This is a genomic window from Rothia sp. HMSC061E04 (genome assembly GCF_001813685.1).
GTDB classification, from domain to species: Bacteria; Actinomycetota; Actinomycetes; order Actinomycetales; family Micrococcaceae; genus Rothia; species Rothia mucilaginosa.
Genome location: NZ_KV813698.1, coordinates 276323 through 321793 on the forward strand (window position 1 = coordinate 276323; position 45471 = coordinate 321793).

Annotated in this window: 37 protein-coding genes (1 of these 37 running past the window's edge); 20 read left to right on the forward strand and 17 right to left on the reverse strand. The window is 58.7% G+C overall.

The genetic code is table 11. The features are described 5' to 3' along the window. Positions 1-1210, forward strand: partial view of a catalase gene (locus HMPREF2927_RS04060; protein ID WP_070685760.1) — the 3' portion only. 281 nt of this gene lie to the left of the window's left edge; 1210 of the gene's 1491 nt are visible here — the last part of the coding sequence; the start codon falls outside the window, past its left edge; it ends in the stop codon at positions 1208-1210. A gap of 216 nt (positions 1211-1426) precedes the next feature. Here the strand turns inward: HMPREF2927_RS04060 and HMPREF2927_RS04065 are convergent, their stop codons facing one another. Next, on the reverse strand, positions 1427-2791 hold the full coding sequence (locus HMPREF2927_RS04065) for an SseB family protein (RefSeq protein ID WP_070685761.1): 1365 nt from the start codon (positions 2789-2791) through the stop codon (positions 1427-1429). 280 nt (positions 2792-3071) lie between these two features. Between HMPREF2927_RS04065 and HMPREF2927_RS04070 the strand changes: the two genes are divergently transcribed. Both HMPREF2927_RS04070 and rarD read left to right on the forward strand, forming a co-directional pair. Continuing rightward, a complete protein-coding gene (locus HMPREF2927_RS04070; protein WP_070685763.1) occupies positions 3072-4415 on the forward strand; it encodes a DUF6882 domain-containing protein in 1344 nt (447 codons plus the stop codon). Between the two features lie 164 nt (positions 4416-4579). Continuing rightward, complete coding sequence (rarD, locus tag HMPREF2927_RS04075; RefSeq protein ID WP_070685765.1) at positions 4580-5551, forward strand: EamA family transporter RarD; 972 nt, start codon at positions 4580-4582, stop codon at positions 5549-5551. Positions 5552-5648: 97 nt separating this feature from the next. On the opposite strand, the gene HMPREF2927_RS08905 is transcribed toward rarD, so the two are convergent. The 4 genes from HMPREF2927_RS08905 to HMPREF2927_RS04090 all read right to left on the reverse strand — a co-directional run bounded on the left by HMPREF2927_RS08905 (position 5649) and on the right by HMPREF2927_RS04090 (position 9612). Then, positions 5649-5792: a methionine/alanine import family NSS transporter small subunit gene (locus HMPREF2927_RS08905; protein ID WP_083311170.1), complete on the reverse strand. Its 144-nt coding sequence runs from the start codon at positions 5790-5792 to the stop codon at positions 5649-5651. Positions 5793-5800: 8 nt separating this feature from the next. Further along, the gene (locus HMPREF2927_RS04080) at positions 5801-7384 is read right to left on the reverse strand and encodes a sodium-dependent transporter (protein WP_070685767.1); all 1584 of its coding nucleotides are present in this window, start codon (positions 7382-7384) and stop codon (positions 5801-5803) included. 380 nt (positions 7385-7764) lie between these two features. Next, positions 7765-8826, reverse strand: a complete 1062-nt coding sequence (locus HMPREF2927_RS04085; protein ID WP_070685769.1) for a polyprenyl synthetase family protein — start codon at positions 8824-8826, stop codon at positions 7765-7767. Between the two features lie 54 nt (positions 8827-8880). Continuing rightward, positions 8881-9612, reverse strand: coding sequence for a demethylmenaquinone methyltransferase (locus tag HMPREF2927_RS04090; RefSeq protein ID WP_070685771.1), 732 nt, complete (start codon positions 9610-9612; stop codon positions 8881-8883). Between the two features lie 255 nt (positions 9613-9867). Between HMPREF2927_RS04090 and HMPREF2927_RS04095 the strand changes: the two genes are divergently transcribed. From HMPREF2927_RS04095 to HMPREF2927_RS04105, 3 genes are all read left to right on the forward strand, one after another. After that, positions 9868-10707, forward strand: a complete 840-nt coding sequence (locus HMPREF2927_RS04095; protein WP_070685773.1) for an ABC transporter substrate-binding protein — start codon at positions 9868-9870, stop codon at positions 10705-10707. 132 nt (positions 10708-10839) lie between these two features. After that, on the forward strand, positions 10840-11643 hold the full coding sequence (locus tag HMPREF2927_RS04100; protein WP_070685775.1) for an amino acid ABC transporter permease: 804 nt from the start codon (positions 10840-10842) through the stop codon (positions 11641-11643). 33 nt (positions 11644-11676) lie between these two features. Then, positions 11677-12456: an amino acid ABC transporter ATP-binding protein gene (locus tag HMPREF2927_RS04105; protein WP_070685777.1), complete on the forward strand. Its 780-nt coding sequence runs from the start codon at positions 11677-11679 to the stop codon at positions 12454-12456. 101 nt (positions 12457-12557) lie between these two features. Here the strand turns inward: HMPREF2927_RS04105 and HMPREF2927_RS04110 are convergent, their stop codons facing one another. The 3 genes from HMPREF2927_RS04110 to HMPREF2927_RS04120 all read right to left on the reverse strand — a co-directional run bounded on the left by HMPREF2927_RS04110 (position 12558) and on the right by HMPREF2927_RS04120 (position 15827). After that, positions 12558-13391, reverse strand: coding sequence for an oxidoreductase (locus tag HMPREF2927_RS04110; RefSeq protein WP_070685780.1), 834 nt, complete (start codon positions 13389-13391; stop codon positions 12558-12560). 237 nt (positions 13392-13628) lie between these two features. After that, positions 13629-14006 (reverse strand): cupin domain-containing protein, encoded by a 378-nt coding sequence (locus tag HMPREF2927_RS04115; RefSeq protein ID WP_005504776.1) that lies wholly within the window; start codon positions 14004-14006, stop codon positions 13629-13631. A gap of 168 nt (positions 14007-14174) precedes the next feature. After that, positions 14175-15827 carry a phosphatase PAP2 family protein gene (locus tag HMPREF2927_RS04120; RefSeq protein WP_070685782.1) on the reverse strand — a complete coding sequence of 551 codons (1653 nt, stop codon included), beginning with the start codon at positions 15825-15827 and terminating at the stop codon, positions 14175-14177. Between the two features lie 315 nt (positions 15828-16142). Here HMPREF2927_RS04120 and HMPREF2927_RS04125 point away from each other — a divergent pair, with 315 nt between their 5' ends. The 3 genes from HMPREF2927_RS04125 (at position 16143) to HMPREF2927_RS04135 (ending at position 20392) form a co-directional block, all read left to right on the forward strand. Continuing rightward, entirely contained in the window at positions 16143-17186 is a 1044-nt protein-coding gene (locus tag HMPREF2927_RS04125; RefSeq protein ID WP_070685784.1) for an o-succinylbenzoate synthase, read from the forward strand. Between the two features lie 78 nt (positions 17187-17264). Beyond that, on the forward strand, positions 17265-19094 hold the full coding sequence (gene menD, locus HMPREF2927_RS04130) for a 2-succinyl-5-enolpyruvyl-6-hydroxy-3-cyclohexene-1-carboxylic-acid synthase (protein WP_070685786.1): 1830 nt from the start codon (positions 17265-17267) through the stop codon (positions 19092-19094). A gap of 278 nt (positions 19095-19372) precedes the next feature. Then, a complete protein-coding gene (locus tag HMPREF2927_RS04135; protein ID WP_070685788.1) occupies positions 19373-20392 on the forward strand; it encodes a glycosyltransferase in 1020 nt (339 codons plus the stop codon). A gap of 108 nt (positions 20393-20500) precedes the next feature. Here the strand turns inward: HMPREF2927_RS04135 and HMPREF2927_RS04140 are convergent, their stop codons facing one another. Further along, positions 20501-21409: an MBL fold metallo-hydrolase gene (locus HMPREF2927_RS04140; protein ID WP_070685790.1), complete on the reverse strand. Its 909-nt coding sequence runs from the start codon at positions 21407-21409 to the stop codon at positions 20501-20503. 307 nt (positions 21410-21716) lie between these two features. On the opposite strand from HMPREF2927_RS04140, the gene gluQRS reads away from it, so the two are divergent. The 6 genes from gluQRS (at position 21717) to HMPREF2927_RS04170 (ending at position 28772) form a co-directional block, all read left to right on the forward strand. Then, entirely contained in the window at positions 21717-22757 is a 1041-nt protein-coding gene (gluQRS, locus tag HMPREF2927_RS04145) for a tRNA glutamyl-Q(34) synthetase GluQRS (protein ID WP_070685792.1), read from the forward strand. Positions 22758-23138: 381 nt separating this feature from the next. After that, positions 23139-24626, forward strand: coding sequence for a sodium/proline symporter PutP (gene putP / locus HMPREF2927_RS04150; protein ID WP_070685793.1), 1488 nt, complete (start codon positions 23139-23141; stop codon positions 24624-24626). Positions 24627-24736: 110 nt separating this feature from the next. Continuing rightward, positions 24737-25690, forward strand: a complete 954-nt coding sequence (locus tag HMPREF2927_RS04155; RefSeq protein WP_070685795.1) for a 1,4-dihydroxy-2-naphthoyl-CoA synthase — start codon at positions 24737-24739, stop codon at positions 25688-25690. Positions 25691-25873: 183 nt separating this feature from the next. After that, entirely contained in the window at positions 25874-27205 is a 1332-nt protein-coding gene (locus HMPREF2927_RS04160) for an AMP-binding protein (protein ID WP_070685797.1), read from the forward strand. A gap of 109 nt (positions 27206-27314) precedes the next feature. After that, positions 27315-28229, forward strand: a complete 915-nt coding sequence (locus HMPREF2927_RS04165) for a 1,4-dihydroxy-2-naphthoate polyprenyltransferase (protein ID WP_005508295.1) — start codon at positions 27315-27317, stop codon at positions 28227-28229. A gap of 117 nt (positions 28230-28346) precedes the next feature. Continuing rightward, positions 28347-28772: a PLD nuclease N-terminal domain-containing protein gene (locus HMPREF2927_RS04170; RefSeq protein WP_070685799.1), complete on the forward strand. Its 426-nt coding sequence runs from the start codon at positions 28347-28349 to the stop codon at positions 28770-28772. A gap of 134 nt (positions 28773-28906) precedes the next feature. On the opposite strand, the gene HMPREF2927_RS04175 is transcribed toward HMPREF2927_RS04170, so the two are convergent. From HMPREF2927_RS04175 to HMPREF2927_RS04185, 4 genes are all read right to left on the reverse strand, one after another. After that, the gene (locus tag HMPREF2927_RS04175; protein WP_070685801.1) at positions 28907-29596 is read right to left on the reverse strand and encodes a histidine phosphatase family protein; all 690 of its coding nucleotides are present in this window, start codon (positions 29594-29596) and stop codon (positions 28907-28909) included. A 144-nt stretch (positions 29597-29740) separates the two neighbouring features. Further along, positions 29741-29839 carry a 30S ribosomal protein bS22 gene (locus HMPREF2927_RS08910; RefSeq protein ID WP_005504750.1) on the reverse strand — a complete coding sequence of 33 codons (99 nt, stop codon included), beginning with the start codon at positions 29837-29839 and terminating at the stop codon, positions 29741-29743. Positions 29840-30102: 263 nt separating this feature from the next. Then, positions 30103-32214: a FadR/GntR family transcriptional regulator gene (locus HMPREF2927_RS04180; RefSeq protein ID WP_070685803.1), complete on the reverse strand. Its 2112-nt coding sequence runs from the start codon at positions 32212-32214 to the stop codon at positions 30103-30105. Between the two features lie 93 nt (positions 32215-32307). Further along, positions 32308-33576 (reverse strand): metalloregulator ArsR/SmtB family transcription factor, encoded by a 1269-nt coding sequence (locus HMPREF2927_RS04185; protein WP_070685805.1) that lies wholly within the window; start codon positions 33574-33576, stop codon positions 32308-32310. A 411-nt stretch (positions 33577-33987) separates the two neighbouring features. Here HMPREF2927_RS04185 and HMPREF2927_RS04190 point away from each other — a divergent pair, with 411 nt between their 5' ends. Then, positions 33988-35613 carry a TrkH family potassium uptake protein gene (locus tag HMPREF2927_RS04190; RefSeq protein WP_070685807.1) on the forward strand — a complete coding sequence of 542 codons (1626 nt, stop codon included), beginning with the start codon at positions 33988-33990 and terminating at the stop codon, positions 35611-35613. After that, positions 35606-36268, forward strand: coding sequence for a potassium channel family protein (locus HMPREF2927_RS04195; RefSeq protein ID WP_070685809.1), 663 nt, complete (start codon positions 35606-35608; stop codon positions 36266-36268). Before HMPREF2927_RS04190 ends, HMPREF2927_RS04195 begins: the two co-directional genes overlap by 8 nt. Positions 36269-36453: 185 nt before the next feature. On the opposite strand, the gene proC is transcribed toward HMPREF2927_RS04195, so the two are convergent. Then, on the reverse strand, positions 36454-37299 hold the full coding sequence (gene proC / locus HMPREF2927_RS04200; RefSeq protein ID WP_070685811.1) for a pyrroline-5-carboxylate reductase: 846 nt from the start codon (positions 37297-37299) through the stop codon (positions 36454-36456). A 333-nt stretch (positions 37300-37632) separates the two neighbouring features. Here proC and HMPREF2927_RS04205 point away from each other — a divergent pair, with 333 nt between their 5' ends. From HMPREF2927_RS04205 to HMPREF2927_RS04215, 3 genes are all read left to right on the forward strand, one after another. Continuing rightward, entirely contained in the window at positions 37633-39030 is a 1398-nt protein-coding gene (locus HMPREF2927_RS04205) for a chloride channel protein (protein WP_070685813.1), read from the forward strand. A 416-nt stretch (positions 39031-39446) separates the two neighbouring features. Next, a complete protein-coding gene (locus HMPREF2927_RS04210) occupies positions 39447-40157 on the forward strand; it encodes a DUF6318 family protein (protein WP_070685815.1) in 711 nt (236 codons plus the stop codon). A 544-nt stretch (positions 40158-40701) separates the two neighbouring features. Next, positions 40702-41364, forward strand: coding sequence for a hypothetical protein (locus HMPREF2927_RS04215; protein ID WP_070685817.1), 663 nt, complete (start codon positions 40702-40704; stop codon positions 41362-41364). A 95-nt stretch (positions 41365-41459) separates the two neighbouring features. Here the strand turns inward: HMPREF2927_RS04215 and HMPREF2927_RS04220 are convergent, their stop codons facing one another. The 3 genes from HMPREF2927_RS04220 to HMPREF2927_RS04230 all read right to left on the reverse strand — a co-directional run bounded on the left by HMPREF2927_RS04220 (position 41460) and on the right by HMPREF2927_RS04230 (position 45202). Then, positions 41460-42008, reverse strand: coding sequence for a DUF6609 family protein (locus HMPREF2927_RS04220; protein WP_070685819.1), 549 nt, complete (start codon positions 42006-42008; stop codon positions 41460-41462). Positions 42009-42457: 449 nt separating this feature from the next. Beyond that, entirely contained in the window at positions 42458-44023 is a 1566-nt protein-coding gene (locus tag HMPREF2927_RS09135) for a hypothetical protein (protein ID WP_070685821.1), read from the reverse strand. 207 nt (positions 44024-44230) lie between these two features. After that, positions 44231-45202, reverse strand: coding sequence for a Ppx/GppA phosphatase family protein (locus HMPREF2927_RS04230; RefSeq protein WP_070685823.1), 972 nt, complete (start codon positions 45200-45202; stop codon positions 44231-44233). Positions 45203-45471: the final 269 nt, after the last annotated feature.

Below are 45471 nucleotides of genomic sequence, written 5' to 3' on the forward strand. Positions count from 1 at the left end.
CGAGCTGCTGATTCGTTTCTCAACCGTGGCGGGCGAATCCGGCTCCCCCGATACCTGGCGTGACCCACGCGGTTTCGCGGTGAAATTCTACACCACCGAAGGCAACTACGACCTGGTAGGCAACAACACTCCTATCTTCTTCATTCGCGATGCCATTAAGTTCCCCGACTTCATCCACTCGCAGAAGCGTATGCCCGGTTCGGGTCTGCGCGATCACGATATGCAGTGGGATTTCTGGAGCCTCAATCCGGCATCGGCGCACCAGGTAACCTGGCTGATGGGCGACCGCGGCCTGCCCCGCACCCTGCGCCACATGGACGGCTTCGGCTCTCACACCTACCAGTGGATTAACGCCGAGGGCGAGCGCTTCTGGGTTAAGTACCACTTCAAGACCGAGCAGGGCAACGAGTTCTTCACCCAGGCTCAGGCCGATGAAATGGCGGGTAAGGATGCTGACTTCCACCGCCGCGACCTGCGCGAGGCTATCGAGCGTGGCAACTACCCCGCCTGGACGCTCTATGTGCAGATCATGCCCTATGAGAGCGCGAAGACCTACCGTCTTAACCCCTTCGATCTGACGAAGGTGTGGCCGCACTCGGATTACCCGCTGATCAAGGTGGGTCGCATGGTGCTGGATCGCAACCCGCAGAATTTCTTCGCTGAAATCGAGCAGGCAGCCTTCTCCCCCTCGAATTTTGTGCCCGGTATCGCGGCTTCGCCCGATAAGATGCTGCTCGGTCGTATCTTCTCCTACCCGGATGCGCATCGCTACCGCATCGGCACCAACTTCGCACAGCTGCCCGTGAACGCACCACACGCAGCGCCGGTGAACAACTATTCGCATGACGGTTCGATGCGTTATAACTTCAACGACCCCTCCGTTCCGACCTACGCGCCGAATAGTCTGGGTGGACCGCATGCGGATGCGGAACGCGCTGGCGAAGGTAGCTGGGAGTCTGATGGCGAGCTGGTACGCACCGCCTACACCCTGCGCCCGGATGATGATGATTTCTCGCAGGCTCGCACCCTCTACGAGGTAACCATGAACGACGAAGAACGCGAACGCCTGATCAGCAACATCTCCGGTCACGTAGGCGCTGTTCGTTCCGACGAGATTCGTGAACGCGCGTTCCAATACTGGGATAGCGTTCACCCTGAGCTCGGTTCTCGCGTTCGCGAGGCCGTGGCAGCCGCCGCATCTGGTTCATAAGATACGGCAGCGTCTGTTCTCCTGTAGACTCGAGAACATGACGCACAGCTGGCTACTACTATGGGGTCGGTGACTTTCAGTGAGGTTGAGTCACCGGCCCCATATTTTAAACCCGTTTGCAGGATTACAACCCTCTCCAAACACAAAAATCGCCCGGAAGAGACAACACCGTGTGGGTGTTTCTTCCGGGCGATTTTACGTGACGGGTTTTACGAACTATGCGGATGCACTAGCACCAGCGGGAGAAGCGCCGAAGACCGCTTCCTGTCCACGCACAATATCGAGGAGCTCGCGAATCTGCGCCGCGCTCAACACAGTGGAAGGGTTAATTGCGTTCACCTTCACGCTCGGTGCGCCAATATCCAGGGCGTAACGCAGAATATCCAAGGCATTTGCCGAACGCGCCTCAACATGCGGGTCCAGTGCCGCAATCTCAATGGGCGAGGTGAACACCAGTAGGCTCTGCGGGTTGCCATTCTCATCCGGGTCAAACACGAAGGAGGTACCAGACGGGTCGGCCGGGTCAACACCCACCAGCAGCACGGACGCCGGGGACGCCAGCGAGCCGAGCAGCATCTGCATGTTGTCCTGCACAAGCGCCATTTTTGCACCGTCATTGCGGGGAGAAGTGACAATCCAGTGCACCTGAGCGCGCTCAATGTAGCACTCATGGTCAGTACCGGGGTCAACCACGATCAAGTCCAGCGCCTCATTGCTGAGGAAGTCAATGAAGACCTTCATCGCCGGTTCACGCAGAATCAGCTCATCCCCCTCGGATTCCTGACGCACGTAGCTCTTGCCAATGTGCTCGGAGGAGGAGAACACGCACAGCGCCTGCATGCTGGTCTCTGGCATCCGAATGACCTGGTGGGCCAGCACCGATTCGGGGCCCATTGCGTCCGTCTCGGAAGGAATCAGCAGGGAACCGGTCGCGTCGAGCAGAACGTCACCACCGAGCATTGTACGAACCACGTTAATGAGGGTTCGCTCCTGCACGTCGTTACGGAAGGTTTCCAGAGCGGAGACCAAGTACGGGTTCGGAATCTCATGCTCGTTCGAAGACAGCGCAGCTACGGCAGAGTGGCGGGCACGGCCCTCCATACGCTCACGAGCCCACGCGGGGACAAGCGAAGCATCACGTGGGAACTCAGCCAAGTGCTCACGCACGTCGGTTGCGGTCAGGGTGCCTTCATTCTTCCAGCTAGCAGGCTCGTCGTCACGGTTGTAGGAGGCACCCACGCTGAACTGCGGGTTGGGCCAGTCAGTAGCCGCAACCACGATGGAGGCGGTAAACCAGGTGCCGCGGTTACCGTCGTAGGCAGCGCGCTGCAGCTTGCGGACCTCAGCAATAATGGGTGATCCATCCTTGAGCGGGCCGATGGTACCGATGAACTCTTCACCGTTGCGGAATTCACGCACGCGCACGAAAATCTGACCTACCAGAGGTTTGACGTCCAGCACCATTTCGCTCCAGCCGGGGTCAACACTAACGACATCCAGCAGCCAGCTTCCAATGTTGTTCAGCGCGTCCTGGATGCGCGCGGCACGGCTACTCGTCTCGGCGAGGCGGGGTTCAGTCATAGTTCATATATCCTTGAGTGTGATTACGGCGCGGCTGGAAGCATCCGTGTCCGGTCGTAGTGTCGGCTTACAGGGTGCCGGAAGAAGCCGTCCCTTCGATTCTAACGAACACGGGCACTCCACGCAGATAGTTTACGCCGGAAGATATATGCTCTACCTCTCCTTCAGAGCTCTTGGATACGGCTCAATCAGGCACCTTATAGCCCAATACGCCTAAAGCGCACATTAAAACCGGGGATACACGGCATGGTGAACGCTAAAAGGTTGATAATCTTGAAGCATGACGAATTCTCTGCAGGACCTTATCGACGCATCGATTTTTATCTCCACCGAGTACCAGGCTCGACTCGCCGAGCTCGTGGGTACCTCCGAGTGGAATGTGGATTTCACTTCCCAGTCTCTGGATTTTGACTCCACTCCCCCGCTCTCGCTCAAGCCGCATCTACTGGGCACTGAATCTGAGAACCGCGGTACTTGGATTTGGTCTTGGCAGCAGCTGGGCTACTTCCCCGACTCCGTTGTTTCTGCCGCTATTCAGGCTCGTGAAACAGGTGAGCGTGACGGCTTGGTTGAGCTGACCACCGACGAGCTGCCCCTCTCCGAGTCTCTGGCACGCCGTCTGACCCTGGCGACCAAGACCATTAGCGGCCTGTACACACACTACCCGCTGCCCGCAGGTGCTGGTGTGCGCGCATGGACCTTGCTAGAGGGCGCTGAGCTGACCCTCGAGGCACCGACCTACAAGGGTATTGGCCGCGTCATTGCTAAGACCCTGCAGAGCGAAGAGGTACACAACCAGGTTCTGGCGGTGGACTCCTACGCTCAGCAGCGTGGCTTCCACATTGCCTGGGATACCGAAGCAACCGCAGTGCTGACTGCAACCGACGGCGCCCTGCGCCTGTGGTTCGACGAGGGCCGAATCAGTGGCATCGAGCAGGCTGAACCTCAGGTTGGCCCCGAAGTTCTGGAGCAGTGCGCAGCTGCTGCCGCACAGCGTCGCGAATCCCTTGCAGCACTTCGGGCCGAGATTGAGCGCGTGGCAGCTGCTGAGGCAGCGGCTCAAAACGCACAGCGCGAGCAGGAGGCGGCAGAACGCGCCGCTGCACGTGCCGAAGCTGAGGCTGAGCGTGCCGCAGAAATTGCCGAGCACGCACCGGTCGCAGAGACCGAGGTTGCCGGCGTTGAGAGCACCGAGAACCTCTACCCCACCGACGAGGCTCCCTTCGATCAGGACCCGGCAGAGCACGTAGAGCCCGGCCTGGTTACCGTGGAGACCCTGCCTGGCGAGTACGAAGCAGAAGAGACCGAGCAGGCTCGCGTCTACACCGACGAATCCATCGGTACCGAGCAGCCCGAGCACAAGACCGTTGAGGCTTCTGGCGAGTACGTTAAGGTTAAGGAGCCGGTCGCAGCTGAACCTGTTGCTGAGCAGCCCGTCGAGGTTGAGCAGAAGGAAGCAGAGTACGAGGAGCAGCACGTGGAGCCCATCCGCAGCTCTGGTGCAACTCCCGACCTGCAGGCAGAGCACAAAGAGGCAGCCCGCCGCGAGCAGGAAGAATCTGCACGCCACAAGGCAGCGCAGCCCAAGAAGAAGGGCTTCTTCTCCCGCTTCTTCGGCCTCTAAACCGAATACGCAACATTCCTCAGGCGCGGTATCCTCGTGGTACCGCGCCTGAGGCGTGCCCGGCAGGTAGAGTACCCCCAGTGCGATTCAAAGCCCCCGCTGGCGCATCCCGAGGACTAGCATTAGAAGAACGTAACCGAGAACTTAGTTCAGAAGAAGAAACCATGTCAGAAACACAGAAGCACACCACCCGCAACGGGTTCATCGCCATCATCGGCACCTACATTATTTGGGGTCTGCTCCCCCTGTATTTTGTGATGATGGCGCCGGCAGGCCCTATTGAGATTGTCGTGGCGCGTGTGGTCTTCTCCCTCATCTTCTGCGCCCTGCTGCTACCGATTTTGAGGGTAACTGCAGACTTCCGCCGTGCGCTACGGGACCGCCGCATCATGCTGGTGCTGACGGCGGCATCATTCCTCATCTGTGCGAACTGGCTTATCTACGTGATGGCGACAACCAGCGGCCACACCATTGACGTGTCCCTGGGATATTTCATTAACCCACTGGTCTCCGTGGTGCTGGGCGTCATCTTCCTGCATGAGCGCCTACGCCCGGCACAGTGGGTATCTGTGGCGATTTCCTGTATTGCGGTGCTGATCATGAGCCTCATCTACGGCCAGGTGCCCTGGACGGGTCTGGGCGTGGCGTTCACCTTCGGCATCTACGGTCTGCTGAAGGCACGCATCGCCCACGATGTCAGCCCCATTATTTCGCTGTCTCTAGAGACTTTCATCCTGGCGCCCTTCGGTGTTGCCGCCCTCTTGGTGCTCAACGCGCAGGGACAGATGACTCTCCTCAGTGAGGGTCCCGGACACTTCTGGCTTCTCGCCTCCACGGGTGTGGTCACCGTTGTGCCGCTCATGCTCTTTGCTGCGGCCACCAAAGCTCTTCCGCTTTCCGTCATCGGCATGGTGCAGTACCTGGGCCCGACCATCCAGTTCGTTCTGGCACTGACCGTTCTGCACGAGCAGATGAGCGCCGATAAGGTGCTGGGTCTGAGCCTCATCTGGGTCGCTCTCGTCATTTTCACTGTGGATGCGTTGCGTGCCTCCCGTGCCTACCGCGTCTCCGCGCTGTCCGACCCGGAAACCGGCATGATCCCGCTCGTGCAGGCTGAAGACGTACAGAGTAAGTAGCTCTCCCTACCCCGCGCAAAACGCAGTCCCGCATAAAACACAGTGATGCCCCGCAGGCGTTAGCCTGCGGGGCATCACTGTGTATCGCGTTCACACTCTAAAGCTCAGAACCCTGAGCTTCAGCAGCATCATCGAGAGCATCCAGATCCGGCTGACGGTGCAGGTTCAGCAGAGCCAAACCCAGGCCACCCCAGATAATCAGGATTGCCACAATGAGCATCACAATTGCGGAGATAGACATGAGGGCTCCTAACGGGTAATGGTCGAATCAACGTGGCCGTGCTCCACCTGACCGGCAATCACCGGAGGCGCCGGAGGCTCTTCAGCAGCACGAGACTTCTTCGACCAGGGCAAGAGAGAAACAACAATCGCGCCAACCAGCAGGAGTGCACTCATACCCCAACCGAAAATAGCCAGCATATCTGCCGGGTAACCCTCATAGGGGGTTGCCACAAGCTTAATGACGCTCTGAATCAGGGAGTAGCCCAGAATCAGCGGGGTCACGACAGCCAGCAGAATCATCCAAATCTTGCCAGCCTTGATGGAGGAGTAGCGGTTCAGGTGCTCAGCCAGAGCCGGCAGTGCACGCACCACGTATGCAACCACGATAATGGCGCACAAGCCAGCTGCCAGAATACCGAAGAGGTTCACGAAGTTATCGAGAATATCAAGCACGTACAGACCGGTGGTGGTCGGCATCAGCAGTAGCGAAATCAGAGCCATCGGAACAACCACCAGAATGGTAGATGCCAGGCGGGACGTCGCGAACTTGTCCTGAATACCGGCAATAATCACCTCAAGAATCGAGATGAGGGAGGTGAAACCAGCAAAGAGCAGGGAGCCGAAGAAAAGGATACCGATTAGCACGCCGCCGGGCGCCTGAGAAATAATGGTCGGGAACGCGATGAACGCCAGACCAATACCGCTGGTTGCAACCTCGCTCACCTGGGTGCCAGCAGCCTGAGCCATAAAGCCCAGAGCCGAGAACACACCAATACCCGCCAGAAGCTCAAAACCGGAGTTCGCGAAACCAACCACAGCACCGGAACCGGTCAGGTCAGTCTTAGGCTTCAGGTAGGAAGAGTAGGTGACCATAATGCCGAAGCCAATGGACAGCGAGAAGAAAATCTGACCGTAGGCAGCAACCCACACATCGGGGTTAGCCAGGGAGTCCCAGCTGGGGGTGAACAGAGAGTTCAGACCATCAATAGCACCGGGCAGGGTCAGGGAGTAAATCACCAGACCAACGAACATGATGAGCAGAATCGGCATGAAGACAATGTTGGCGGCGCCAACACCCTTCTGAACGCCCAGAGCCATCACAGCCAGCAGCACACCCCAAATCAGCACCATGGGAACCAGAACATCCATGTTGAAGTCCAGGGAGACACCGGGGGTGTCTGCAACCTTCAGGAACTCACCCTGGAAAAATGCCTTCGGGTTATCGCCCCACGCATTAGTGAAGGAGAAAACCATGTAACGTAGCGACCACGCCACAATAGCGGCGTAGTAGATAGCAATCACGAAGTTAATACCCATGTGCCACCAGCCGATGAACTCGGTCTTACGGTTCAGACGGCGGAAAGCCAACGGGGACGACGCACGCGCACGGTGACCGATAGCGTAGTCAAAGAAAAGGAAGGTCAGACCGGCGGTCAGCAGGGCGACAATATAGGGAATCATGAAGGCGCCGCCGCCGTTATCAAATGCGATGTAGGGGAAACGCCAAATATTGCCCAGACCAACAGCAGAACCGATGGCGGCAAAGATGAAGACGCGACGGCTGGAGAAGCCTTCGCGCTTCGTGGGCGCCTTAGGGGTAGATGCTCCCATAGTTGTAAACCTCGAATGTGTGGGGACGCGGATGGTTGGGGCGAGAATAACCCGTCGGAGTGATTGGGCTCTGCTCGCGTCCAGAAATAGTAAACGGCTCTCCAACACGGGTTGGGTGTGGGAGCCGTCAGGCGTCTGAGGGGTGGATGTGCACCTCGGACATGCCTATAAGGTTTACCTTAAAGGTAGGGGTCGGTCAAGGAGACCCCAGCATGCGGAAGCTTTCGGAGGGTGAGAGGAGCCCCAAGCCACCCCGAAAATCTGCGCTGACTAGCCATAACATAGAAAACTCCCGCCGAATCCGGACAGATTCAGCGGGGGTTTTGAAGTATGAGACACCCGGAAGTCGTTAGACCCGAGTACACACTACACGGCAGGTTTTAGCCTTCGCGGTGAACCACAGCATGAGCGAAGGACTCCAGCGCAGCCTTCGCAGTGGACTCAGGCAGCGGAGCAATCGCGGCAATCGCGCGGTCCGCCCAGTCGTAGGCAATCTGCCATGATTCCTGGGTGACCGGGTGGGCGGCGAGCGCCTCCACCGCGGTCTCCAGAGCCTTGTCGGAGCTGAGGTCTACATCTAGCAGTGCACGAACCTTGATAGCAGATTCGTCGCCGGCGGCTACCGCGCGGTCCAGCAGGATGGTCGGCAGGGTCGGCACGCCCTCGCGCAGGTCGGTGCCGCGGGTCTTGCCGCTGGTCTTACCGTCGCTCACAATGTCGATGACGTCGTCAGCCAGCTGGAACGCCACGCCGACCAGCTCACCGTACGCCTTGACCATGGAGATAACATCTTCGGAAGCGCCCGAAAGCAGGGAGCCGTACTCGCCGGCAGCGGCAATCAGGGAACCGGTCTTACCCTCAATGACCGCGATGTAGTGGTCGAGCAGGTCCTGACCCTCACGGGGGCCGGTGGTCTCAAAGAGCTGGCCGAGCACCAGACGTTCGAAGGTCTGGGACTGAATCTTCATGGGGCGGGTACCCAGCTCGGACACCAGCAAGGATGCGCGGGAGAAGATCAGGTCGCCGGTGAGAATCGCGACGGAGTTGCCCCAAATCATCTGGGCGCTGTCCACGCCGCGGCGCTTGGGGGCATCGTCCATCACGTCGTCGTGGTAGAGGGTTGCCAGATGGGTCAGTTCAACGACCACGGCGGCTTCGATGACGTCATCGTTGATTTCGCCGTCTACGGCTGCGCAGAGCAACGCCAGCAGGGGGCGCACGCGCTTGCCACCCGCGGAGAGCAGGTGACGGGATGCGACATCCGCCAGGTGGTCGGTCTGCGCGATGGCTTCTGCCAGGCGCTCCTCAATACGTGCGAGAGAGGAGAGAATCTGCGGACCCAGCTTGGGGTCAGCGGCGATGAGTTCAAAGCCTGCGGGCAGTTTCAGGTCGAGGTCTCCCAGCAGGTCGGTTGCGGCAATGGGCTGCTCTGCGTTGCTCACGGTGTCTTCTATCTTCTTGGTGTTGGTGTCTTCGGTGGTGTGTGAACGCGGTGTCTATGCGTTGTGTGCTTCAGGCTTGAAACCGCGGTGAATGGCGACGATGCCGCCAGTCAGGTTGCGGTACTGCACGGAGGTGAAGCCCGCTTCCTTGAACTTCTGCGCCAGTTCCTGCTGGTTGGGCCAGGTGATGATGGACTCGGCGAGGTATTCGTAGGATTCGGGGTTGGAGGAGATTGCGCGGGCAATGGGCGGGATTGCCTTCATGATGTAGTTCTTGTAGACCGCGCCGAAGGGGGCGAAAATCGGGGTGGAGAACTCGAGGATGACGATGCGTCCGCCGGGCTTGAGCACGCGGTAGATTTCGCTCAGTGCCTTGGGGTAGTTGGCGACGTTGCGCAGGCCGTAGGACATGGTGACCGCGTCGAAGGTTTCGTCGTCGAAGGGTAGGGCGGTGACGTCTGCCTGCACGAAGGTCATGTCGGGGCGGCGGCGGCGGCCCACATCCAGCATGCCTTCGGAGAGGTCTGCTGCGATGACGTCCACGCCGGCGTCGGCGAAGGGTTCGGAGGAGACTCCGGTGCCTGCGGCTACGTCCAGCACTTTCTGGCCGGGGTGCGCGTCGACGGCTGCGACCGCCTGCTTGCGCCAGTAGATGTGCTGGCCGAGGGAGAGGATGCCGTTCATGAGGTCGTAGCGTTCGGCTACGGTATCGAACATGGCGGCGATGTCGCTGGTTTTCTTGTCTAGGGTTGCGCGGGTTGCGCGAGTGTTCTTCTCTGCGTTCACGTTCTCAATTGTGGCATGGAGGTTACTAGATTCGATAGTTGGGTAAACCGTAGTAGTGTCGCACGGTGCGTTAAGGTGCGTTCTGGAGTGGTTTTCGAGTTGCTAATTCTGGGTTTTATTCAGTTTTTGGGGGTGCGAATTATGCATATTCAGCAAAAATTTATGAATATTTATGTGTATGCTTGCATTTTTTAACATAGGCGCGCACAATAGACCATAGATTTCATAGAGCACACCCCACACAGGAGCATCCCAATGAACACCGCATCCCTCAAGAAGGCATCCCTCAAGCCCCTCGCACTGCTGGCAGTACTGTCCCTGGCACTGACCGGCTGTGTCTCCACCGCCAACGAGAACACCGACCCTAACGGCGAGGTCAGCCTCGTCAAGTCCGGCATCCTCAGCGTCTGCACCAACACCCCTTACAAGCCCTTCGAATATGAAGAAAACGGCACCATCGTCGGCCTGGATGCAGACATCGCCAACGCTATCGCCTCCGACCTGGGCGTGAAGGCTCAGCTGATCTCCATCAGCTTCGAGGGTCTGGACTCCGGTACCGGTCTTGCCACCGGTCAGTGCGATATCGCCCTGGCGGGTATCGGCGTGACCGATGAACGTAAGAGCAAGATGGAATTCACCACCGTCTACTTCGACGACAACCTGGCAATCCTGGTCCCCAAGGGTTCCTCCATCACCTCCGCCGCAGCCCTGAAGGGCGTGAGCGTTGGTGCGCAGCAGGCAACCAGCGGTGAAACCTACGCCAAGGAAAACGGTGCAGAGGTCATCCAGTACGAAGACACCTCCCTCATGTTCTCCGCTCTGAAGACCGGTCAGCTCAAGGCAGTCGCAGCGAACCTCTCCGTGGTGTCCGAGGCACTGACCAATGACCCGGACTCCTTCAAGATCGCCTACCAGGATTCCGAGAACACCGAGCAGATTGCCGCAGCAGTTTCCTCCGACAACAAGGCACTGCTGGCCAAGGCAAACGCTACCATCGCCAAGCTCAAGGAAAACGGCGAACTCGACAAGATGAAGGCCAAGTGGGTTGGTACCACTTCCTCCACCTCCGCGAGCGCCTCTTCCTCCGCTTCCTAAGAATCTAGCTGGTTAGTCTCTCCCCCAATTCAGGAGTACCCTTATTACTTTTGGGTTGGGGGATTCTCCGGCCTCTACCCTTGTGAGCGTATAAAACGCTCTTGACCGAACAGCACACGGATAAGAAAGCGCATGTCCTCTAAACTCTCACCCCGTCAGAAGCAGAAGCTCTTCCGCTACGCGCAGTACGCCCTTCTGGCAGTTATCGCCCTGGCAGCCATTCTTCTGGCTGATTGGAAGACCCTCAGCCAGCAGGTATTCAACCTGGATGTTGCGGCTAAGCAGTTCCCCGACGTCATCACCGTGGCGCTGAAGAACACCCTGCTGTACACCACCTTGGGCTTCATTGTGGGCCTCTCCGGCGGTCTACTGCTGGCGCTCATGCGTATTTCTTCCATCGCCCCCTACCGCTGGATTGCGACCCTGTACGTGGAGCTTTTCCGCGGTATCCCGGCACTGCTGGTCTTCTTCGCGTTCGGTTACGGCATTCCCCTGGCGTTCAAGATCCGCTTCGTGGATAACCTGATTCCGGTGACCCTGTCCCTGGGTATGGTTTCGGCAGCTTACATTAGTGAGGTTCTGCGTGCGGGTCTGCAGGCGATCCCGAAGGGTCAGATGGAGGCGGCACGCTCCCTGGGTATGTCCCACACTCGCGCGATGATTTCGATCATTATTCCTCAGGCGTTCCGAGTGGTTCTACCTCCGCTGACCAACGAGGTTATCCTGCTGACCAAGGACTCCTCCCTCGTGTACCTGCTGGGCGTGACGGTTTCTCAGTACGAGCTGGCGAAGTTCGGCCGTGAGGGCCTGACCGCCGCTAACGCGGGCCTGACTCCTCTGGTGGTTGCGGGTCTGTGCTACCTGATTATCACTGTTCCGCTGGGCCAGCTCTCCGCATACTTTGAGCGCCGCACCCAGCTTGCGGGCCGCAAGTAAGCGCAACGACAGATACGGATTACGGAAGATACTATGACTGTTTCAACTTCATCCATGGCCGCCTCCTCGGTGCGCATTTCTAACCTGCACAAGTCCTACGGCAAGGTTCAGGTTCTCAAGGGCGTTGACATGCAGGTCAAGCCGGGCGAGGTCGTGTGCCTTATCGGCCCTTCGGGTTCCGGTAAGTCCACCCTGTTGCGTTGCGTGAACCTGCTGGAGGAACCGAACGACGGCACCATCATGGTGGGCGATACCGAGGTCACCGACCCGGACGTAGACATTAACCGCGTGCGTACCCACATGGGTATGGTGTTCCAGCAGTTCAACCTGTTCGGCCACCTGAACATTCTGGATAACTGCACAATCGCTCAGATTAAGGTTCTGGGCCGTTCCAAGGCTGAGGCGGAGGCGGTTGCCCGCGAGCAGCTCGCCAAGGTTGGTCTGGAGGGCAAGGAAGACCGCTTCCCGGCTCAGCTGTCCGGTGGTCAGCAGCAGCGTGTGGCTATTGCACGTGCGCTGTCCATGAACCCGGACCTGATGCTCTTCGATGAGCCGACCAGTGCGCTCGACCCGGAGATGGTCGGCGAGGTTCTGAGCATTATGCGCAACCTTGCTGACGAGGGTATGACCATGATCGTGGTGACCCACGAGATGACGTTCGCCCGCGAGGTCGCCGATAAGGTCGTCTTCATGGCCGATGGCGTGGTCGTGGAGGAGGGCCCCGCCGATCAGGTGATTGGCAACCCCCAGCACGAACGTACTCGGGCTTTCTTGGCGCGCGTGCTCGATCCGACCCATGCCGTAGTAGACTAGTACTAGCTCTTGAAAAACATAGCGGGCGGTGCTGTACGAAACATTCTGTTTCGCGCAGCACCGCCCGCTTTTTAATGCTCTAGTTCGCCGCTATTTCGGTTCTAGAAGATACGGCGCGCCACCTTGTCAAAGAGACGGTCCGGTAGCACGGTATGCAGGAACACGGAGGGCTTAGCACCGAATCCCACCAGGTAGCGGGTCTTGGGGCGGCGTGCCTCCAACGCCCGCAGAATAGCGTTAGAGATAACCTTAGGCTCTGAGAGGTTGGAGGAGGGCGAGTAGAGCTTACGCATATTTGCCGCAACCCGCTGCGCCTGAGCCGCGTAGACACCGTTTCGGGAGGATTCCTCTAGGTGGTCTGCCGCGATGAGTCCCCAGGGGGTTTTGATGCCGCCGGGCTCGATAATGACCACGTCGATACCGGACTCTTCAACCTCCATGCGCAGTGCATCGCTGAACGCTTCGAGGGCGTACTTGGTGGCGTGGTACCAGGCACCCAGGGGCGAGGTAATACGCCCCGCCATCGAGGAGATGTTCAGGATGTGCCCGCTGCCCCGTGCGCGCATATGCGGCAGCACCAGCTGGGTGAGGCGCGCGAGGCCGAAGAGGTTCACCTCGAACTGGCGGCGTGCCTCGTCGATGGGGACGTCTTCAATGGCGCCGTAGGATCCGTAGCCTGCATTGTTGATGAGCACGTCAATGCGGCCTTCTGCGTCAATGATCTGCTGTACGGCGGCTTCCATGGATGCTTCATCGGTAACGTCCAGACTGAGCGCTTTCACACCCTCGGAGGCGAGCTCTTCAATCTTCTCAACGCGGCGGGCGGCACCGTAGACAGTGTAGCCGTAGCGCACCAGTAGCGGCGCCACGTCGTAGCCGATACCGGAGCTGGCGCCGGTGAGAAGAACGACGGGACGTTGCAGCGACTTGGGCATTGCGCATCCTTTCGGGTTGTTCCCTGTGATGATAGCGGAGGTGTACTTCTCAGGGTACGCCCGCGCGGGGTGTACGAGCGTGCAGAAAGCTCAGGGCGTAGCGTAAGGGTATTCTCGCGGGCATATGTGAGGGCAGGAAGGCATACAAAAGCTTGCCGCGGCATCCTGTGCAGATACGGCGGCGAGCTAATGTTTTTGGGTTAGGGGTTTTGGGGGCAGGGGTTTAGAGGTCGGGGATTAGACCTCTTCGACGTCAATATTGACCTTGGGTTCGGGGTGCGATTCGCCGGTCAGCATGGTCACTAGCAGGGTGGAGTCCTTCACGGCGCGCAGGGAGTGCAGCAGCTTGGCGGTCACGTGAATCGGCTTGCCGGGCACCAGGGTAATATCGCGGTCCTTCACGTGGAAAATCACCTCGCCCTTGAGCACCTGCACAAAGACGGGGTGTACGCTGTGGTGCTCGTGCCAGGACTGGCCTGCAGCCAGTTCCATGAGGGTCAGGTTGCCGCCGTCGGCATCAACAATCTTGCGAGCCTGGGGCTTATCTTCAAAGGGGGTCAGCGCTTCGGTGAGCTGGGGGAATACGAGGACGCGGCCTTCATGGGTACCTGCCATGGTACGCACCTTTCTCTTGAGGGGTGAGTGAAAGGGGGCGCGCAACCCCCTCCCTAATATTGGTATTAAAAATACTAAATTTCTTATATTGTATTCCCCTCCCCGCGCCGGGACAATGCCTCAGCTCACATCAAGCTGAAACACCCCGAGCAGGGAGGGGAACAACATCTACTGATAACTCCACACCTTCGAATAGGCGGAGCGATTACTATTACGCGGACGCAACAGGTTCACCATCAACGCCGTCGTACCAAAGCTCACCGCAATAATCATGCAGGTCGCTGCGGTAAAAGCACCGCCGGGAATCGGGGCAAAAATCGCAATCAAGTACAGAATCACCGCGCAGAACGACAGGAACAGCGTCGCAATCGTCATCAACGGCACCAGCACCAAACCGCCACGCGCCGGCACCGCAAAATCTGCCGGACGCACATAACGCAACACACCCATACCCACAACCGTCCAGATGGCGGTGACCAGAATAGCGGTCACCACATCCGCCGGGCGGTGCCAACCGTTAATAATCGTGGAGGCACCCGTCAGGCAGGTCGCCAATGCCGCGCAGAGAGCCACCGTGGGCCGCAAGAAACGAGGCGCCGCCAGGAAGAGCGCCGTGCCAGCCGCCGCCGCGAAGGTTGTGTGGCCACTGGGCGCCGAGTTGCTCAGCGCTTCCTGAACACCCAGGTCGGGCTTCACAATCAGGTAGTGCTTGAGCAGATACGTACTCGTCACCGCCGCAGCCGCGGCCAGCACACCAATCAGCGAAGGCAGGAACCGGTGCTTCCAAATCAGCACCGCAACCAGACCCAGCACGGCAATCACGCCGACAACCGCAGGAAGAGAATCCAGCGCCGTCAGGGTCGGGCCGCGGTAACTCTTGAACTGGTTCGCGTACTCGGTGTACGCCTGCTCATCAACCTGCTGGCCGGTCGCCGTGTAAATGAAGAACACGAACGCGCCGTAGAGAGACAGACCCAAGAACAGCAACGCCATCACGTGACGCATCAAAATACCGGTACTCGGAAGATGATGCACTTGCTCTTCGCCGGGACGATTCACCGGGCGGCCCGAAGCATCCACGGGAACCTGACCGGTCTGAACATACGCACCGTTCGGGTAGGCGGCGGCAGGATACGCCTCGGGAGGATAAGCCACCGGCTGCGGAGGCATCGCACGCATGGGAAGAGGCTGATGAGCACCCATCTGAGGCGCACCCATTGGGGAGGCACCCATCTGATTGTTCAGCGGGAAACCGCTCACCGGAGGCTTCGGCGGATCCAGGCGGCGCGTAGCCTGCATCGGTTCATCCGCACTATAGTTCCCCTGAGAAGCACGCTCCTGCGGCGAGGGAATCGTCTCAGGAATCTTAATGGGGGCGCGGTAAGCGCGCGGCAAAGGACGAGTCGCGCCAATAACCTCTGAAAGTTCGGGATACGAAGAAATAACTTCGGTATTCGCAGATTCAGCGTTCGCGGAACCGGTATTCATGGAACCTGCAGGCGCAGTTTTGTTAGCCGGCGAGGAATCGTAATCCGTCAAAACTTTCGTGCGGTCATCACTGTGCGTAGCGGCAGGGGTAGCCGTTTCGTGGGAGGTGAGCACCTGGGTAGCATCCTGATAATCAGAGAGCACCGCAGTCGGGTCCTGATAATCAGAGAGCACCGCAGTCTCATCAGAGGAAAACACCGTAGTGGGCGCATTGTCAGCAGCGGCCGCATGCACATCAGCGGGGTGAAGCACACTGGTAGCATCGAGGTTTTCGGAGCTCTCCCAACCGGAGTTTTCCGAACCCGATGTATTTGCCGGTGTTTTCTTCTTCATAACCCTTTGTACCTTCTCGCCCTCATGTCTGTTAGTGATACCCGAGCCCGCAGATGCCAGCCCCTCAAAACGGTAGCCCTCAAGCTGCCGTTTTATGCGAAGCACCGTCCGAGTTCTCGGGCGAATAACTACCTACTATCCCAGGTTTAACTACCTACTATTCCAGGTTAAGCTATGAAAAACTAAAGTTTTTTCGACCACAACCTGAGAGTTTCCAGAGAATGCGTGACAGGGTGCGAGCGCACCCGCCCGCCCCTAGAATGCTATGGTGAGCTCATAGCGCATCACAGAAGGGCAGATACCTTGAACACCAGTATGAGCGTGCCGCCTCTCGGCTACGGTTTTCACCTCACGAACACTCCCCTGCCGCCGCTGCAGGAGGTTCTGGAGAACCTGTTCACGGTCGAAATTCCGATGACGGTCACCTTCCGCGGGGTCAATAGCCGCCAGAGCGCGCTGATTTGCGGCCCGCACGGCTGGGGCGAGTTCGCGCCCTTCCTCGAGTATGGTGCGCAGGAATCTGCCGCGTGGCTTGCCTGCGCGCTAGAGGCGGCATGGTTGCCCACCCCGAAGCCGGTGCGTACGCGCATCCCGCTGAACGCGACCCTGCCTGCGGTGCCCGCCGAGCGTGTGCCGGAGGTGCTCGCCAAGTACGAGGGTGAGATTCAGGAACTGAAAATCAAGGTGGAGGAGAAGGGTCAGAGCCTCGCCGACGATATTGCGCGGGTAGCAGCCGCTCGCGAGGCGCTCCCGAATGCGCGCCTGAAGGTGGACGCGAACATGGGCTACACCCTCGCCGGTGCCCTTGATGCGCTGCGCAAGCTCTGCGAGTACGGCATTATCTACGCAGAGCAGCCCGTGGCATCCATTGAGGATATGGCTGCGCTCCGCTTTGCCATTGCTAAGGAGGGGCTGCCCGCCCGCATTGCCGCCGACGAATCGATTCGCAAGGCGGAAGACCCGCTGAAGGTGGCGCGCGCGAACGCCGCGGACCTGATGGTTATTAAGGCAGCGCCGCTGGGCGGTGTACGCCGTGCGCTCGCGCTGGTGGAGCAGGCGCAGCTTCCGGCGGTAGTGTCTTCTGCGCTGGAGTCTTCGGTGGGCATTGCCACCGGTGCCTCTCTGGCGGCCTCCCTACCGACCTTGAGGTACGGGTGCGGTCTGGGCACGGTCTCCCTCATGGCTGAGGACGTTACCGACGAGCCGCTCATCGCCCGCGACGGGTTCATGGATCTGCGCGCCATCACCCCCAGCCCGCAGCGCCTGGAGCGTCTTGCCACCGATGAGCAGACCCGCCAGTGGTGGGTGGAGCGCGTCACCGCCTGCTACCGGGTACTGGAACGCGCCTGCGGGCTATGAAGACTGTAATTTTCAAGGTCGCGCCTGTGAAGGGTAACCATAACTGAATGAAAAACCTTACGGCATTAGAATGGTACGGTGACTGAAAACCGCTCAACCCCCGCCATGCTCACCGCAGTATCCGTGCTCGATTCGCTGATTCGTGCCGGTATGCGGCATGTTGTCGTGTCTCCGGGATCCCGTAGCGCACCTCTTGCGTACGCTATTGCCGCCGCCGCTGAAGCCGGCGCGCTCATTGCGCACGTGCGCGTGGACGAGCGAAGTGCAGCCTTTACCGCCCTGGGTATTGCCAAGGCATCCGGTCAGCCCGTAGGCCTGGTGTGCACCTCCGGTACGGCACTGGGCGAGTACGTGCCCGCCGTCATGGAGGCCTACCACGCCGGCGTGCCCCTAGCGGTGCTGAGCGCGGACCGTCCGGTGCGTCTGCGCGGTAGCGGTGTGAATCAGACGACCCGTCAGGCGAGTTTTTTCCATCCTTTTGTGCGTGCTGAAGCCGATCTGACCTCCTATCCCGAGCAGGTGGAGGGCGAGCAGACTCAGGCTTTTGCCGCTTGCCTGAATGCGCTGACCGGTCGTAGCGCCGAGCACTGGCGCAAGCAGTCTGCCGAGCCGATTGGCCCGGTGCACCTGAACATTTGTTTCGATACGCCGCTGACCCCCTCGGGTCGTTTTGCGCAGATGCTGCCGCAGTGGGCACAGAGCCTGCTGGAGGATTACGACCCGCAGGCTGAGGGCCGCGCCCGCGCCGCCCACGCTGAGGGTTCCGGGCTCTCCAGCGCCGAGCAGCGTTGGCTTCTGGATTCTTTGGAGGCGCAGGCGGACCTTGCGGAGTTCACTCCGGCGCACCGCACCGTGGTGGTTGCCGCTGACGGTGCCGGCGAGTTTGCGGCGGAGTTCGCGCGCGTGCTGAACCTGCCGCTGTTCGCGGAGCCTTCCTCCGAGGCGCGCCACGGCGTAACCTCCATTCCTCACTACCCGCAGCTGCTCGCTGATGATTCGTTCGCCCCCGCCGCGCAGATTGAGCGTGTGGTGCTCTTCGGCCACCCGACGCTTTCGCGCCCGATTACGGCGCTGCTGGAACGCGAAGATATTCAGTGCGCGTTCTACACCCCGCGCCGCGCCAGCTGGTACGAGCCGGGCGCCCGCTCCTTCGTGGAACTGTCGACCCCGCACGAGCTCGCCGAGTTTGCGTGCGCATCCTCTGCTACCGCTGATGAGCTGGTGGACGAGCTGAGCTGGCTAGAGCAGTGGGTTGAGCCCGCCCGCAAGCTACAGGATGAGTGCCTGCACGCCATTGCCGCCTACGAACACCCCGATGCCGAGAGCTCGGTTGACTACACCGATTACCGCAACCGCACCGCTGGCCGCTCCTACGCCCGCCGCGTCTGGCAGGATGCGGTGGCTCAGTGCCGCCTGCTCGTACTGGGATCCTCAAACCTGGTGCGTGATTTGGATGCGGCAGCCCCCGCCCTGGGCGAGCCCGCCCCCGCGCGCGTGTTTGCTAATCGCGGTCTTGCCGGTATTGACGGCACGATTGCGACCGCTATTGGTGTGTCCCTGTCGGGCTACTACCCTGCCGGCGTGGATGAGAACTCCCGCCCGGTCATTGGCGGCGCCGCGTTGCCGGTGACCCTGCTGTGCGGTGACCTGACTTTCCAGCACGATGTGTCCTCACTAAACCTGCCGAATACTGAGCTTCTGCCCGAACTGCGGGTTGAGGTCTTTGACGATGCCGGCGGCGGTATTTTCACGACCCTTGAACACGGCGATATGGCTCGTCAGAAGCAGTTCACCGCCGCTGTGAATCGTTTCTTCACGGTGGTTGCCGCCCCGAATACTGATCTGGCGCGCATGGCTGCCGGTTTTGGTACCGAATCGGGCATTGAGGTGCGCATTCACACGCCCTAAAGCCGTTTCTAAAGGCTGCAGGCTAAGCCCCGTGCGCAGGGTTGACCGATATACTGAAAACTACCTGTGCCGTAGCCTTCCGTGGCTGAAAGCTAGCCGGTTGTAGCGGTTTCACTCGCCGCTGCATTCGCGTTTTTCTGCGCGCCTGCTGACGCAAGGCACCCTATCTATCATTTATTGACATTCACGCTCTCGCCGCTGATGCACACCGCCCGCGACCCGAGGTTTTACCCCGGTGAGCCCGGTGCCTGCGGCGGGCGTTGCTCCCAAGGATTCTCATGAGCTCACTCGATATTATTGTTGCTGTCCCCTCCGGAGCCGGTTGGGTTCCCGTACACGCCATGGCGGAGCTTCTCGCCCGCTACACCGGCGGTACCGTCCACACCGTGGATGTGGGCGCATCCCTCAGCAAGGAAACGAAGCTTCTGGCGCGTCTGCCCCGCCTCAAGGGCGGCTCCAAGCGTTGCCTGGTGATTGCTTCTGATCCCGGTCAGCTGTACGCCATTTCGCAGCGTTCCTTCGCGTTCCGCCGCTACGGCGCAATCTACGGCTGGGTGATTGATAGCTTCTGGGATGACCGTATTCCCGCGGTGGCTAAGTCCTCCACCTACGACCGTATTTTCGTTGCGGACGTTGACGACGTTCAGCCCTGGACTGCCGCGGGCGTGAAGACTCCCGGCGTTCTGCCCTGGGGTGCGGATGTTTGGAGTGCTTTCTCTGACCGTCTGGCTGCGCTGGGCTCGAAGAGCACCGACCTGCTGCGCGTGGGCCGTCAGCCCGCCGCCTACGAAGATGACGAGGCGACCGCCGCCCTCGCCGGCGAGCTGGGTCTGAGTTTTAAGGGCCGCCCGCCCTTCGGTGCAAATGACCGCGAGTCGGCTCAGCACCTGCAGGATTCGCTGAACCGCGCGAAGTTCCTGCTGGCGTTCTCCACTTCGGTCAGCCCGGCGCCATACACTCACCCGACCAAGGAGTACATCACCGGTCGTTGGACCGACGCCCTGGCTTCGGGCGTGACCGTGGTCGGCAAGGTTCCGAACACCACCACCGTGCGTGAAATTCTTTGGGATGGCGCAACCATCGACATTGATCACGCGGATGCACGCACAGGCCTCGCGCAGGTTGCCGATGCGGTCTCCCGCTGGACTCCGGCGCAGGGTGAGCTGCAGATTCGTCAGGCGCTGCAACACCTGGATTGGCGTCATCGTTTCGTGCAGCTGTGCGAGGCAATGGGTGAAGTCCCGGCTTCTTTGGCAGCTGATTGCGAGGCAATGCACGCCCAGTACGTTCAGCGCTAAATACGTGCCCTAAGGTTATGGGTATATAAAAGGTGAGGGCTGGTTTCTATCATAGAAACCAGCCCTCACCTGTATTTGTGCCCCATGAGGCATATTGCATACGGGGTTTTAGTACGAAGCCTGACCCAGAGTAATCGGACCCGTGAAACCACTGGTATCCGGGTGATCCGCCTCCAGGTACGCCGCTACTGGTGCGCCTTCAAGCTGAGCCAAACGATCCAGCAGGAAGCGCGTAGCACCCGGTGCATACGGCAGCTTATACATTGCCGCGGTCGTCGCCTCGTCATCACGATTTAAAGTGGAGGAACGAATCGACTCAATAGCGGTCACCATGGTGTTACGCTCACGCTCCACGAAGGTGCGGTCTACCGGCTCACCGTTACCGGGCACAAACACGCGGTAGCGATCAAATTCGAGCACGGCACCGAGAGTATCAATCCAACGGTCGGGGAAAGAATCCTCAAAGTAGGGGTCGGTACCCTCTTCAATCAGACCGCCCATGAACAGCACGTCCTCAACACCGACCATAATGTCACCGTCGGTGTGGCCGGGACCCATGTACATGAGGGTTACGCTACGCTCACCCAGGTCGATGGGGGTGAAAGTGATGCCGTCGCCCCTATTGGCGACCAGGCGGTTGGGAACAACAATATTGGTGGCGGCACCCTGATTGTGTGCCATTTCCGGTTCCAGCGTCTCGACGTAGGGACGCTGCGCCTCACCGTATTTACGGATTGCACGCGCGGCGCGAGGATGCGCCCAGAATTCTTCGGTACCCATTGCCGCGAAAACATCGTTGCCGAAGAAACGCTCATAGTGTCCGTGAGTGTTTACAACGGTAATAGGAAGGCGCGTGAGACGGCGAACCTCATCATAAATTTCGGTTGCCTGACGGGGACCTGCGCCGGTATCTACGACTAGTGCACGGTCCAGTCCGAGGACCAGGCCGGTGTTCAGTCGGTAGTTGTCGGTCGCAATGCGGTACACGCCGTCTGCGAGTTCAATAGTACGAGCCATAGATACAACCCTACTGGAATTTTTAGCGGCTGAGGAGTTATTCGGGCTTCAGAGAACAGAAATTTACGGTTCGGTAACAATTCAAGGCAATGAAAGTGCATTATTTTGCGCAAACTTATCTCTAGCAACAAGAAAGTGGTGAGCCTTATCAACCTCTCCGGCTTGTTTGAACAGCACATCATCGCCAAAGGAGCCCCTCGAAAAGTCCGGCGCGCATCCGTAGAAGCAATATTTATGCCACGATGCCACTCAACCTAGAGTCGTGCGCACGGTTAACCCGCATCTAACACCCCTATAGGATAGGAGTATGACTTCTTCCCCGACCTCGTCTTCCACCCCTTCGAACCTGCCTTTCCCCAGCGGTACCGGACGCTACGCCCCCTCCCCCTCGGGGGATTTGCATCTGGGCAATTTGCGTACCGCTATTTTGGCGTGGGCGATGGCTCGCCGCGGTGGCAAACCCTTCTATCTGCGCGTGGAGGATCTAGATCGCGTGCGCCCGGGTGCCGCAGAGCGTCAGATTGCTGATTTAGCGGTGCTGGGTCTGGATTGGGATGCAAGCCCTGGTACCCCGGCAGCCGGTGCCCCGACAGAGCGCGTTGAGGGCAGCGAAAGCGCCGAGGGCAAGGAAGTAGGTGTGCTGTACCAGAGCACGCGCCTTGCTGCCTATGAGCAGGCGCTTGCGCAGCTGCGCGAGGCAAACCTCGTCTATGAGTGCTTCTGTACCCGCCGCGAAATTCAGGAGGCGTCGAGCGCCCCGCACGGTGCGCCGGGCGCATACCCGGGCACCTGCCGTGAGCTGAGCAAAGCGCAGCGGGAGGAGCGCCGTGCTCAGCGTTCGCCGGCTCTGCGTCTGCGTGCCGAGTGCACGAGCTACACGGTGCAGGATGATTTTTACGGTGCTTACACGGGGCTGGTGGATGATTTTGTGCTGGTGCGCAATGACGGCACCTACGCCTATAACTTGACCTCGGTGGTGGACGATGCATTTGTGGGGGTTGAGCAGATTGTGCGCGGTGATGATCTGCTCCCTTCGGCGCCTCGCCAGTCGTATTTGGCGCAGCTTTTGGGTTTGACGCAGCCACGTTACGCTCACGTGCCGCTGGCGCTTAACGAGGGGGGTAAGCGCCTGGCGAAGCGTGACGGTGCGGTGACCCTGCCGCAGCTGCGCGAGGCGGGTGTCGAGATTCCGACGATTTTGGGTTGGATTGCCGCGTCTATTCCGGTGTATAACGCTGATGGCTCCGCCCATTCCGCGGATGTTCCGGTGCCTAATGCGGCGGCGATTTTGGAGCGTTTTGACCCGGCTCGTATGGCTTCTGAGCCATGGGTCGTGAGGGATCTCTAAGCCTCTGTGACATTGTTGTGTAACAGTTCAACACTCCGAACGGCTTTTAAATTTTTCGTTTAATTCGTTTTAGATGCATATGCCATTGAGCGTTTGCGTTGCTTTTCAACTACATATCTTTCACTCAAGTGCCCGAAACCCTGAAATCCAGGGATTTTTCGGGCACTTTTTCGCACACGCTCCCACAGCACCCCACCTGTACGACCACAAAATTTACACAGCAAACACATATTTATTCCACAGCTTCTCATTCCTAGACGTCAAATAGACTTTATTTTCAGCCCTTCAAAGCCTAGACTGTATCCTATGCCACTCATAAAGTTATGGGGTAGCGCATAAATACACACAGGCGCACACTATCACCAGGAGAGAAGGAACATTATGGCCGCGAGTACATACCAGGTCATCGCGCTGGCGATTTATTTTGTTGCCATGATCGCAATCGGCCTATGGGCAAATAGCAAAAACAACAGTCTTGACGACTATGTGCTGGGCGGGCGACAGCTCTCCCCCACCGTCGCCGCTCTCTCAGCGGGCGCCTCCGATATGTCCGGTTGGCTCCTCATGGGTCTTCCCGGCGCCGTCTACCTCAGCGGTCTCTCCCAGGCGTGGCTCGCCGTCGGTCTGACCATCGGCGCATGGTGCAACTGGAAGTTCGTGGCACCGCGACTGCGTAGCTACACCGAAGTAGCAGGCGACGCCGTGACCGTCCCTGTCTTCCTGAGCAACCGCCTCCATGACACCAAGCGCGTGCTGCGCATCGTCTCCGGCGTCGTGATTCTGGTGTTCTTCACCTTCTACGTCTCCTCCGGCATGGTGTCCGGCGGCCTGTTCTTCAAGTCCTCCTTCGGACAGGAATACCACACCGGTATGCTCCTGCTGGCAGGCATCACCGTGTTCTACACCTTCTTCGGCGGCTTCATGGGCGCATCCTACACCGACATGGTTCAGGGCCTGCTCATGCTCGCAGCACTCATTGCCGTTCCGGTCGTCACCATTATTGACCTCGGCGGCGTGGGCCCCGTGGTTGAGTCCATCAGCCAGGTAAGCCCCGATGCGCTGAGCCTCTTCGCAGGCACCACCTTCGCCGGTATCGTTTCGTCCCTCGCATGGGGTCTGGGCTACTTCGGCCAGCCGCACATTATCGTGCGTTTCATGGCGCTGCGCACCCCCGCAGACGCTAAGTCCGGCCGCCGCATCGGCATCAGCTGGATGGTCCTGACCGTGTTCGGCGCACTGAGCGGCGCATTCATGGGTATCGCATACTTTGCACGCCACCCCGAAGCATCCCTCACCAACCCGGAAACCGCTGAGTCGGTCTTCCTGGACCTCTCCCAGATTCTGTTCCACCCCCTCATTGCGGGCCTGATTCTGGCTGCGGTTCTGGCGGCAATTATGTCCACCCTCTCCTCGCAGCTGATCGTGTGCTCCTCCGCTCTGGTGGAGGACCTCTACGGCATCTTCTCCTCGAAGAAGCTCAGCGCATCCAAGTCCCTGTGGCTCGGCCGTGCAGGCGTGGCAATCGTGGCACTGGTCGCCGGTGCCCTGGCATGGAACCCCAACAGCTCCATTCTGCAGCTGGTCGCATTCGCTTGGGCTGGATTCGGTTCGGCATTCGGCCCGACCGTTTTGCTCTCCCTCTACTGGCGTAAGCTGACCACCCAGGGTGCACTCGCCTCCATGATCACCGGTGCCGTTGTGGCATTCGCATGGGGCCAGAGCCCGATGAAGTCCGTGCTCTACGAAATGGTTCCCGGCTTCGCGTCGGCAATGCTGGTCGCAATCATCGTCTCCCTGGTCACCTACAAGAAGAACCAGGTCATTGACGAAGAGTTCGACCGCGCGGTAGAGCTCGCAAAGGTCAAGTAACCCCTAGGTAACCAAGACCGGGTAAGGTTCCTTACCCAATCTCTAAGGCCCGGGCCGCACACACGCGGTCCGGGCCTTCATATATGCCCGGGCAACGTAGAATAGGGTCTATGACTGCACAACTTCCCGAAAAGGTCTCGGACATCTTCAACCCCGCCGACTGGCGCGTCGTCGAAGGCTTCGAAGACTTCACCGACATCACCTACCACCGCCAGGTTGAGCGCGACGAAAACGGCGAAATCCTACGTGATCTGCCCACCGTGCGCATCGCATTCGATCGCCCCGAGGTCCGCAACGCATTCCGCCCGCACACCGTGGACGAACTCTACCGCGCCCTCGACCACGCCCGCATGACCTCCAACGTAGGCACCGTGCTGCTCACCGGCAACGGCCCCTCCGCCAAGGACGGCGGCTGGGCATTCTGCTCCGGCGGCGACCAGCGCATCCGCGGCCGCGACGGCTACCACTACGCCAGCGGCGACACCGCAGAAAGCATTGACCCGGCACGCGCAGGCCGACTGCACATTCTGGAAGTGCAGCGCCTCATCCGCACCATGTCTAAGGTCGTTATCGCCCTCGTCTCCGGCTGGGCTGCAGGCGGCGGCCACTCCCTGCACGTGGTTGCTGACCTGACCATCGCTTCCGAAGAGTACGGTAAGTTCAAGCAGACCGACGCAACCGTCGGTTCCTTCGACGCAGGCTACGGTTCGGCGCTGCTCGCACGCCAGGTGGGTCAGAAGTTCGCCCGCGAAATCTTCTTCCTCGCCAAGGAATACGACGCACAGCGCATGTACGAAATGGGCGCAGTCAACGACGTCGTCCCCCACGCAGAGCTCGAGAACAAGGGCCTGGAATACGCAGCGCACATTGCCCGCCAGTCCCCGCAGGCAATCCGCATGCTCAAGTACGCCTTCAACCTGCCCGACGACGGCATGCTCGGCCAGCAGGTCTTCGCCGGCGAGGCAACCCGCATGGCATACATGACCGACGAGGCCGTGGAGGGTCGCGACGCGTTCTTGCAGAAGCGTGACCCGGACTGGTCCAACTACCCCTACTACTTCTAAGAGACAGCCCCTTCTACAGAAGTAGTTTCAGATGCATAGGCTCGGAGCCGGATTCAACCCTGAGAACCTCAGCTAAGAATCCGGCTCCGGCGCATTTGATGCCGCCCCGGCATATGACACCGGCATATGACGCCGGCGCATAACAGCACGCAGCCGCTACAAACAGCCGCTAAGGATTTAGCCATGATGAACACCCCCGCACCCGGGCTCATGCCCTCACCCGCCCCGCAGGAGGCTGCCCTGCACCCGCAGGCGGTACAGGTGCGCGCCAATCAACCCGCCGACCCTCACGCCATGCTGAGTGCCTTTGAGCAGCTACTGGGCGGGTACGCGGCGGATGCGGCTGCGGGGCCTATCGCCCTGGTGGTGGGAACCTCCGGATCCACCGGAACCCCCAAACGCACCGCGCTGACCGCGCGAGCTCTTGCCGCCAGTGCGGCAGCCACCGAACGCTTCTTCGACTCAAACTCCGATGCGGCATCGCAGTGGCTCCTGGCTCTTCCGGCGCACTATATTGCTGGCGCGCAGGTGCTCGCCCGCTCCGTGCTCGCAGGCACCGCCCCGGTCATTGCCCGCTCCGTCATTGAGCCCGTGCACTTTAGCCCCGAGGTGTTCCTGCAGGCGGTTGAGCGCATGAGCTCGGCACGCCGGTTTATCTCCCTGGTGCCCACCCAGCTCCATAAGCTGCTCGAAAGCGCGGACACCGATCCGCACCTGGGCGCTGAAATTCATGAGACGCTCAGCTCCTTCACCGGCATCCTGCTCGGAGGCGCCCCCGCCAGCGCCGACCTGCTCGCCGCCGCCACCGCCCTGGGGCTGAACACGGTGACCACCTACGGCAGTGCCGAAACCGCCGGCGGATGCGTCTACTCCGGCTCCGTACTGCCCGGCGTGAGGGTGGAGCTCGTACCCGAAGAAGGTATGCCCGCCGTGCCGGATACCGGTGGGAAGCCCGCACAGGTGGGTCGTATTTGGATCAGCGGCGCGCACCTCGCCAGCGGCTACATTGGCGACGCCGCCCGCACCGCCGAGCATTTCTTCACCGCCGCCGACGGCACCCGCTGGTACCGCACCGACGACTACGGTCTATTAGCTCCCGACAGCAACAAGAACTGTAGTGAGCAACGCCTGCAGGTGCTCGGCCGCAGCGACGACGTACTCATCAGCGGAGGCGTAAAAATCTCCGCCCGCGCCGTGGCGACTGTCCTCGAAGAGCACCCCGCCGTACGCGAAGCCTGCGTAGTCGGCCTGCCCGATGCCCGCTGGGGCACAGCCATTGCCGCCGCGGTCACGCTCGTACCTTCTGCCGGTGCAGCGGCTGCACCTACCGAGAATCGCCCCGCCCTGAACGAAGAACTCTGCGCCCTGCTGCGTGCCCGCTGCGCCGAAAAGCTCGGCGCCCCCGCCGCCCCCAAGCAGCTGAGCATCCTGCCGGATTTCCCGCTCACCAGCACCGGCAAGCCGGACCGCGCAGAAATATACAGTATCCTGGACAGAGACTACCGTCAGGGCTAAAGCAGGCTCATCCGCGGGTTTTCACCCCGCACACGCAGCCGCCCGCACGCCCTGACCGTCACGCACAAAACCCACGCATCATACGCATTTAGACCCGGAAGGAACCCCCGTGGCAACTGCCGCCCAATGGATTGAAGGCGCTCGCCTGCGCACCCTGCCGCTCGCCGTCGCCCCCATTATTGCCGGCTCAGCTGCCGCCTACGAGGTCAACGAATTCAAGCCGCTCTACGCGTTCTTGGCGTTCCTTGTCGCGTTCTTCCTGCAGGTCGGCGTGAACTATGCCAACGACTACTCCGACGGCATCAAGGGCACCGACGAAGACCGCGTGGGTCCGCTACGCCTCGTCGGTTCCGGCGTGGCAAGCCCCCGCTCCGTCAAGTACGCCGCCTTCGCCTGCTTCGGCCTGGCGATGCTTGCCGGTCTTGCCCTGGTGGCTCTGGCGAACCAGTGGTGGTTCCTGGCGATTGGCGCCTCCAGCGTCTTCGCGGCGTGGGGCTACACCGGCGGCAAGCACCCCTACGGCTACATGGGCCTGGGCGACGTGTTCGTCTTCGTCTACTTTGGTCTGGTTGCGACCCTGGGCACCCTCTACACGCAGGCACACACCCTGACCCTGCTCGGCTGGGTTGGTGCTATCGGCATTGGTCTGATTTCCTGTGCGCTGCTCATGGCGAATAACGTACGTGACATTCCCACCGACATTGAGGCGGGCAAGCTGACCATGGCGGTCCGCCTGGGCGAACGCTGGTCTCGCATCACCTACATCGTGGAGATGGCGTTGGCACTGGGTCTGGGCGTACTCCTGCTCGATGAGAACCCCTGGTTCCTGCTGATCTTCCTGTTGGTCGGCCCGACCATCCACTCCTGCGTGACCGTATGGACGCGCGGCGGCCGCGACCTGATTCCCGTGCTCAAGCAGGCGGGTATTGTGGCGCTCGTGTACTCGGTTATTCTTGCCCTCGCCGTGTGGCTGGGCTCGCTGGATATTATTAGCCACGAGGTTCAGGTGTTCACCGGCTACTAAGCCGGCTTCCGGTTCTGCACTACCTCGCATCGGGCTCTTTTACCGTGCCATTACGCCGTTGGCGGGCACCCGGTTCATAGTTCCGCAATAACGCGGCGGTATGTCATAGTAGTGCTTATGATTCGAGCCATGCTGATTATTGGCGGCGCCGCCCTCATCGTGGGGCTGACCCTTTACACCCTCTTGGACGCCGTCCGCACCCCCGCACACGAGGCGCGAACCCTGCCCAAGTGGCTGTGGGTTCTCGTCACCCTGCTCTTCCCCGTGGTGGGCCCGCTCATGTGGCTTATCCTGGGCCGCCCCAAGGCACAGCCAGCAGCACAGCCCGCAGCAGGCACTCCTCGCCCCGGCTTCGGTCAGCGACGCAGCTCCCCGGCGCCCTCGGTGTCTTCCCCCGACGACGATGAAGAGTACCTGCGCTGGCTCAAAGCAAAAGCAGAACGCGAACGCCGCAGCCGCGAAGCAGAATCGAACAACAAGCAGGACCCCGAGCATAAGAATCCTGAGGACGGCACGCCGAATCAGGGTAACGGGCAGAACTAGTCAGGACAGTTAGGTTTGCAGCTCGTGCGCCCTCAAGGTTTACAGCAAGAGGCTGTGAGCGCATCCGCAACGGATGGGCTCACAGCCTCTTCTCTATGCTCAAAAACAGCTTCAGGAACTAGCTACCGGATGTTTTAGCTACCGGGTAGCTGAATCACGCCACCGTACAGCGGCGCCGCTGGCTCCGAATACCCCACAAAATGCGGCATCTCATGCTCAAAATCAGTGGTGCTAAACGCCAGAGTCGTAATCGACGCCAGGTTGCACTCACGGGCACGCGGGTCATGCTGCAGCATGCGGCCCTCAACGCCCAGGCGAGTAATCCAAATCGGCAGCTGGTGCGACACAATAATCGCCTCCGCACCCTCGCCGCCGCGCTCGTAGGCGGTACGCGCCGCATCCTGAACAGCCGCAGCCATACGGCGAATCTGATCCAGGTACGACTCACCCCAGGAGGGGCGCGCCGGGTTGTATAGCTTCGTCCAGTGACGCGGGTTCCTCAGCAGCTCCTGCGCGTTCACATGCAGACCCTCAAAGTAGTTATCCGCCTCAATGACGCGCTCATCCGGCTGCGCGGTCAGGCACAGCAGCTCCTCAACCGGGGCGGCAGACTCACGGGTACGCTGCAACGGCGAGCAGACCAGATGCACGAAACGGGCACCGCGCTCAGCACGAGCCGCGAACTCCTCAGCGCTCAGACGCACCATCTGCTGGCCTTTATCGGACAGGCGGTAGCCGGGCAGACGGCCGTACACGATACGCTCGGGGTTGTGCACCTCGCCGTGACGCATGAGGTGAACTTTAATGGTGGAAGTTTCAGTCATAATCCCAGTCTCTCAGATAGCGCGCCGCGCCCCAAACAGGTGACCCGCACATACCCTCTACAAATACAAAACCCGGCCCGCAAAAACTGTAGGAACGCAAAAACCCCGCCTCTCCATACGGAGGGCGGGGCGAAAGAAGTCTATTTACTTCTTGTTGCGGCGCTGGTGGCGGGTCTTACGAAGCAGCTTGCGGTGCTTCTTCTTGGACATACGCTTGCGGCGCTTCTTGATAACGGAACCCATAGGATTTCCTCACTTTACTCGTACCCGGCCGAGCCATTCGACTCGGTAGCTACCCGGGGATATTTATACCGGTATAACCGATCCAAAACGCATTTTAGGCACAGAAATACCCTTGCGTTTTAGAGCGCTACCTACCTAGAGTACTAGGTTTACCCCCATTTTCACCATTCGAGAGCGGCTTTTCAGGAGTTTTTCCCTGAATTTCCGCTTTTCCCGCGGGTATATTGAGGATATCTCGGGGCGAAAACGGGGATTCGGTAGCCCTAACGGCGCTTCTTCTTCGACTTCTTCGAGCCCTTAGCACCGCCATGAGACAGCACCGAACCGGAAGAAGCTACAGCAGCATCAGGAGTACTCTCCTCAGCCGGGGAGGCGGCCTCTACCGATTCCTGCGCGGGATCAGAAGCCTCAGCGGGTTCTTCAACCGGCTCTTCCACCGAAACCTCTTCAATGGCGCTTTCCTCAGCAGCCTCTTCTTCAACCGCCGCGTGCAACGCCTTCAAACGCTCAGCACGCTCAGCCTCGGCACGAGCTAGCGCCTCCTCATCAATGACGGGCTGAGGCTCAGGCTGGGACTCGGGCTTCGTTTCAGCCTTCAGAACCTGCTTCTTCTCGGCGCTCTCCTGCGCTTCGTCATGCTCAGGCTCGTACACATCCACACCGAAGAAACGCTTCATCTTCGAGAAGATACCGCCGCGCTCCTGCACCGGCTCATCATGCGGAAGCTTCTCGTAGGTATCGTGAATGGTCGCAGCCGCCTCAAGACGGGTAGGCTCAGCAGGCTCAGCAGCGGGCGCCTCCTGGCGCGCAGGTGCACGCAGAACCTTCTCAGCCGACTCAGACTCCGCAGGCGCCGCGGCAGTCACAACAGCCGCAGGACGGGCGGTACGGGCAGGCGCAGTCAGCACCTTACTGCGATCCACGGGCTTAATGATGGTCGCACGCACCGGAGAAATAATCTGACCGCTACGACGACGCGGAGCCGCCGTAGAAGCACGCAGAACCTTCGCGGGGCTCTCAGCCTCTTCCTGCGCGTAAGCATCAGGGACGCTCGGCAACTGACCGCTGGGGGTCTGGGAGCTGAGAGTCTGCGAGCTGAGGGGCTGGGAAGCGAGAGTCTGGGAGGCCGGCGCCTGGACACCAGATACCGGAGCCGCAGAAGCAGCGGGGGCAGTCTGCGCTACCGGAGTGCTGCGGCGCGGGGTACCGAAGCTCAGCGGCACATCGGGGCTCACCGAATGAGCGGCAGGCTGCGCGGGAGCAGCATGAGCTGCAGCAGATGCGGGCTGAGCAACAGCGGGAATGGAACGTTCTACCCTGTCAGAAGCAGAAACATCCGCACCAGTTGTAGTCTCAGCAGAGGTATCAGTCGGCGCGGAGGGAATCTCAGACGCCGTCTCCTCAATGTAGACAATCTCAACGTGGGCAGCCTCGGATTCAGACTGCTCATACTCCACGTCAGCAGACTGCGCAGACGCCGCAGCAGAAACCGGAGCAGGAACCTGAGTCGGCTCAGCAGACGCCGCAACAGGAGCCTCAGCGGCAGGAAGTGCCCCCACATCGGCGAAGGACGCATCGTCCTGCATCAAATCGTCAAAGTCATCAGCGGCAAACTCATCCACATCAACCGGCGCAAATTCAGAAGCAATCGGCTCACCCGGCAGACCATTCGCAGAGGTTGCCTCCTGCTCCAGGTCAATACCGGCGTCGGAATACATGCCGCGCAGCTGACCAATCACCATGGCACGCGCAGTCGCAGCGTCGCCAGCCTTCAGAGCCTCCGCAATGGCGCGACTCTCAGCACGCAGACGCTCCACAGCGCTACTCCACAGCGGCATACGACCCACCAGCGACAGCATCGACTCAAAGCTAGGCTGACGCACCGATGCGAGCAGACCCACCAGCAGCTCATTACCGGCACAACGCATCACCTGGTGGTGGAACGTCAACAGAAGCTCCAGGAAGTCACGAATCGACAGATCGAAATCTTCCATCTGCTCCAGGACCTCGTCCATCTCCGCGAAGGAGGCGGTCTTCGGGTCAATACGCGCAATCGCCCAGCTTTCCAGCAGAATACGGGTCTGCACCAGATCACGAGTCGGGTAACGCGAGCTGGACATGTGCAGGCGCAGAGCGGCACTCGCGGCAGCGGCAGGCTCATCACTCAGGTGCACCAGCATTTCCTTGCCGCGGCCGTTGTACAGCTGCACCAGATCCATATCTTCCAGGGTGCGTAGAGCCTCGCGGGTGCGGGAACGACTCACACCAATAGCGCGTGCAATCTCGCTATCGCTGGGCAGGTCCTGGCCCAGCTGAATGTTACCCTCGAACAGTTCGTTCTCGAGCCAGCGCAGAATTTTACGATGAATAGCCACGTGAATGCGTCTTTCGGTTAGATAAAGGTGAGTGAGAGTGTGTGTGCTTTATCGATGAGTTATGCCGGAGGTTGAACGGCGTCAGGGCGCGTCTTAGCGGCGGCGGCCACGTAGGAAGCCGAAGAGGCCACCGCGGTGGTTGTCCTTTGCCTCGGTACTGGTCGTCTCAGTGCTGGGGCGGTACACCGAATCGTAGGCGGGCATGGTCTGATACTCGGTCTCCTCAGAGGAAGCCTCAGACGTGTCTTCAGCCTTGTCAGACTCTTCTACGGCGGTCTTCTCGGGGGCAGATTCTTCAACTGCTGGCTTCTCAGTAGCTACGGTTTCTTCAACCGGGGGCTTCTCCTCAGCCTTTTCTGCGGGCTGTTCGTTGACAGTCTTCTCAGCCACCGCGGGCTCCTCGGCAGCAGGAGCTTCGGGGGTCACAGCAATAGGCTGAATCGAACCACCCACAACTGCAGCGGGGTCGGTGCCATAAGACACCGCAGCCGCAGGCTGAGGGAATACCACCGGCTTCTGCGCTACGACAGGCTTAGCCTCAGTGGTCTTGGTGGTCTCAGTGGGCTTCACCTCAGCAGGTGCCGCAGGGGTAGCGGGCTGGGCGGGGGTTGCAGATGCTGCGGGGGTCACCCCAGCGTCGTAGCCGTACGATGCGGGAGTGAAGGGGCGCATCGGGGTGCTATCCGCTGCCTCTTCCTGCGAGGTGGGCTCAGCAGTGGTCTTCTCAGCAGATGCTTCGGAGGTGGCGCTTTCGGATGCCTGGTCCGCCGGGCGCGAGTAGATGCGTGCGCTCGGGGTCAGGTACTGGGCGCGGGCGCGCTGAATGCGTGCCTGCTCGATTTCCTCAGCGGAGGGAGCCTCAACGGCAAGAGTCTCCGAGTCGGTCGCCTCGGATTTCTCCGCGGTTTCGCTCTTCTCGGATGCAGCCGGCGCAGTTACAGTCGGTGCCGCCGCAGCGAGTGCAAGCTTCTGAGCGGGCTCTTCGGCTACGGGCTTCGGAGCGCTCTTTTCAGAGGTCTTCTCAGCCGTCGCCTTATCGGAGGCAGATGCAGTCACGCCACCGGGCAGTGCCACGGGTACGTGCGCCTCATTGGACTGGTGTGCAATCTGAACGGTCTCGTTAATCCACTCGGTCACGGTGGCGAACACATCCGGGTTCAGGGAGTAGAGGCGACGCTGCCCCTCCACGGTCACGGAGACCACATCTGCATCGCGAAGGACTTTCAGGTGCTTTGAAATGGTCGGCTGGCTCATGCCCAGCTTTTCAACCACTGCGCCCACCGTGTGGGTTTGCTCAGCGAGAATACGCACAATTCGGCGGCGAGTCGGATCCGCGATGACAGAAAAAACATCAGAATGCATATAGCGATTATGACATATAAAGTAGCGCCTCAAGCTTAGAATGAGGCTGATACAGAAATTACCTTCAAAAATTCTGAAAGCCCCCTGAACACTAGCCCAACATGGAGCCCTGAAAGGGAGAAAAGCATAAAGTGTCTATCACATCTAATGAAGATTTCCTGTATCTCATCCTAGGCATATGCGAGCCACTCAAACCCTCAATACTTATATAGCTAATGCAGAATATATAGTTTTCGTGGTTCCACCCACAAAACCAACCCCATGCCTTCTCCAAGCTCACATATTTACCCCCAAACCACCAAAGCCTCAACCCCCTCAGCAGGACCCGGCGCGATACACTAGAAGGCGTTAAACACAGGCTCAAACCGCCACCCAACACACCAACACCCAGACACCCGCTGAAGGAGGCGCATGGGACGCATCATCCGCCACACCCGGCGCCGACGCAACCACCCCCACGGCCAGCTCAACCGCCGCTGGGACACCCTCAGCGGTGTCACTTCCGAACCACAAAATCAACAGGTTCGACGAAGCCGCCGCGACCGCATCGAAGCCGAAAACCTGAGCATTCTCACCAGCGTGCCCGGTATTAAGCTCGACCGCATGCCCGCCCTGCGCGACCACAGCCACGAGAGCCCTGACGCTCAACGCAAACACAACCCGCTAGAGCTCAACCGGAAAACCCTCGAACGCTTCCGCGACTTCATCGACTCCTCCGTTCTGGCGTCACCCTCGCGCACCGCAATCAGCGCCTTCATCCTGGTCATCGCTTTCTTCACCATCATGCTGTCCCTGCCGATTTCTTCAGCAGACGGGCAGCGCATCGCGCTACACCACGCCGTCTTTACGTCTACCAGCGCGGTCACCGTGACCGGTCTGACCACCATCTCCACTGCGGATCAGTGGTCAACCTTCGGTCAGGCAATGATTCTTCTCGCCTGCCAGGTGGGTGGCTTGGGTACGCTGACCATCACCTCCCTGCTGGCGCTGGCTATCGGCCGCAAAATGGGTCTGCGCACCAAACTCATTGCGCAGGAAGACCTGAACATTAGCCGACTCGGCGAGGTTGGCGGCATCGTCAAAGCAGTGGCGTACGCGTCTTTCTCCATCGAAGCGTTCATTGCCATGCTCCTCACCCCGCGATTCCTCGCGCTCGGTGAAGCACCGCACCAGGCTCTCTGGCATGGCATTTTCTACGCTATCTCCGCCTTCAACAACGCCGGATTCACTCCGCACTCCGACGGCATCGTACCCTACGGCCACGACCTGTTCATCCTCGGCCCCATCTGCGCCGCCGTGTTCCTGGGTTCGCTCGGGTTCCCCGTATTCATTGCGGTTCAGCGCAACCCGTTCCACCCCTCCCGCTGGCAGCTGACCGCAAAGCTGACCGTGGTCACCACGACCTTCTTCTTCGGTTTTGGCGCGTTCTTCTGGGGCCTTTTCGAGTGGAATAACCCCGCAACCATCGGTTCTTATTCCTCCGGCGATAAGATTCTGAACGCCATCTTTGCTTCCGTGATGATGCGTTCAGGCGGTTTCAACCTGGTCGATATGGACACCATCACGCCCGTCTCCACCCTCCTCACCGACGTGCTCATGTTCATCGGTGGCGGCTCCGGCTCGACCGCGGGCGGCGTGAAGGTCACCACCATCGCCGTGATTGCCCTGTCCATCCTCGCCGAAGCGCGAGGCGACCAGAAGGTCGTCGCATTCAACCGCACGATCCCCGAGTCGTCCCTACGCATTGCTATCTCGGTGCTTGTTATGAGCGCTACCATGGTGTGTATCGGCACGGCGACCCTGGTCATGATCAGCGGCGCAGACCTCAAGGAAGTTATGTTCGAGGTCATCTCCGCCTTCGGCACCTGCGGCCTGTCCAGCGGGCTCTCCTCAAGCCTGCCACCTGCGGGTGTGTACGTGCTCAGCCTGCTCATGCTCATTGGCCGTATCGGCACGACCACCGCCGCAACCGGCCTGGCGATGCGTTCACGCCGCCGCCTCTACAAGTTCCCCGAAGAAAGGCCCACCATTGGCTAGTGCACATAACGCCCCCGTCCTCGTGATCGGTTTGGGCCGCTTCGGTGCTGCTGTTGCCGCGCAGCTGCGCCTGCAGAACAAGGAGGTCCTTGCCATTGAGAAGGACCCCGAACTCGCGCAGAAGTGGTCCGGCGTGCTGACACACGTGGTTTCCGCCGACGCGACCGATATCGACACCCTGCACCAGTTGGGTGCGGACGATTTCGGTTCCGCCGTGGTGGGTGTGGGCACCTCGGTGGAGGCATCCGTGCTGATTACCGCGAACCTCGTGGACATTGGCGTGGAGCGTATCTGGGCGAAGGCTATTACCCCCGCGCACGGCAAGATTCTGGAGCGTATCGGCGCGCACCACGTGGTCTACCCGGAGGCGGACGCCGGCCGCCGCGCCGCGCATCTGGTCTCGGGTCGTCTGCTGGATTACATTGAGTTTGATGACGACTTCGCGATTGCGAAGATGCGCCCACCGAAGGAAACCCACGGCTTTACCCTCGCCGAGTCGGATATTCGCTCCAAGTACGGTGTGTCCGTGGTCGGTATTAAGTCCCCCGGTGAGGACTTCACCTACGCGGATGCGACCACCCGCATTCACTCGCGTGACATTCTGATCGTGTCCGGTCAGGTGGATTTGATTGAGCGTTTTGCGGCACGACCCTAAGCGTATTTTTCCTCGCTGCGGCGGTTATCTTCCCCAGCTCTGCTGGTTTTGAGGAGCCCGTGTTTGAGCAACCCACGTTTGAGCAGCCCGCGATTAGACATAGCAAAAACAGCCTCTTCCCGTTCTGCCGGGAGGAGGCTGTTTTTCTGTAGTTTCAGCTAGTCAGGGGATGCTACCAGACGGTATTAGTCCTCGTCAGCGGTGTACAGCTGGCTCATTTCCGCCGAACGTGCCGCACAGGCGCGCATCGCGTCCTCGGTCAGCTGGAAGAGGCCACCATCCACGAAGGTGTTCAGTGCACGCTCGGTGGTGCCGTTCGGGCTGGTCACGGCGCGGCGCAGGGCGGGCGCATCCGGGTTGGTGTCGAGCAGGAAGCCCGCACCTGCAACGGTTGCGCTGGCAAGCTTGAGGGCGGTGTCTGCGTCCAGGCCGAGCTTCTCACCGGCGGCCGCCATCGCCTCTGCAAGCAGGAACGCGTATGCCGGGCCGGAACCGGAGACGGCGGTGACCGCATCCATCTGGTCTTCGCGGACCTCAACGACCAAGCCGACGGTGCCCAGGACCTCTTCGACGAGCTTCTTCTGCTCGTCCTTCACGGTGTCGGTGGTGGAGATGGCGAGCACACCCTTGCCCACGGAGGAGGGGGTGTTCGGCATGCAGCGAACAATGGGCTGACCTGCGGGAAGGCACTCGGCGAGGGTTTCGAGGGTCACTCCAGCAGCAACGGACACCACAACAGCGTTCGGCGCGAGGGCGGGTGCGATATCACGGGCAAGCTCAACGATGCCGTAGGGCTTCACGCCGAGCAGCACGACGTCTGCGTGGGCGGTTGCCTTGTGGTTGCCGTCAGCTTCGCCACCGGTGGTGATGATTTCTACCCTGTCGCCGAGGCGCTGGGCGAGGGCGGCGCAAGATTCTTCGCTACGCACGGTGGCGCGGATGTGGGCGGGGTCGTGGCCTGCAGCGAGCAGACCTGCGGCGATGGAGCCGTTCATGGAGCCGGTGCCGAGAAAAGCAATAGTTGCGGTCATCGTTGATCCTTCCTAATGGGGTGCCTGCGCCCTGCGGGTGCGCGGTGTGCTGTGCGCGGCGGACGTGTGGAGGCGTACCCTTCCAGCATAGCGGGTGCGGCTACGGGCTTGTGACCTGGTTCGTGCTTCTTCCGGGCTTTCTGGGTGGCGGCTTCACTCAGCGTGCCGCCATGCGCCGGGTCCCAACGCGCCGGGCTCAGCTTCCTACCTTGTGGCCCGCCCATAAGCCGCCAAAAGTGCAGGCGTAGAATGAAAGCAACTTCAACCGCGGCAGTTTGTGCCGGGCATGAAGCCTTCAACAACACACAGCACGCAACGCACACCCCTTTTTCTATGTCTTCTCATACTGGTTCTTCTTCGAATAGCCCGCAGAATCCTGCTGGTTCCCGCTCTTTTTTGTTTCGCCTCCTTCTGGTGTTGACCCTTGCCGCGCTGGTCACGGGCGTGTTCAGCGGCCTGGGTGCGATTGCCCTGCATTATGTTCTGGATTTTATGCAGGAGCTAACTTTCGGTCAGGCTGAGGGACATCACCCGATGGTCACTGACGGCGCTGACCCGGCGCGTCGTGCCCTGCTGCTGGCGGCGTTGGGCCCATTTGTGGCGCTAGTTTGGTATTACCTGCAGTCGGGTGGTCGGCGTGTGGTCGGCGTGAAGTCGCAGATTGCGGGTGCTACTGAGGAGAATCGTGCGCCGTCACTGTGGCGGCAGATTTCGCATTCGGTGATTCAGATTGTTGCGGTGGGTGCGGGTTCCCCGGTGGGTAAGGAGGTCGCGCCTCGTGAGCTGGGTGCGCTGGCTGCGGGTCGGTGCGCGCGTTTTCTGGAGCGTGTGGGTGGCTCTCGCCCGGATGGTTCGCCGCTGCTGGGTGATTGTGAGCGTCGCCTGCTGGTGGCGGCGGGTGCGGCGTCCGGTTTGGCGGCGGTGTATCAGGTGCCGATTGGTGGTCTGGTGTACCTTGTGGAGGCAATGGCTGCGGGTTTGAGCTTGTGGTCGCTGTATGTGGGTGCGGTGACGGTGTGGACGGCGACGGTCACGGCGAATCTGGTGATTGTCAATGAGCCGACGTACCCGGTGCCGCAGCTTCCGTTGGATGCGACGACGCTGACGGTGGCGGCGCTAACGGGTGCGGTGTTGACTCCGTTGGCGTTGGGTTTTAGGGCGTTGTCGCAGCGTGCGGAGAAGATTAAGGCGAAGGACCGTTCTCTTTTATGGCGTATTCCTTTGTCGTTTGTGCTGGTCGCAGTGGTTTCGCTGTGGCTTCCGGAGATTCTGGGCAATGGTCGTCTGCTGACTCAGCACACGTTTAATGCGTCTCTGGATGCGGCGGCGGACGGCTTGTCTGCGGCGGCGGCAGTGTATGTGTTGGCGTTGTGTGTGGCGAAGGCTACCGTGGTGGTGGTGAGTCTGCGTTCGGGTTCGTATGGCGGTACGTTGACGCCGAGTTTGGCGTTGGGTGCGGCGGCTGCGTTTTGTGTGGCGGCGCTGGTGCTGTGGGCGTTCCCCGGTTTGGGCGGGGTGCCGGGTGGCGCGTCGATGGTGTTGTATGCGGCGGCGTTGACGGGTACGGCGGCATTTTTGGGTGTGTCGATGAATGCGCCGTTGTCTGCGTTGACGTTGTTGATTGGTTTTACGGGTCAGGGTGCGAGTGCGTGGCTGCCGATGGCGGTTGCGGTGGGCACGGCGGTGCTGACCCGCTGGGCGTGGACGCGGGCGTTCGGCTCTAAGAAATAGGTTCTGACAGGTGCCGGGCGGCCCCGGATGCGTGTGCGTCCGGGGCTGCATGCTTTTTAGACAGAGGTTTTCGATAGGTTAGTGTCTTCGCCGTGGGTCTTTAACCCGCAGTGAAGACACTAACCTATCGAAAGGGCCGTAACCTATCGGCAGCCCATCCACAGGCGCAGAGATATTTGATGCATAAAGCATTGAGAAGCCCAAATAATGGCCAACCACCGCCACCACCCTCAAAAGAATGCAAACGACGGCAAACATGCGGTAGGGTGGTAACTGTAGTACTCAATAGCGCACCGATGCGCTTGTTGGGCGCACTACGGGGCTGTTTTCCTTCCGGCAGTCGACGCAATCTGTGAATAACGGCCCGACTAGTAACTAAACAACACACCATCACCGACGATAGGAGCGTATCTTCTATGGATCCGACCATTTTTAATCGCCGCACCCTGCTGGGTGGCGGCGCACTTGTGGGCCTGGGTGCCCTGCTTGCGGCATGTGGCCAGCAGGCAAATAACGAGGCGGCAGCCACCGCCTCCGCCGCACCGAGCGAATCAGCTTCGGCTTCTGCGGCAGCATCTGATGCCGCTTCTGCATCGGCTACTCCGAGCCCGGTTATTACCCGCGGCTACTCCGGGCAGTCCAAGGCACCCGACGGTGAGTACCGCAAGGCAGATGGCTACGGCCCTGCACAGAATGTCCCCAAGCCTCGCAATGAGCCTGCACAGTACCCCGAGACCGAAGAGGGTCTAATGAAGATGATGCAGGACTGGCTGGTTGCACACAACTATGGCACCCAGACTGGCGACTGCTCATATGCGTTCAAATATGTCACGAAAGATACCGATGAATATAATTCATATAGCTACACGGAATCGCTTTACGAACGTGGAGGATGGATTATTGGAGGATTGGAATCTTATCAATCCGAAGGCCCCCTAATCTACGATGATCAGAATAAGAGTTATCGGATGAAATTCCGAATCATCTGGTCAACTGTCACATATGTAAATCCTGATGGTCGCTTAAAAATGGATGCTAATACAGACACGAATGATGATTCCTTCTATTTCTTGTATACATATTCTGATGGATACTGGAAAATTTCTGGATCTGATTTTAATGTCTAACACTAAGAAGCTATCAATGCAGAATAATAGAAAAATTTTCTCCACCGTATGTGCTTCTATTCTTGTGGTAATTCCTATGTCATATTTTCCTAGTTCCATCGCCGTTGAATGCACAAACCAAAATTCTAACGGTCATTGTGTAAAAATTCCGGGAAATAAGCCCATCCCCCAGGACGATGATTCTGCAAAAAGATCACACACTGTCAATCAATCGAAAACGACACAAATTTCGGGAGATGACCCGTCTTCTGCTGCCTCGGTAGAAGCAGCACGCAAGAGTTGGGAGGATAACCACATCCCAATGCGTGATGGCACTAATCAAACAGTCTACGGAACTGTACCCGAAGCCCGAAAAGCCGGAGATGCAGAATGTTACACGAAAGTAGACCGACGTCCGGGGCATTACACCATAGGGCCTCTACCTCTGGGAGATAACGCCAACAGAATACCCAACCATGTTGGCGGCCGCTACTGCGTACCCGACGACACCAAAACACTGACCTCGAATAACCCTGAACAACCCAAGGGCCCTTCCCCTGAAGAAATGCTCCAAGAAATTGAGGACCAATTCGCTAAAACTGACATTCAGGCCCCTGTTTTGAAGCAGTCCTATAACCTTGGCACCGGTCTGAGTGAGGACAACCCCAACGTCTACAAGAACCAGGCGGTCAACTTCTACGTTGACGCGCCCACCGCACGTTGGGAAGGTGACCTCATGATCGGCCACGTAGAGATGGAATCCTACCCCACCCAGATGACCATCCAGTATGGCAACGGTGACGAGGGCAGCTTCTACACGATGGGTAAGCCGGTTAGCAGGGCACGCGGTGAAGAGTCACGCAAGACCGCAACCAGTTATGTGTATAAGCGTTCGGGTAACTTCCACGCCTACGCAACAGTGTCTTACTCTGGTCGTTTCCGTGTTGACGGCGGCGACTGGCAGACTCTGGATGTCGTGTTGACAAAGGAAACTGTCGACCCGCTGCTGGTGCGTGTGTGGTGGGTTGATGTGGGTCGTGTCGGCGGCACCTGCGATGAAGATGATACTCGCTGGGGATGTAAGAACGACCCGACGATGGGCAAGAAGGATAACCCAAACCCGCGTCTGCGTAAGGCCGATGTCCGTACCGGTCAGCGTTGGCACCTGAACGATAACGGCGACGGGGATACTGAGTATTCGTTGCACCGCGACTGGCCCGACATGTAAACCAGTTCTAACCCAACGTATAAATAACCACAGCAGGCGGCCCCGGATGCGTGTGCGTCCAGGGCCGCCCTGTTTTGCTGTGCCGAAGAACTGTCTTAAATTTGCTTTGATGGCTTTGAAAGGAATAGCAGATAAATTCCGAATACGAGCTTAATTGCCGCGTCAATATATGCAATGACCCCTAACGGGATGCCGGTAAAAATATATCCCGCAAAAATATTAATGACACAGGCTAGACCCAGGTATATCATTGACTTTCCATGCACAAAATAGTACGGGAAGAAATGTAGCGCGGTTGCCATCAGTGCCCCCAGCCAAATCAATCTCCAATTTTCAGTTGCGAAGAATGGGCCGCCCAGCAAAAACATCAAAACAAATAATAGAATAACGGCACGTGAAGATACTTTATTTTGAAATTCACTCGAAGGGCCATCGGATAGCCTATTCAGCACCTTCTTGTTCATGTTGATTGAGAAAAAGCTAATAACGTAGCCGATACTGAATACCTGCATATTTATTATTTGCTTTCCTCCGGCCATGGTGGCTATTGCTATAACTGCCGCCACCACGATTAGCCACAACCCGCAGGCCCTCTTATAGTTAAATTCTAACTTTTCGTCTTTGTTGTAGCCCAGAAAAGCCATCGATGCCTCCAATAGTCTCTCGTAAAATTATTTCTCTTGTCGCGCCGCTACATTTTATTGTGAAAAATTCTGCCATGCATTAATATGCTCTACCCCTTCTTTCTGATAATTACACCCTCTGTGATTGTATCAAAATGGCGATAAAATTCCCCTAAGAAACGAGGGGTGACCCCGGATGCGTGTGGATCCGGGCCGTTCTTGTTTTAGCATGCTGTGCTGCGCTGAAAGTTGTGCCATAGGTTAGCGTCTTTGGTCGTAGTTAAAAACCATGGCAGAAGACGCTAAACCATGACACAAATTCTGGAGGGGGTTATAGCCCCGCATAGCGAGAAGCCACATGTGTTTCCAGAAGCCACTTATGACGTGACTGTTCGAAACACATGTGCCTTCTCAACGTTTATCTTTGCGGAGGGGCGCTACTTATGGCCTTTCTCGCGTAGACTATTCCATCACGCTTTCTTTAATTCAGATTTACACTCCGGTGTATCCCCATCTTTGGAATTAAAAATACCATTTTCATCTTTATACCGTGAATAGTACTCATTAATTTTTAGCATCGTAAAATACATATATGCAATCATTAAATATTCTTTAGAATTAATCTTCTTCCAATTCCGCGTAACATAGGGCAAGTCAGCGCATAGATGCTTTTCGGATTGGTTTTTCAATTTATGATAAAATCGACGAATAACGAGAGGTCTTATAATAGCATATTTGGCAATATAAAAAATCGCAATAAAACCCCAATAACAGAGCGACTTTTCAGAAGTGAAAACCGCATATACACCTTCAGGAAACGAGGCTTGATTCCTTGGATCAACCCAAGACAAAAATGCAATTAGAAGCAGCAATATTCGGATGATACCTATGCTCGCTGAATTTAAAATAAATTTAGCCCAAGCCCAAATCCGAGCACAAGGTTCATGTGCCGAATTGATCTGCATGCGACAAATATAAAAATATAGGTAGCTGTCTGAAAGTCCCTTAAATAACATTTCAAAAACAAAGATGATAGAGGATGCAAAGATCGCAATAACCTCTGGCCTTACACTTTGATTATCGTTAAATCTATTACCCAGAAAGAATGCAAAGGAAAATGTATAAACAACCGCAAAAGATAACCAAAAAATGAAACTAAACAGGCAAGGTTCACCAGAAAACTTAAACCCAGCATACCCAGTAGATTTTGACACGAACAAATCATGGTAAGAGGATTCTGTTTTTTTACGCTTACTAGAAAGTTGCGGGACTGAATTATTTGCATTTATCCGATCGGTAGCAATACTATACGCATCCGACATGAAGGAAATGCTGGATATATTTTTAATATTCTGTAGATAATGCATATTCTGAAGCAAAATATCTTTCTCATTATGGGTCAACATCAGACATGATGCCAATGTGAACCATGCAAAAAATAACATAATCCACAAGGGCATTTCTCCATATCTTGCAAGATTGACATCTTCCGCAACAATAAGCTTTCCCCATCCGGGACCGACTCTCCAGGCTCCAAATATTTCAGGCGCATACGACGTACCATTAAAATACCCAGCCAAAAGACCATGCCAAAAACTAAGAATAAATGCGACAAAAACAATATATCCAACTATTCTTGCAAATTTTCGGTATGCAGCGCGTCGTGCCTCTCCAATCAGACCGGTTTCACCGTCGGCAAACTTTCCAACACTTACAAATAAGCTCAGAAGAAGACTAGCGATGGAGGAAATAATTCCAACCCTTAAGTCAAATATGTAATATGGAATATTAAATATTTCATGCACTAGCCAAATACTAGACCCATCCCCATTACCAGACAATGATTTTAAAGATGGAAAATTGATAATAAAAACAGAAAAATAAATTAATGAAAAGACAAAAAATGCATACAATGGGAGCTTTAAGGTATTATCCAGAATTATGCTTTTTCTTTTTTCTTCGTGCTCTTCACCCCATATGCTATTCACTTCATCAATAACGTCTTGAATCTTTACAAATTTCTGATTCGTTGCCATAAGCACTTCCTTCCCGACAACTTTGTTGGTGGATAAACTTCCTAGACAGCCGCGTTTTACATCGTTGTGCAACTGTCCGTGTTCAGACTATCACGAAATGATAAAGAACATCATGAACCCACCACACGGAAAACCCCGCAGGCCGGTGCGCGTTACACACCAGCCTGCGGAGTTCACCTGCGGCTATTCGGCCACGTCACGCACCGGTTACGCACCCAGGAGGGTCTTCGGGTTGACCGGAGTACCCGTACCCTCCGCCAGATGCTCAATACGCTTCAGAATCAGGCCCTCACGCAGCGCCCACGGGCACACGCGCATTGTCTCAATACCGAACGCCTCCATCGCAGCCTCCGCCGCAATAGCGCCCGCCAGCATCTGCTCCGCACGCGCCTTCGAAACACCCGGCAAATCGCTACGCTCAGACACCGTCATCGCCTCCATGCGACGAGTCCACAGGCGCAAATCCTGCAGATGCATCTCACGCTTCACATGCGGGCCCGCCGAATACGGCGCCGCACCACAAATACGCGCCAACGAACGGAACGTCTTCGACGTACCCACTGTCATATCCGGCGCACCATAACGCAGCAAATTCTCCGCCACCGGGGCGATCTGCTCACGCACATACTTACGCAGACGCTTCACCTGCTTCGGCTTCGGCGGCTGCTCATCAAAAAACTCACGCGTCAGACGGCCCGCACCCAACGGCACACTCATCGCCGCATCCGGCAACGCATTCGTACCCGTCGAAAACTCAAACGAACCGCCACCAATATCAAAATCAAGGATGCGACCCGCACCCCAGCCCTGCCAACGGCGCACCGCAAAGTACGTAATCGCCGCCTCCTGGTCGCCCGAAATACCGTTCAGGCTCACACCGGTCTGCTCACGCACCTGATGCAGCACCGCCGCACCATTACCCGCCTCACGGATAGCGCTCGTGGAGAACGCCAGCAGGTCCTCCGCCTCATTCTCGATCGCGAAGTCGCGGGCGCTGGCCACGAAGCGGGTCAGCGCGTCCGCGCCCTCCTGCGAAATATTGCCCTCAGCGTCGAGGTACTGCACGAGCTGCAGCGGAATCTTGTGCGACGCGTACGGTTCGGGGCGCGCCCCGGGGCTGCCGTCAATCAGTAGCAGGTGGACCGTATTCGACCCGACATCCAGAACTCCCAGGCGCACGGTGCGCTCCCCTCCCCCGCCGCGCGGCGGGATATTATCTGTGTGCGGTACCGCAGGTGCGGCGCCTCTTCCAGTCTGTCAGAGGCGCGGCTCACTCCGCAAACAATCCGGGCGGATGCCCAGCATCAGCACAGCGTAAGCCCAAGAAACACGGCGCAAGCCCAAGAAACACAGCGCGGGCACAAAAATGCGCCGGGCATGTACTCTCCCGGGGCACGCAAAAGGCGCAGGAGGCGCCCCCCCCCCCCCCCCCCCCCCCCCCCCCCCCC

Bases quoted from the DNA above. Each gene is read 5' to 3' on its own strand.
- HMPREF2927_RS08910 (WP_005504750.1), bottom strand. From the start codon at position 29,839: ATGGGTTCCGTTATCAAGAAGCGCCGCAAGCGTATGTCCAAGAAGAAG.
- HMPREF2927_RS08905 (WP_083311170.1), bottom strand. From the start codon at position 5,792: ATGTCTATCTCCGCAATTGTGATGCTCATTGTGGCAATCCTGATTATC.
- rarD (WP_070685765.1), top strand. From the start codon at position 4,580: ATGTCAGAAACACAGAAGCACACCACCCGCAACGGGTTCATCGCCATC.
- HMPREF2927_RS04140 (WP_070685790.1), bottom strand. From the start codon at position 21,409: ATGGCTCGTACTATTGAACTCGCAGACGGCGTGTACCGCATTGCGACC.
- HMPREF2927_RS04215 (WP_070685817.1), top strand. From the start codon at position 40,702: ATGCTCCAAGAAATTGAGGACCAATTCGCTAAAACTGACATTCAGGCC.
- HMPREF2927_RS04110 (WP_070685780.1), bottom strand. From the start codon at position 13,391: ATGCCCAAGTCGCTGCAACGTCCCGTCGTTCTTCTCACCGGCGCCAGC.
- HMPREF2927_RS04185 (WP_070685805.1), bottom strand. From the start codon at position 33,576: ATGCATTCTGATGTTTTTTCTGTCATCGCGGATCCGACTCGCCGCCGA.
- HMPREF2927_RS04065 (WP_070685761.1), bottom strand. From the start codon at position 2,791: ATGACTGAACCCCGCCTCGCCGAGACGAGTAGCCGTGCCGCGCGCATC.
- HMPREF2927_RS04080 (WP_070685767.1), bottom strand. From the start codon at position 7,384: ATGGGAGCATCTACCCCTAAGGCGCCCACGAAGCGCGAAGGCTTCTCC.
- HMPREF2927_RS04160 (WP_070685797.1), top strand. From the start codon at position 25,874: ATGATGAACACCCCCGCACCCGGGCTCATGCCCTCACCCGCCCCGCAG.
- gluQRS (WP_070685792.1), top strand. From the start codon at position 21,717: ATGACTTCTTCCCCGACCTCGTCTTCCACCCCTTCGAACCTGCCTTTC.
- HMPREF2927_RS04210 (WP_070685815.1), top strand. From the start codon at position 39,447: ATGGATCCGACCATTTTTAATCGCCGCACCCTGCTGGGTGGCGGCGCA.
- HMPREF2927_RS04120 (WP_070685782.1), bottom strand. From the start codon at position 15,827: ATGAAGAAGAAAACACCGGCAAATACATCGGGTTCGGAAAACTCCGGT.
- HMPREF2927_RS04135 (WP_070685788.1), top strand. From the start codon at position 19,373: ATGAGCTCACTCGATATTATTGTTGCTGTCCCCTCCGGAGCCGGTTGG.
- HMPREF2927_RS04155 (WP_070685795.1), top strand. From the start codon at position 24,737: ATGACTGCACAACTTCCCGAAAAGGTCTCGGACATCTTCAACCCCGCC.
- HMPREF2927_RS04170 (WP_070685799.1), top strand. From the start codon at position 28,347: ATGATTCGAGCCATGCTGATTATTGGCGGCGCCGCCCTCATCGTGGGG.
- HMPREF2927_RS04125 (WP_070685784.1), top strand. From the start codon at position 16,143: ATGAGCGTGCCGCCTCTCGGCTACGGTTTTCACCTCACGAACACTCCC.
- HMPREF2927_RS04220 (WP_070685819.1), bottom strand. From the start codon at position 42,008: ATGGCTTTTCTGGGCTACAACAAAGACGAAAAGTTAGAATTTAACTAT.
- HMPREF2927_RS04190 (WP_070685807.1), top strand. From the start codon at position 33,988: ATGGGACGCATCATCCGCCACACCCGGCGCCGACGCAACCACCCCCAC.
- HMPREF2927_RS04095 (WP_070685773.1), top strand. From the start codon at position 9,868: ATGAACACCGCATCCCTCAAGAAGGCATCCCTCAAGCCCCTCGCACTG.
- HMPREF2927_RS04105 (WP_070685777.1), top strand. From the start codon at position 11,677: ATGACTGTTTCAACTTCATCCATGGCCGCCTCCTCGGTGCGCATTTCT.
- HMPREF2927_RS04070 (WP_070685763.1), top strand. From the start codon at position 3,072: ATGACGAATTCTCTGCAGGACCTTATCGACGCATCGATTTTTATCTCC.
- HMPREF2927_RS04175 (WP_070685801.1), bottom strand. From the start codon at position 29,596: ATGACTGAAACTTCCACCATTAAAGTTCACCTCATGCGTCACGGCGAG.
- proC (WP_070685811.1), bottom strand. From the start codon at position 37,299: ATGACCGCAACTATTGCTTTTCTCGGCACCGGCTCCATGAACGGCTCC.
- putP (WP_070685793.1), top strand. From the start codon at position 23,139: ATGGCCGCGAGTACATACCAGGTCATCGCGCTGGCGATTTATTTTGTT.
- HMPREF2927_RS04115 (WP_005504776.1), bottom strand. From the start codon at position 14,006: ATGGCAGGTACCCATGAAGGCCGCGTCCTCGTATTCCCCCAGCTCACC.
- HMPREF2927_RS04205 (WP_070685813.1), top strand. From the start codon at position 37,633: ATGTCTTCTCATACTGGTTCTTCTTCGAATAGCCCGCAGAATCCTGCT.
- HMPREF2927_RS04100 (WP_070685775.1), top strand. From the start codon at position 10,840: ATGTCCTCTAAACTCTCACCCCGTCAGAAGCAGAAGCTCTTCCGCTAC.
- HMPREF2927_RS09135 (WP_070685821.1), bottom strand. From the start codon at position 44,023: ATGGCAACGAATCAGAAATTTGTAAAGATTCAAGACGTTATTGATGAA.